The 40640-nt window shown below is 35.7% G+C and carries 44 protein-coding genes (1 of these 44 only partly in view); 35 read left to right on the top strand and 9 right to left on the bottom strand.

Annotation, left to right across the window (positions count from 1 at the left end):
* Positions 1 to 228: 228 nt before the first annotated feature.
* Positions 229 to 402 (top strand): hypothetical protein, encoded by a 174-nt coding sequence (locus tag ACSR9O_RS23725; protein ID WP_169803995.1) that lies wholly within the window; start codon positions 229 to 231, stop codon positions 400 to 402.
* Positions 403 to 622: 220 nt separating this feature from the next.
* Here the strand turns inward: ACSR9O_RS23725 and ACSR9O_RS23720 are convergent, their stop codons facing one another.
* Both ACSR9O_RS23720 and ACSR9O_RS23715 read right to left on the bottom strand, forming a co-directional pair.
* The gene (locus tag ACSR9O_RS23720) at positions 623 to 1042 is read right to left on the bottom strand and encodes a cupin domain-containing protein (protein WP_260356683.1); all 420 of its coding nucleotides are present in this window, start codon (positions 1040 to 1042) and stop codon (positions 623 to 625) included.
* 133 nt (positions 1043 to 1175) lie between these two features.
* Positions 1176 to 1646, bottom strand: coding sequence for an NUDIX domain-containing protein (locus ACSR9O_RS23715; protein WP_260356684.1), 471 nt, complete (start codon positions 1644 to 1646; stop codon positions 1176 to 1178).
* Positions 1647 to 1935: 289 nt separating this feature from the next.
* Between ACSR9O_RS23715 and ACSR9O_RS23710 the strand changes: the two genes are divergently transcribed.
* The 13 genes from ACSR9O_RS23710 (at position 1936) to ACSR9O_RS23650 (ending at position 15195) form a co-directional block, all read left to right on the top strand.
* Entirely contained in the window at positions 1936 to 3219 is a 1284-nt protein-coding gene (locus ACSR9O_RS23710) for an NAD(P)H-dependent oxidoreductase (protein WP_260356685.1), read from the top strand.
* A gap of 93 nt (positions 3220 to 3312) precedes the next feature.
* A complete protein-coding gene (locus tag ACSR9O_RS23705) occupies positions 3313 to 3741 on the top strand; it encodes a transcriptional regulator GutM (protein ID WP_491725211.1) in 429 nt (142 codons plus the stop codon).
* A gap of 21 nt (positions 3742 to 3762) precedes the next feature.
* Positions 3763 to 4290 (top strand): PTS glucitol/sorbitol transporter subunit IIC, encoded by a 528-nt coding sequence (srlA, locus tag ACSR9O_RS23700; RefSeq protein ID WP_260356687.1) that lies wholly within the window; start codon positions 3763 to 3765, stop codon positions 4288 to 4290.
* 17 nt (positions 4291 to 4307) lie between these two features.
* On the top strand, positions 4308 to 5357 hold the full coding sequence (gene srlE / locus ACSR9O_RS23695) for a PTS glucitol/sorbitol transporter subunit IIB (protein ID WP_397314184.1): 1050 nt from the start codon (positions 4308 to 4310) through the stop codon (positions 5355 to 5357).
* 32 nt (positions 5358 to 5389) lie between these two features.
* Positions 5390 to 5749 carry a PTS glucitol/sorbitol transporter subunit IIA gene (locus ACSR9O_RS23690; RefSeq protein ID WP_260356688.1) on the top strand — a complete coding sequence of 120 codons (360 nt, stop codon included), beginning with the start codon at positions 5390 to 5392 and terminating at the stop codon, positions 5747 to 5749.
* 57 nt (positions 5750 to 5806) lie between these two features.
* Complete coding sequence (locus ACSR9O_RS23685; RefSeq protein WP_260356689.1) at positions 5807 to 6745, top strand: sugar-binding transcriptional regulator; 939 nt, start codon at positions 5807 to 5809, stop codon at positions 6743 to 6745.
* Between the two features lie 79 nt (positions 6746 to 6824).
* Positions 6825 to 8846, top strand: a complete 2022-nt coding sequence (gene tkt, locus ACSR9O_RS23680; RefSeq protein WP_260356690.1) for a transketolase — start codon at positions 6825 to 6827, stop codon at positions 8844 to 8846.
* A gap of 146 nt (positions 8847 to 8992) precedes the next feature.
* Positions 8993 to 9661, top strand: coding sequence for a fructose-6-phosphate aldolase (fsa, locus tag ACSR9O_RS23675; RefSeq protein ID WP_260356691.1), 669 nt, complete (start codon positions 8993 to 8995; stop codon positions 9659 to 9661).
* Between the two features lie 330 nt (positions 9662 to 9991).
* Positions 9992 to 10285 (top strand): hypothetical protein, encoded by a 294-nt coding sequence (locus tag ACSR9O_RS23670; RefSeq protein ID WP_260356692.1) that lies wholly within the window; start codon positions 9992 to 9994, stop codon positions 10283 to 10285.
* Positions 10286 to 10479: 194 nt separating this feature from the next.
* Positions 10480 to 10830, top strand: coding sequence for a PadR family transcriptional regulator (locus tag ACSR9O_RS23665; RefSeq protein WP_098865994.1), 351 nt, complete (start codon positions 10480 to 10482; stop codon positions 10828 to 10830).
* The gene (locus tag ACSR9O_RS23660) at positions 10817 to 11626 is read left to right on the top strand and encodes a permease prefix domain 1-containing protein (RefSeq protein ID WP_268938218.1); all 810 of its coding nucleotides are present in this window, start codon (positions 10817 to 10819) and stop codon (positions 11624 to 11626) included. The genes ACSR9O_RS23665 and ACSR9O_RS23660 overlap by 14 nt, the downstream gene beginning before the upstream one ends.
* On the top strand, positions 11613 to 12455 hold the full coding sequence (locus ACSR9O_RS23655; RefSeq protein ID WP_106028698.1) for a permease prefix domain 1-containing protein: 843 nt from the start codon (positions 11613 to 11615) through the stop codon (positions 12453 to 12455). Before ACSR9O_RS23660 ends, ACSR9O_RS23655 begins: the two co-directional genes overlap by 14 nt.
* A gap of 499 nt (positions 12456 to 12954) precedes the next feature.
* Positions 12955 to 15195, top strand: a complete 2241-nt coding sequence (locus ACSR9O_RS23650; RefSeq protein ID WP_491725210.1) for a peptidase G2 autoproteolytic cleavage domain-containing protein — start codon at positions 12955 to 12957, stop codon at positions 15193 to 15195.
* Between the two features lie 668 nt (positions 15196 to 15863).
* Here ACSR9O_RS23650 and ACSR9O_RS23645 read toward each other — a convergent pair.
* Entirely contained in the window at positions 15864 to 16523 is a 660-nt protein-coding gene (locus ACSR9O_RS23645; RefSeq protein WP_063576579.1) for a GntR family transcriptional regulator, read from the bottom strand.
* 292 nt (positions 16524 to 16815) lie between these two features.
* Between ACSR9O_RS23645 and ACSR9O_RS23640 the strand changes: the two genes are divergently transcribed.
* The 8 genes from ACSR9O_RS23640 to ACSR9O_RS23605 all read left to right on the top strand — a co-directional run bounded on the left by ACSR9O_RS23640 (position 16816) and on the right by ACSR9O_RS23605 (position 25344).
* Positions 16816 to 17721: an NAD(P)-dependent oxidoreductase gene (locus tag ACSR9O_RS23640; protein WP_491725209.1), complete on the top strand. Its 906-nt coding sequence runs from the start codon at positions 16816 to 16818 to the stop codon at positions 17719 to 17721.
* Between the two features lie 67 nt (positions 17722 to 17788).
* Positions 17789 to 18493, top strand: coding sequence for an RraA family protein (locus ACSR9O_RS23635; protein WP_491725208.1), 705 nt, complete (start codon positions 17789 to 17791; stop codon positions 18491 to 18493).
* Between the two features lie 270 nt (positions 18494 to 18763).
* Positions 18764 to 20125, top strand: coding sequence for an MFS transporter (locus tag ACSR9O_RS23630; protein WP_491725207.1), 1362 nt, complete (start codon positions 18764 to 18766; stop codon positions 20123 to 20125).
* A gap of 716 nt (positions 20126 to 20841) precedes the next feature.
* Positions 20842 to 21489: an RNA polymerase sporulation sigma factor SigH gene (gene sigH, locus ACSR9O_RS23625; protein WP_202187501.1), complete on the top strand. Its 648-nt coding sequence runs from the start codon at positions 20842 to 20844 to the stop codon at positions 21487 to 21489.
* A gap of 396 nt (positions 21490 to 21885) precedes the next feature.
* Positions 21886 to 22329 carry a GNAT family N-acetyltransferase gene (locus ACSR9O_RS23620; protein WP_491725206.1) on the top strand — a complete coding sequence of 148 codons (444 nt, stop codon included), beginning with the start codon at positions 21886 to 21888 and terminating at the stop codon, positions 22327 to 22329.
* A 214-nt stretch (positions 22330 to 22543) separates the two neighbouring features.
* On the top strand, positions 22544 to 23383 hold the full coding sequence (locus ACSR9O_RS23615) for a tyrosine-type recombinase/integrase (RefSeq protein WP_491725205.1): 840 nt from the start codon (positions 22544 to 22546) through the stop codon (positions 23381 to 23383).
* Between the two features lie 298 nt (positions 23384 to 23681).
* Positions 23682 to 24209 (top strand): RNA polymerase sigma factor, encoded by a 528-nt coding sequence (locus tag ACSR9O_RS23610; RefSeq protein WP_202190668.1) that lies wholly within the window; start codon positions 23682 to 23684, stop codon positions 24207 to 24209.
* On the top strand, positions 24193 to 25344 hold the full coding sequence (locus ACSR9O_RS23605; protein WP_491725204.1) for a DUF4179 domain-containing protein: 1152 nt from the start codon (positions 24193 to 24195) through the stop codon (positions 25342 to 25344). The genes ACSR9O_RS23610 and ACSR9O_RS23605 overlap by 17 nt, the downstream gene beginning before the upstream one ends.
* A 177-nt stretch (positions 25345 to 25521) precedes the next feature.
* On the opposite strand, the gene ACSR9O_RS23600 is transcribed toward ACSR9O_RS23605, so the two are convergent.
* The 4 genes from ACSR9O_RS23600 to ACSR9O_RS23585 form a co-directional block, all read right to left on the bottom strand.
* Positions 25522 to 26244, bottom strand: coding sequence for a dihydrofolate reductase family protein (locus ACSR9O_RS23600; RefSeq protein WP_260356698.1), 723 nt, complete (start codon positions 26242 to 26244; stop codon positions 25522 to 25524).
* Between the two features lie 90 nt (positions 26245 to 26334).
* The gene (locus ACSR9O_RS23595; protein ID WP_260356699.1) at positions 26335 to 26745 is read right to left on the bottom strand and encodes a cupin domain-containing protein; all 411 of its coding nucleotides are present in this window, start codon (positions 26743 to 26745) and stop codon (positions 26335 to 26337) included.
* Positions 26746 to 26778: 33 nt separating this feature from the next.
* Entirely contained in the window at positions 26779 to 27525 is a 747-nt protein-coding gene (locus ACSR9O_RS23590; RefSeq protein ID WP_260356700.1) for an SDR family oxidoreductase, read from the bottom strand.
* Between the two features lie 18 nt (positions 27526 to 27543).
* Complete coding sequence (locus ACSR9O_RS23585) at positions 27544 to 28299, bottom strand: carboxymuconolactone decarboxylase family protein (RefSeq protein WP_402940532.1); 756 nt, start codon at positions 28297 to 28299, stop codon at positions 27544 to 27546.
* 222 nt (positions 28300 to 28521) lie between these two features.
* Between ACSR9O_RS23585 and ACSR9O_RS23580 the strand changes: the two genes are divergently transcribed.
* From ACSR9O_RS23580 to ACSR9O_RS23555, 6 genes are all read left to right on the top strand, one after another.
* The gene (locus ACSR9O_RS23580) at positions 28522 to 29067 is read left to right on the top strand and encodes a TetR/AcrR family transcriptional regulator (protein ID WP_260356702.1); all 546 of its coding nucleotides are present in this window, start codon (positions 28522 to 28524) and stop codon (positions 29065 to 29067) included.
* A gap of 648 nt (positions 29068 to 29715) precedes the next feature.
* Positions 29716 to 30360 (top strand): YczE/YyaS/YitT family protein, encoded by a 645-nt coding sequence (locus ACSR9O_RS23575; RefSeq protein WP_402940535.1) that lies wholly within the window; start codon positions 29716 to 29718, stop codon positions 30358 to 30360.
* Between the two features lie 111 nt (positions 30361 to 30471).
* Positions 30472 to 30702 carry a hypothetical protein gene (locus tag ACSR9O_RS23570; RefSeq protein WP_260356704.1) on the top strand — a complete coding sequence of 77 codons (231 nt, stop codon included), beginning with the start codon at positions 30472 to 30474 and terminating at the stop codon, positions 30700 to 30702.
* 313 nt (positions 30703 to 31015) lie between these two features.
* Complete coding sequence (gene map, locus ACSR9O_RS23565) at positions 31016 to 31756, top strand: type I methionyl aminopeptidase (RefSeq protein WP_101226155.1); 741 nt, start codon at positions 31016 to 31018, stop codon at positions 31754 to 31756.
* Positions 31757 to 31958: 202 nt separating this feature from the next.
* Positions 31959 to 32219, top strand: coding sequence for a CPCC family cysteine-rich protein (locus ACSR9O_RS23560; RefSeq protein WP_101225720.1), 261 nt, complete (start codon positions 31959 to 31961; stop codon positions 32217 to 32219).
* A 254-nt stretch (positions 32220 to 32473) separates the two neighbouring features.
* Positions 32474 to 32914, top strand: a complete 441-nt coding sequence (locus ACSR9O_RS23555) for an SRPBCC family protein (protein ID WP_089364937.1) — start codon at positions 32474 to 32476, stop codon at positions 32912 to 32914.
* A gap of 378 nt (positions 32915 to 33292) precedes the next feature.
* Here ACSR9O_RS23555 and ACSR9O_RS23550 read toward each other — a convergent pair whose 3' ends face one another.
* Entirely contained in the window at positions 33293 to 33496 is a 204-nt protein-coding gene (locus tag ACSR9O_RS23550; RefSeq protein ID WP_034304517.1) for an alpha/beta-type small acid-soluble spore protein, read from the bottom strand.
* A gap of 597 nt (positions 33497 to 34093) precedes the next feature.
* Here ACSR9O_RS23550 and ACSR9O_RS23545 point away from each other — a divergent pair.
* Positions 34094 to 34354 carry a hypothetical protein gene (locus tag ACSR9O_RS23545; protein WP_260356706.1) on the top strand — a complete coding sequence of 87 codons (261 nt, stop codon included), beginning with the start codon at positions 34094 to 34096 and terminating at the stop codon, positions 34352 to 34354.
* 104 nt (positions 34355 to 34458) lie between these two features.
* Here ACSR9O_RS23545 and ACSR9O_RS23540 read toward each other — a convergent pair whose 3' ends face one another.
* Positions 34459 to 34809, bottom strand: coding sequence for a c-type cytochrome (locus ACSR9O_RS23540; RefSeq protein ID WP_260356707.1), 351 nt, complete (start codon positions 34807 to 34809; stop codon positions 34459 to 34461).
* A gap of 548 nt (positions 34810 to 35357) precedes the next feature.
* Between ACSR9O_RS23540 and ACSR9O_RS23535 the strand changes: the two genes are divergently transcribed.
* The 6 genes from ACSR9O_RS23535 to ACSR9O_RS23510 all read left to right on the top strand — a co-directional run.
* Entirely contained in the window at positions 35358 to 35576 is a 219-nt protein-coding gene (locus ACSR9O_RS23535; protein WP_034312681.1) for a twin-arginine translocase TatA/TatE family subunit, read from the top strand.
* Positions 35577 to 35630: 54 nt separating this feature from the next.
* Positions 35631 to 36353 carry a twin-arginine translocase subunit TatC gene (gene tatC, locus ACSR9O_RS23530; RefSeq protein WP_491725203.1) on the top strand — a complete coding sequence of 241 codons (723 nt, stop codon included), beginning with the start codon at positions 35631 to 35633 and terminating at the stop codon, positions 36351 to 36353.
* A gap of 43 nt (positions 36354 to 36396) precedes the next feature.
* Entirely contained in the window at positions 36397 to 37167 is a 771-nt protein-coding gene (locus ACSR9O_RS23525; RefSeq protein ID WP_101225724.1) for a gluconate 2-dehydrogenase subunit 3 family protein, read from the top strand.
* Between the two features lie 18 nt (positions 37168 to 37185).
* Complete coding sequence (locus tag ACSR9O_RS23520; RefSeq protein ID WP_491725202.1) at positions 37186 to 38901, top strand: GMC family oxidoreductase; 1716 nt, start codon at positions 37186 to 37188, stop codon at positions 38899 to 38901.
* A gap of 178 nt (positions 38902 to 39079) precedes the next feature.
* Positions 39080 to 39340, top strand: a complete 261-nt coding sequence (locus tag ACSR9O_RS23515; protein ID WP_230178574.1) for a hypothetical protein — start codon at positions 39080 to 39082, stop codon at positions 39338 to 39340.
* Positions 39341 to 39536: 196 nt separating this feature from the next.
* Positions 39537 to 40640, top strand: the 5' portion of a protein-coding gene (locus ACSR9O_RS23510; protein ID WP_101225727.1) for an MFS transporter. 297 nt of this gene lie beyond the right edge of the window; the window shows 1104 of its 1401 coding nt (coding positions 1–1104); the start codon lies at positions 39537 to 39539; its stop codon lies beyond the right edge, outside the window.

Raw genomic sequence — 40640 nt, 5'->3', positions numbered from 1 at the left:
GCTACTGTACAGAGATAATAAAGTTGTTTAATTTACAATAAAGTCATTAAAAAATAATAATGTTGTTTAAAAACCCTTATGTCACTAAAGGGGCAGGTTAGTTGTATACGAACTGTGCATATTCATATTTATTAACTTATCGATTTCCTCTCTTTCAAAAGCTGAATAAAAAGCACTTTCTATTTAACTTTTCTAAAAATATAATGAAACGGAAAGGAGGCAATAAGAATGAAACATAATTCTATGCACCAATGGCATAAAGAGCATAATAAACGGGTAGCAGAATTTCACAAAAAACACGCTGCTCAAGTAGCTAATGGAGAAAACGGAAACGGTTGGTTAGCCAAGCTCGAAACGTCTTTTTTTAATAAAGTACTTGTTCCTCTTAAAGTTGTGAAATAACATCTTTTTTTCTGCTCCTGCTTTTTGAGGAGCAGTTATTTTTTGATTTTATATAAATACTTTATGACACAGTATGTGTCAACTCTGCAATAAGTCTTATAGAACTAACAGGTGCGTTAGTTCATTAAGGGGTAGCGTCAGGAAAATGCGGATTTACAACGTTGACCCCATTTTCAAGACGATTATCCCGACCTTCTCCTTTATTTAAAAATCAATTGTGCTATTTGCCTCTTAACCATTCTTTAACTTTATCTGTATTCTCAATTATCTTCTTGTCATTGCCTGGGGGTGTTTTTATAAAAAAAATTTCTGTACCTGGTTGCGAGCGTTGAGCATACTTAATACCAGGGGGAGTCACATAAAAGTCTCCCTGATGGAAGGTGTATTCTTGTCCTGTTTCTACATCCATATATTCTGTCGTACCTTTAACTATATATTGGTACTCATAAGCTTGAGTATGATAGTGAGGTGATTCACTATGAAAATCAGTATAAGAAGTGATACCAATTTCTAACTTATCATCCTCTATATGATTAAGTGTTTGAGGAAGTGATAATTTCCCTACCAAATACTGCCTCGCATTATTTTCTAATGAATATTTAATTTGTTCATTCTTAATAATACATATTTGTTTATTCATCTAATTCTCCTTTGTAAAAAAAATTATTGATATATATCTTTTGCCTATAACTAGCTAAACCCACTTGTTAAGTAGATTTAACCAATCATCAGGATAATAAATTGTTAATTTATTGAATTTAATCCTTATTAATTTATCTTATAAACGCCGCATTATTTCCAGCTAAGGCATCCTGAATTCTTATCTTTTGGGTTCTATGCATATCTATCGTGTTTAATTCCCTTATAGGAACAAAGGCTACTCTTTTCGATTCATTACTAATTACCAAAGAACCCCCTTTAATTACACATAAAAAACAAATAGAAAATTGTTGTCGAACCTCTCCATCTGCATAGGCTATGACATGATTAGGATCACTATATACACCTAACAATTGTTTTACCTCTATATCAAAACCGGTTTCTTCTTTTACCTCTCGTTTTATCGCTATTTCCACTGTTTCACCTGGTTCCATTGTGCCCCCAGGTATAGACCATTTCAAGTTGTCCACTCGTTCTTGAAGAAGAATTTCCTTTTCCTCATGGAATATGACAGCTGAAACTGCTGGAACAATAACTTGCGGCTTTGGTGCATGTTCATCATAATAATAATCTTTTCGATTCATTCTTTTACCATCCTTTTCTTAAATCTAATTTCCTTTTTTTGTTGACAACGTTTCCATTTAATTTTAATATAAACACATAGAGATTAACAAATGTTATTACCCGTAACAAATGCTACTTTATTAATACATTTGATATTATGTTTTTCAAATGTTACGTTTTGTTTTAACATGTTAATCACTTTAACAAAAGTTATATATTAAAAAAAGTATTTGTAAGCGGTTAATAGATTTTGTTTTCAGAAAAGTAATTTTATTGGTAAAAGAAAACTATATAAGGGAGATGGAATAGATGTCAATCTATCAACAACTTTTAGAAAGAGAACGAGCAAATGAACCAATTAAAGTAGGGGTTATTGGTGCTGGACAGATGGGATTTGGAATGATTGGTCAAATCTCTCGTATTCCTGGAATGAGTGTAACAGGTGTTAGTGATATAAATGTTGATGCAGCACAAAGAGCCGCGGATTACTATAACTCACAGGCAGATAGAAAAGAATCAATTATCATAACAAATGATTTTCGCGAAGTGATTCAATCTTCAAATGTTGAGGTAATTGTTGATGCCACAGGTGTTCCGGAAGTAGGAGCAAATATTTCGCTTGAAACATTCAGGTCTAAAAAACATCTTGTTTTATTAAACGTTGAAGTAGACATCACAATTGGTCCAGTAATGCATCAAATGTTTAAAAATGCGGGATTAGTTTACACAGGTTCAGCAGGTGATGAGCCGGCAGCAACTCTTGAGTTATTTGAATTTGCAAAAACAATGGGTATGGAAGTACTAGTTGCTGGTAAAGGGAAAAATAACAAATTAAATGTCACAGCAAACCCGTCCACTGCACAAGAAGAAGCAAACAAGAAAAAAATGTCTTCCCACATGCTTGCTGCTTTCCAAGATGGTACGAAGACGATGGCTGAAATGAATTTATTGTCTAACGCTATTGGATTTGTACCGGATGTAGTTGGAATGCACGGAATTTCTGGAGATCTTGATTCAGTTATTAAAGATTTAGATGTTAAAGAAAATGGTGGAGTGTTAAATAAATTTGGTGTAGTGGAATATGTAGATGGTCTTGCACCAGGAGTATTTGTAATTGTAAAAGGTCAAAATGAAGCTGTAGCGCACGAGCTAAATTATTTGCTGAAAAAAGGTGAAAGAGATCACCACATTTTATATCGCCCGTATCATCTTGCTAGTCTAGAAACACCAATTACTATTGCAAAAGCTGTTTTACAACATGACTCTTCAATTCATCCAATTGGTGCACCAGTTTCTGAAACGGTTACCGTTGCAAAACGTGATATTAAAGCTGGTGAAACATTAGATGGTATTGGAGGCTATTCTGTACGCGGTGTACTTGAAACACATCAGGATATGAAACAAAATGGTCATATTCCAATCGGTTTAATTAGTGGTAAAGTTGTAGCGAAAAAAGATATTCGCCAAGGTCAATTCCTGACAACGGATGATATAGAATTAGATCCTACAACAACTGTATGGAAATTAAGATCGCTTCAAGATCATTTATTCCCTACAGAAGCACCAAAAGGTGAAATTTTAACCACTATCTAAGTTCCGAAGCGTGCAGCAAACACCTATTAAAGAATAGATTTTGCTGCACCTTTTTTCTAAATAAAGGGACTTAAGAGGAGGGAATTACTCTTTATGAATTTTGTGATTGTTCTTTGCTTTTTGTTAATTGTTCAATACGCACTTACTTTTATACAAATGCGATACTACAGAAAAAGTATGGATAATATTGTAAGTGCTTACAAAGGAAAAGAAGGGTATTATTTCTTTTCGGGTATGGAAAGAAGAAAATTCAGACCTGGGGCAATTGCTATGATTGTCGTAGATAATGACTATATTATTCAGGAATGTTATGTAGTAAATGGCTATTCGGTTTTATCAAAGTTTAAAGAGTTAGGCAAATATAAAGGTCAACACTCAGGGGCTGTACTGGATATTTTAGAGGTTTCCAAAGTGAAAAGTAAAGGGAAGTCTAAACGATTACCTGCAATTAATATAGCTCTTTCAAAGGCTGCTGAAAATGCATTGTTATCGATTTCAAAAAAAAATATCTCATTGGTTTAATAGAAAGGAGTGCTAATTACAATGGAATGGATTCAATGGTTCGGAGAACACTTTATCGGAATGTTTGATGCTGGTGGAAAACAGTTCATGAGTCTAATGACTGGTATTGTACCAACTCTAGTTGTGCTACTGACATTTACGTACGCAATGATTAAGTTTATAGGAGAAGAGAGAGTTAATAAAGTCATTCAATTTGCTGCAAAGTATACCTTACTAAGATATACGTTGATGCCAATACTATCAATTTTATTGCTAACTAACCCAATGGCTTATACATTCGGACGATTTTTACCAGAAAAACAAAAACCAGCGTTTTTTGACTCTTTAGTTAGTTTCTTTCACCCTGTAACAGCTTTATTTCCTTATGCAAATGCCGGAGAACTTTTTGTTTACTTAGGAATTGCGAACGGTATAAAAGAGGCTGGTTATTCAATGTCTGATCTTGCAGTACGATACTTCTTAGTAGGTATTGTCATTATGCTCTTGCGTGGTGTTATTACTGAACTTATCACAAAATATCTAGCTAAACGAATGGAAGCGAATTCGTAAAAGGGGGAGGAATTACCATGGCACAAGGAGGAAGCGTCATGACTCAGCAACGTGCAATTTTTGTTGATAAAGGTTCAGGTGGATGGGGGACAGGCCTGAGAATTGAACCAAAAGGAAAGAAAGTGAAAGTTGTTTCAATTACAGGAGGGGGAATCCACCCTGTAGCTAGAAAGATAGCTGAAGTCTCAGGTACGGAAGCAGTAGACGGATTTAAAACGTCGGTACCAGAAGATGAAATGATGTGCGTGGTTATCGATTGTGGAGGAACAGCGAGAATTGGTCTTTATCCAATGAAGCGTATTCCTACAGTTGATGTTCTTCCATCTTCACCGTCTGGGCCACTTGCAAAGCATATTAAAGAAGACATCTTTGTTTCAGGTGTAACAGAAAAGCAAATCACTGTAGCAGATGAGCAATCGGAATCAGAGATTGGTCAATCAGAGATAAAAGAAGAAACTGTGACTAAAAAATTTGATACAACGGACAAAGAAAGTTTTAAAAAAGATTATGAACAGTTAAAGAAGGAAAACCAAGATAAAGGCGATAACTTCTTAATAAGATTTTCAAGAGGAATTGGAAAAGTTACAGGAACATTCTATCAAGCAGGCCGAGATTCCATTGAAATGCTTATTAAAAATATTATCCCGTTTATGGCTTTCGTTAGTATGTTGATTGGAATTATTAACTATACGGGGATTGGCGATGCAATTGCAACATTCTTAACGCCTCTTGCTGGTTCTTTATGGGGTTTAATTATCCTCGTACTTGTTTGTACCCTACCATTTCTATCGCCAGTACTTGGACCGGGTGCAGTTATCGCTCAGGTTATCGGTGTCTTGATTGGTACGGAGATAGCAAAAGGGAATATTCCACCTCAGTTCGCATTGCCTGCTTTATTCGCTATTAATGCACAAGTTGGTGCAGACTTTATTCCAGTTGGATTATCACTTGGCGAAGCAAAGCCAGAAACGGTACAATATGGTGTGCCTGCTGTGTTATATAGTCGTTTAATTACAGGTGTTCTTGCTGTTGTAATTGCCTATATTGCAAGTATAGGCATGTACTAATCATAACTTTATAAACAGATGGAGGAATTACTATGTATAAATCTATTGTAAAAGAAATTGGGGAACTAGCTTTATCATTTGAAGAAGAGAAAATTATGATTTTATTCGGTCCTCAAGCACCAGACGGTTTAAAAGAAGTAGCAGTGATTCATGAAGTGGAAGAGGACGTTTCAGAACAGCCCATTAAAGAAGGGGGGATTCTTCAAATTAATGATCAGCAATTTACAATCACGGCTGTCGGCTCTTTAGCAAATAATAATCTGAAGGAACTTGGTCATATATCAATTTACTTTTCAGAACCTACAGAAGAAGTTCTTCCAGGGGCAGTGTTTGCGAATCCCCATGTACTTCCGCAATTTAAAAATGGGAGTGTAATTGAATTTAAGTCATAATAAAATAATACCTCCTAAAGTCCAAGTAAAATAAAAAGAAAAAAAGGAGGTACTAGTTTGAACTTTCCTGAAGATACTAGATTACTTGTGAAAGTAGCTCATATGTATTATGAAGAAGGAGCTACTCAATCCCAAATTGCAGATGAGGTAGGCGTAAGCAGATCTCTTATCTCTAAATATCTTTCAAAAGCTAGAGATCTTGGAATTGTGGAAATTATTATACATGATGATAAAATTCATCCTTATAGACAATTAGAAGGTAAAATTGAACGTTTGTACAGTTTACGTGAGGTAGTGTGTATCCCAAATCTTGGTGGTGACTCTTCCAAGAGTAGACTAGGAGCTGCGGCGAGTAAATATTTACTACGAGTACTCAAAGACGGTCAAACAGTTGGTGTATCTGCAGGAACAACATTGCATGAGGTAGCGAAGTCTTTGACGTCTCCCCAATCTTATCCATCCGTTACGTTTGTTCCTCTAGTTGGAGGGATGGGAAATGAACGAATGGATATACATGCAAACCATATTGTAGCTCAACTCGCAGAAAGTATACAGGCCCAATACAAGCTTCTTCACGCCCCTGTAATGGTTGATTCTAAAGAAGCAAAAGAAATTTTTATGAGACAAAATTCTATTCTAAATGTTTTTGAACTAGCCACTCGGTCTGACATAGCAATTGTCGGAATTGGTGGGACTCCTGAACATTCGACGATGGTAAACTCTTATCTTGGTCAAGATCACAAGGGCTATTTTGATCAAGGTGATGTAGTTGGAGACATTTGTTATAACTTCATTAATAAAAATGGACAGGCAGCAGATAGTTCTTGGAATGAAAAGATTATTACACTTGATTTAGAGAGGTTAAAAGAAATCCCTCTTGTTGTGGGTGTTGCTTGTGGGATAGAAAAGGTGAAGGCAATAAAGGCAACTTTAGAAGGAAAATTAATACATGTACTAATCACTGACGAAGAAACAGCACAGGCTTTGTTGGATTAATCTAAGGAGAATGTGGGGCGAGAGATGTATGTCATCGTCCCCTTATTTTTTAAAAAAGGAAAGAAAAAGGAGAAGAAAAATGAACTCATCTATTGAACAATTATCAATTTCAACCATTCGAACACTTTCTATAGATTCTATTGAAAAAGCAAATTCAGGACACCCAGGTATGCCAATGGGAGCTGCTCCGATGGCCTATACATTATGGACAAAGTTTATGAACATCAATCCAAAGAATCCAAACTGGTTTAACCGTGACCGTTTTGTCTTATCAGCAGGACACGGATCAGCACTTTTATACAGCTTGCTTCATTTAGCTGGATATGACTTATCAATTGAGGATCTTAAAAACTTCCGTCAATGGGGAAGTAAAACACCGGGTCATCCAGAATTCGGTCATACAGCAGGTGTTGATGCAACAACTGGTCCACTAGGACAAGGCTTTGCAATGGCTGTCGGTAAAGCGATGGCAGAGCGTCATCTAGCTGAAACATATAATAAAGAAGGCTTAGAAATTGTAGACCACTTTACATATGCTGTTTGTGGCGACGGAGACTTAATGGAAGGTGTATCTGCTGAAGCAGCTTCGTTAGCAGGGCACTTAAAATTAGGCCGACTTGTTGTCCTATATGATTCAAATGATATTTCATTAGATGGCGATTTAGATCGTTCGTTTTCTGATAATTCAGAAAAAAGATTCGAAGCCTATGGTTGGCAAGTAATCCGTGTTGAAGATGGTAATGACTTGACTGAAATTGCAAACGCAATCGAAGAAGCAAAAGCTGATTTAACACGTCCAACGCTGATTGAAGTAAAAACAACAATCGGATTTGGTTCTCCAAATCACGCGGGTACATCTGGCGTGCACGGTGCTCCATTAGGTGCTGAGGAAACAAAATTAACAAAAGAAGCGTATGCATGGACATTTGAAGAAGATTTCTATGTGTCAGAAGAAGTGTATGCTCACTTCAACGCTACAATTGCTGAAGTTGGCCAAAAGAAAGAGAATGAATGGAACAATGTATTTGCTCAATATAAAGAAAAATACCCTGAGCTGGCTCATCAATTTGAACTAGCAGTAGAAGGGAAATTACCTGAAGGATGGGAACAACAACTACCAGTTTATAAAACAGGTTCGAACTTAGCAACCCGTGCTTCTTCAGGAGAAGTATTAAACGCAGTAGCGCAAGCTGTACCGCAATTGTTCGGTGGATCAGCAGACTTAGCTGGCTCAAACAAAACAATGATTAAAGGTGCAGAAGATTTTACTCCAGTTAATTATAGAGGACGTAACATCTGGTTTGGCGTACGCGAGTTCGCAATGGGAGCTGCATTAAATGGTATGGCTTTACACGGTGGTGTAAAAGTATTCGGCGGTACGTTCTTCGTGTTCTCTGATTATCTTCGCCCGGCGATTCGCTTAGCAGCTTTAATGAAGCTTCCTGTAACCTATGTATTTACACATGACAGCATCGCAGTTGGAGAAGATGGCCCAACACATGAGCCAATTGAACAATTACCATCACTTCGTGCAATGCCAGGCCTTTCAGTCATCCGTCCTGCGGATGCAAATGAAACAGCTGCTGCATGGCGCTTAGCAGTAGAATCAACTGACCGTCCAACAGTGCTTGTGTTGACTCGTCAAAACTTACCAACGCTTAAGGGCACAAAAGAGAAGGCATACGAAGGCGTATCTAAAGGTGCATACGTTGTATCGAAAGGTGGCAATGACCAAGCTGATGCCTTATTACTTGCAACGGGCTCTGAAGTAAGCCTAGCAGTAGAAGCACAAAACGTATTAGCTGCAGAAGGCATTGACGTATCTGTTGTAAGTATGCCTGCATGGGATCGTTTCGAAGAGCAATCAGCTGAATACAAAGAAAGTGTTATCCCTAAATCAGTGAAAAAACGTTTAGGTATGGAAATGGCTTCTACACTTGGATGGGAACGCTATGTTGGAGACGAAGGACAAGTTCTTGGCATTAATCACTTCGGTGCATCTGCTCCTGGTGAGACAATCATGAAAGAATTTGGTTTTACAGTTGAAAACGTTGTAGCAAAAGTAAAAGAGTTAATAGAAGTTACTACTGTACATGGATAAATAGGAGAAGGATTATAAATGGCTGAAAAAAAAACATAATTACGCGGGATTTCTTGGACAAATATATGGATTAACCGATTCTGTAAAAAAAGAAGGGAAATAAAGTAAACAAACATTGATTTTTAATTATATGGGGGGAATTTATCATGAAGTTTTTTATTGATACTGCAAATCTTGAAGACATTAAAAAAGCATATAAAATAGGGATTTTGTCCGGTGTTACAACGAATCCGTCTTTGGTTGCTAAAGAGGGCATAAAATTCGAGGATCGGATTGAAGAAATTTGTCAAGTAGTACCTCATGTTGAATCTGTTTCTGCAGAAGTAACACCTGATGCTGTTACAGCTGAAGAAATGATAGCACAAGCAGAAGAACTCATTAAAATTAATGGTGGAGATGAGAAAGTAACAATCAAACTACCTATGACATTATCTGGTTTAGAGGCTTGTCGCTATCTTTCTAAAAAAGGTGTTAAAACCAACGTGACACTTATTTTCACTGTGAACCAAGCGCTTTTAGCTTCACGTGCTGGTGCCACATATGTTTCACCATTTTTGGGTCGTTTGGATGACATTTCGGAGGATGGAGTACAATTAGTGGAAAAAATTGCTGAATTATTCCTTATTCATAACTTTAATACACAAATTATTGCAGCATCTGTTCGACATCCAGATCATGTAACTCGTGTAGCGATGGCTGGTGCTCACATTGCGACGATTCCCTATTCAGTAATTGAGCAACTTTCTAAGCATCCACTAACGGATCAAGGAATCGAAAAATTTGCTTCTGATTGGGAAAAAGCTCTTAAAAGCTAAGATTATCTAAAATAAAAACGACTCTATGAGTAATACATGTTCTATGAAAAACTACCTAGATGAATACAGGTAGTTTTTTCGCTTTTTTCTCTTTAATATATATCTTATAAAAATCTAATTTGCATTAAGCTTTTTTAGAAAGTAATAATTAACCCTTCCGTTCGTAAGAGTACACTTTTACGAACTTTTTTTTTTGTTACTCAATAGACTCTCTTAAACAATGCTTTTGATTTTTCTTATGCAACTAACGGGGCAAGTTAGTTGACGAAGACCCGTTTGCTTTATGGTATAGTTTATTAAATTCAGTTTGTAGTTTATGGGGGAAATTTAGTGTCAAATAAGTTGAAATATGTAATGGGATTGTTTTTTGAAAAAAGAGAAAGTACTAAACGTACTAAACCATTTATTCTGATTAGTTATTTAATGAGGATATTAATGGGCTTAATTTTAATAGTAGTTATAATTAATGATTTTAATTTTAATTTCATTAAATATATAATTCTTTTATTAGGAATTGGTTCAATAATAGATGGATTTGAAAGTTTTTTAAAAAAGGAAAATAAGAGGCAAATGTTATTAGATTTTGGTATTGCTTTTATGTGGTTCGTAGTATTTTTGATATAGCATTTATAAGTGGTTCGTAATGTTTTTTATGGAACTAACGGGTGCGTTAGCCGAAGATCGGAGCTGTCCATAAGGCAGCTTTTTCTTATGGAACTAACGGGGCAGGATAGTTCATTAAGAACTACCCGTTTTTTTGATGAATACCTTGCATTATATAGTAATATAAAATATATTTATACCAAGAGGTGGATAATTTGGAAATTAATAAAGAAGTCTTAAAAGGGCATATAGACACTCTCATCCTTTCTCTTTTACATAAGAGGGATATGTACGGCTATGAATTAGCCAAAATTGTTCGAGAAAAGAGTGATGACCAATTTGAATTAAAAGAGGGTACGCTTTATCTGTCTTTAAAGAGATTAGAAAAGAATGAATGGATTTCTTCTTACTGGGGGGATGAGAAAGGACCAGGAGGAAGAAGAAAATATTACAAACTTACATCAATGGGTGAAGAAGGATTTAAAGAAAAGCGTTTGGAATGGGAATTTGTAAGAGATGTGATTGATTCGTTTTTGGATTGGGGGAGAAAAAATGAAAGAAATTGAAGCATTTGTTGATTCGGTTTATCAAAATGTTGGCGGAAATAAAAAAGAAATACAAGAATTAAAAGATGAAATGAAAGGTCATTTATTAGAGGCTGTTCACGAGTTGAAATTAGAAGGAAAGTCTGAACAAGAAGCAATTGAAATTTCCATTGAACGTTTCGGCGGAGAAAAAGAAATGCGTTCTATTGTTGGTCAGTTGTTTAAAGCACAAAGAACATTTGCAAAATGGGTACTTTATACAGCATTAACATTCCTTTTAATTAGTTTTATCGGATATGGTATTCTTATTCCACTTGAAAGGAATCAACAAAATGAGAGTTATCAATTTAGTTCACAAATCCTTGATAGTTTAGGTAATACAATAACCGAGCAAGCTAAAACGGATATTCAAAAAATTGTACAAGAAAATGAAAACATTACAGGAGTAACCATTAGTGCTGTTGAGGTTACCAATTATGGTAATGAGACATTTTATACTACTGTAAGCGAAGAACCAGAATATAGTTTTAGAGAAAAACCAATATTTAACCACTTTATTTCTTATCGAGCTGATGGTACAGGTAACGAAAATTGGGATGTCATGGTTGAATCAAAAGGTTATGTAGAAACAGCATATACTGCATTGTTTCTAAGTGTATGTATTTATTGGGTACTGTTTGCAATTTGGGCAATCATTAACGCTTATCATCATAGACGATTGAATGCTGGTTGGGTTATTGCTTTTGCTTTATTAAATGTTGTAGGGTATCTGTTTTTCCGTTTTATTGGAAAGGGGATAAAAAATGAAACAAATTGAAGAATACGTTCATTCGGTTTACCGAAATGTTGATGGAGATAAAGAAGAAATTCAGGAATTAAAAGAGGAAATGCAATCGCATTTATTAGAGGCTGCCCATGAGTTAAAAGAAAAGGGAGTATCAGAAGAAGAAGCGAGCAGAATGGCTATTGAAAACTTTGGAGATAAAAAACACATGATTAAAGGATTATCAGAATTTTTTAGTGTACAAAAGAGATTTGCTCGTTATATCTTATTATTTTCATTGGTTTCACTTGTGCTAGGAGCTATCATTTTTGTAAATACCTCCTTAGAAATATATAATTTCAAGGAAGAAAGAAGCATCATCATGAACGATGTGTTAACCATTGTAGGTGATGATGATGTGATTTCTGACTCCAAAAAAGAGGATATTCAAACTCTTTTCGACGAACATAAGGATCATTTGAATTATCTTGCAATATTTAACACAGAAGAGAACGCTCAATTAAAAGATTGGTTGAAAGAATTTAATATAACACAAAAACCTTCTACCACTTACCCCATTGAATATCAGTATGCAACATTTATGATAGAAGATCCGTATGAAATTTTTAATAAAGAAGGAATTGTTAGCGATGATTATGATTTAGGAACAGTGGCGAGTACAAAGGATAATTGGATTGTTCAATATGAATATAAGGATACCTACCAGAATGTTATTGAAGCAAATAATTCATGGGCATTAGGAGATTACATGGATATTTTTCAGCTGCCGATTTTGTTCTTTGTAGTGTTTGGGGTTCTAATTATTGTTTGGGGATTCTTAAAAAAATATCATAAAACATATTTAAAAGGACTTATAAACTGAATTTCTTAATGAACTAACGTCTTTTTATAAAGTAATCAAGAAGATTAAAAATATATGTTGTTCGAAAAAGGGGAGGGAGTAGATATTGCCTTCCCCTTTGTGTTTACAGATAAATTTTTATGACTGTATTGTTTATAATGTACTCGATTTTGTATCTCAAAACAGTTTAGTGATTGAATTGGTGCGGTTTTGAGTGGATTAATAACTCTATGTACTCAAATTCATGTCCCCAATGTACTTATCTTTGTGTCTTCGTACACCTTTGTTCAACAATTGGGCCAGATTGTTGAGTAACTCATTTTCAAAATAAATGGATATTTTAGAAGAGATTGTGAAGAAATGTACTTAAACTAAAGGGGCAGTTTTGTGAAGTTACTCAAATCTTATGAAATACGCATAAAAAAAACTTGGAATAAGACAATTAAATATTAATGAAATTTTTTCCTTAATATTTAATTCCAAGATGAACAAATAATAACGTTAAGAGGAGGTTGAAATTATGTTTGATGGAAAGAAGCATGATGAAAAATCAGAAGAAGGGATTATAGCATCAACATCTGGAATGATTGATAATCATGCAAACCGATATTCTGTAATGGAGGGCGGGATTACTCTTGACAGTAAAAAGGCTTTCCCTGCGGAAGATCAAGGTTTGATAAAAGGCGATTTAAAGCGAAGTCTAAACCTTGGTAACGCTTCCTACGCCGAAGGGCAGGGGACTACCGTAATTGAGAAAACAGAAGGAAGATCCATCGCTCGTATTGGAGAATATGCCCATGAGGAAGGGCAAAGAACCCAGGCCATTGGACAAGGTTCCCATGCTGAAGGAGGCTTTTCTCGTGCCACAAAAGCTTATTCTCATGCGGAAGGATACGCAACTCAAGCCGATGGTGTCGCCTCTCATGCTGAAGGGCAACAAACCACAGCCAATGGTTACGCCTCCCATGCTGAAGGGCAACAAACCACAGCCAGCGCAATTCGTGCCCACGCGGAAGGTGGAGTTACCTACGCGACTGCAGAGGCTTCTCATGCAGAAGGATCCGCTACTGTTGCTAGTGGAATCGCCTCCCATGCAGAAGGAGGAAATACGTTGGCTAATGGAGTCGGTTCCCATGCGGAAGGCCTAGGTTGGCTTATAAGCGATCAAGTAAAGCAAAATCAAGCCTTTGGTAACGCCTCCCACACCGAAGGGCAAGGGAATACTGCCAATGGGGAAGCTTCGCATACTGAAGGAAGAATCACGATGACAGGAAATGGGGCTGAAGCGGCTCACGCGGAAGGATTCGAAACCACCGCCAGTGGAGGTTTTTCCCATGCAGAAGGAAATAAAGTCGTTGCTAGTGGAATCGCCGCCCATGCAGAAGGAATAGGTACCAAAGCCGATCAAACTGCTGCCCATGCAGAAGGATCCTATACCAAATCCAGTGGAAATTCTTCCCATGCAGAGGGGTCCAATACCAATGCAAGTGGAAGGGGTTCCCATGCTGAAGGAATAGGTACCAAAGCCGATCAAACTGCTGCCCATGCAGAAGGATTCGGTACCACCGCTAGTGACATTTCCCATGCGGAAGGATGGTATACAGAAGCCACTGTACAGGAATCCCATGCGGAAGGATACCGTACTAAAGCCAGTAATATCGCTTCCCATGCGGAAGGATACGAGACCGCAGCGAGTGGAGATTCTTCTCATGCGGAAGGATATAAAACCGCTGCTAGTGGAATTGCTTCTCATGCAGAGGGTCAAGGATTTACAATACAGGATGAATTTAGGCTTTCTCAAGCCCGTGGTATGGCCTCCCACGCGGAAGGGGAAGGAAATACGTCTAATGGTGAAGCCTCGCATACCGAAGGAAGATTCACGACGACAGGCCCAGAGGCAGTAGCGGCCCACGCGGAAGGTGCCTTTACCCACGCCAGTGGAGGTTTTTCCCATGCGGAAGGAGGCTTAACAACTGCCAGTGGACTCGCATCGCATGCGGAAGGATATAAAACCATTGCCAGTGGGTCTGAGTCCCATGCGGAAGGAGATAATACAAATACAAATGGACTGTTTTGTGCCCATATCATGGGGCGTTGTGGGGATGCTACTGACGCACTTTCCTGGCATCTTGCAAACGGAACAAGTTCAACCAATAAATCCCTTGCGGCGAAGATTTTAAATAATGGAACCGGGATTGCGGATATGGGTTGGGTGATGGGCAATGCCGATTATGCTGAAATGTTTGAAACGGTTGACGGTCATCCCATTGACGTAGGTTACTTTGTGACATTTGATGGAGAAAAAATTCGAATGGCAAATGAAAAAGATGACTATATCCTTGGCATAATAAGTGCCAATCCAGCTGTAGTAGGAAACAGCGGAGAATTAAGATGGAAAGATAAATATGTAACTGATGAATGGGGTAGAGTCCAATCTCATGATGTTGTCATTCCAGCAGAAACCGAACGAGAAGGAAACATTATTATTGCAGAAAGGACAGAGCGGCAACCGATATTGAATCCTGACTGGGATCCTACAAAAGAATACCTTCCGCGTTCAGATAGACCAGAATGGGCTGCGGTTGGCTTACTGGGGCAATTGCTTGTTCGTGATGATGGAACATGTAAGGCCAATGGTTATTGCAGACCAAATAACCAAGGTATCGCGACAACAGCTTCTAATAATAAAGGATATCGCGTGATGAAACGTACAGCTAAAAATAAAATTATAGTTTTCTTTAATGGGAATAGTATTGTTTAAAGACTAAATTGTCAAAGAAATTTAATAGAAGTTTAATTAGATTTTTTAGCCCTTCGGAATATAACTTGAAGGGTTTTCTACATGTATAATACTCGATTGTTTATAAGCTATCGGGTAGCAGCGTTAATTCAATAAAAAGAAAAAGGATTAAGCTGGTCCTTCTTCTTTTGGTGAGAACAGATCCAAAATTCAAACGACTTTCTTCCTTATATCTAGATAAAGACGTTATCAATTTTGCTTGAAGCATTGAGGCTGAATTTGATATAGATTTGTATAAGAACCCTTATGATGATAATTTAGGTAACTAAAGAAGTATCCTTCTTCAAGTAACGGCAGTTTTCTTTAATAACGTTATTCCGCAATCGGGCGCGATTCTTGAATAAAGTTCGCTTTTCTTATAGAACTAACGGGTGCTTTACTTCAATAAGGGAGGTTGCTGAAGCAACCTTTTTGTTATGCAACTATCGGGGCAGGTTAGTTCATTAAGGGTTTGTTACTATTAAATTTATTTCCCGGAATGCCAATTCATACAGAATACCTATTAAATTGAAAGTGTCGTAGTTTTTATTATTTTAATTAGAAACAAAAACCAGCTAATATCTCGTTAAGATATTAGCTGGTTTTTGTAATGAACATCTAGGTGCGAAAAGACCGCAATTATTTTATTATCAGGTTGTTTTTCCATCAGAATCGATTTCCTTATGGTGTTTAATTAAGTCATCTATACTACGTCCAATATGGTGTGTCATAGTAATACGTGCTTCGTCTGGGGTACCTTTGCAAATAGCTTTAACAATATCTTGATGTTCAGAGATAGATCTTTTTATTTGTTGGGGTAACAACGCTGGTAAATGAGGAGGAAATCCATTCCATAGATAATTCAAAAAATTTTCTAGTCTTGAACTTCCTGATGCAGCCCAAATAGCTCTATGGAAGGATTCATTAGCTGATACATAACTTAAAACATCCATGGATAATGCTGCTTTTTCTGATTTTTCTAGTGCGAGTTTAATACCTTCAAACTCTTTACCCTTTAAGTTTGCCCGGGCAGCAGCCTCACCTTCAAGCATTCCACGTATCTCTAAATGATCTACGATATCTTCTATTGTTAAACCCTGAACAATAGCCCGCCTTTTTTGTATAGTCAATATTCCTTCACGGTCTAAAATCTGAAAGGCTTCCCTCACAGGCATTCTTGATGTACCAAGTTCTTCTGCAATTTTTTCTTGAGTAAGCTCTTGTCCCCGTTGTAGTTCACCAGTAAATATTGCTTTTCTTAGAATCTCAGCAACTTGATCACGTGCAGGTAATAGAGATGCTTGTTTCATTTTACATTCCTCCTAATAAAAAATTATAAGACATAAATGATAAAGAAAAGATACAGAATACAAAATTAAATTATTAGTACAAATAACCAAACAGTGCAATTGGTAATTTACCAATGAAGTTTAGGATCCAAAATAACAAATATATTTTAAGTTTATCTTAATTTTATTTCAATAGTAAGCATACTTTTCAATTTCCAAGTAAAAAAATAGATTGACAATTTAGAAAATATTTAATTATAATACAAGTGAGCTTTGGATCCAAAGTTACAAAACAGAGGTAGAAGGTGTTATTATGAATTTGGATTTAAATGAAGTAAAGGGTCTACGTGTAGGGATTATTGGATTTGGAGAGGTTGGTCAAGTTTTTGCAAAAGGACTCTTAGAAAAAACGAAACACGTGTTCATCTATGATATTTTATTAGAGAAAAATAAGAATTTAATAACAGAAAAAATTAACAATATCGGTGTCCAAGCTGTTGATGGAATTGAACAGATTGGAGAGTGCTGCACACTTATAATTTCGTTGGTGAATAGTTCTGCTTCGGAGGTGGTAGCAGCAGAAGTTGCCAAAGGGATAAGAAAAGGAACAGTATTTTTAGATCTTACAACAAGTACGCCTCTAGTAAAGTCAAATAGCGAAAAAATAATTGTTTCAAATGGCGGTATTTATGTTGACGCTTCCATAATGGGGACGGTAGCTACAGAACAGCAACAAGTTCCATTGTTGATTGCTGGGGAGCAATCAGTAAAAGTTCAGGCACTGTTGAACTCGCTAGGATTTAACTGCCAAGCAATAAATCACCCTAATGGAGGGGCAGCAAGCATTAAATTATTAAGAAGTATCTTTATGAAGGGTTTGGAAGCTCTAATCTTAGAAACAATGATAACTGCCAAAAATTACGGTGTATCAGATGAAGTCATGCAGAGCATTTCAAAAACAATAAATAATAATGACTTTACCACTTTTGCTAACGCCTTGATCACGACCCATGTAATTCATAAAAATCGTCGCTATAAAGAGGTTCTTGATAGCTGTAATTTAATAAAAGAAGCTGAACTTTCTCCTTTTGTTACTGAAGGAGTTATATCTTTCTTTTCAAATTCATTAAAAATGGATATAGACCAAGAAGTAATTCAATCAAATAATGTTACGCAAATTCTTGATCAATATTTATCTATGAATGTAGTGAGTCCTTAAAGCTAAAAACATTGAAGTAAAAAGAAATAAAATAGTTGAATTGATAAAAAATACAAGAAGGAAGAGGTTGAATGAATTGTCAAATGTAGGATTTCGAGTGGTTAAAAATATTGAGCGAGTTAACCAGAAAATCATTGAAGAATTTAAAGGGATTGCTACTCCCAATATAGGAGATGTTATGGGGCGAATGTTTGCGATGGACTACTCCATAAAAAGTATAAATAAACCTGGAATACATATTGCCGGAAGTGCATTTACTGTTAGATCACATCCCGGAGATAATTTACTAGTCCATAAGGCAATGGACTTGGCACATCCAGGAGATATAATTGTAGTTGATGCATGTGGAGATATGGGGAATGCAATTCTAGGTGAATTGATGTGTCATTATGCGAAAACAAAAGGAATTATAGGATATATTATCGATGGCCCTGTGAGAGACCTTTACGGAATTAGCGAAATGGGATACCCAGTATTCGCAAAAGGTGGTACTCCCCGTGGTCCTTATAAAGAAGGTCCCGGCGAAATTAATACAGTGATTAGTTGTGGAAATGTTCCTGTAAACCCGGGAGACATAATAGTTGCTGATGATGACGGCATTGTAGTTATTCCAAAAGAAGATGCTGAAAGCGTTCTTGAAAAAGCTAAAGACATCCAAGCAAAAGAAAAAATGGTGATTGACTCAATCTATAATGGAACATGGGAACGTAGTTGGGTTGATGAAACTTTACAGAAAAAAGGATGTCAAATTATTGATTGCGCACCTTTGTAAGCGATTACAGATTATTATTGGTTTTCAAGATTTTAAGTAAACATTGAGTTTTACTTTTTTAAGATAAAATAAAAGTAATAGGGAGTGCCCTTTTTTAGAAGGGGACCTCCTAAACGTAAACTTATCCTTATAATATTGCTTATGGCAGATTTTATAAGAATGTCTCTTTCCTAGACTAGTGCAAAAGTAAACAGAATCGGTTTTAATTTCATAACTAATAGAGTTAACATCATTCAATTGAATAAAATGAATGTTTGGAGGGGAAAGAGAATGAAACTACAGACAAATAACACACAAGTTCACACTAGTGAATTCGAGGCTAAAACTGTTAAAAAAATTCAATACCGCATTCTCCCATTTATTATTGTTTTATACTTTATTGCCATGCTAGATAGAACTAATCTAAGCTATGTAGCTTCTCATATGAATAAGGATTTAGGAATAACTAGTGCACAGTTTGGGATTGTAGCAGGAATTTTCTTCATTGGATATTTTTTGTTCGAGGTTCCAAGCAATATAATATTGAATAAAGTTGGGGCTCGTGTTTGGATAGCTCGTATTTTAATTACATGGGGGATTGTTGCTGCTGCAACTAGTTTAGTTCAAGATGTAACACATCTTTATATCCTCCGATTTATTCTTGGAATTATGGAAGCAGGGTTTTTCCCAGGAATAATTTTATATTTAACTTTTTGGTTTCGTAAAGAAGATCGAGCAAAAGTAATATCTTTATTTATGCTTGGTCTCCCTCTCGCTTATATTTTTGGAGCACCTGTTTCAGGCTTAATTCTTGATCATATACATTGGATGGGCATCTCTAGTTGGCGTTGGATGTTTTTTCTTGAAGGAATACCTGCTGTTTTATTAGGTATATGCACCTTTGTTTTTCTTACTGAGAAACCAGAAAATGCTAAATGGCTAACCGATAAAGAAAAGGCTTGGTTACACAATGAACTAGAAAGTGAAAAACAAAGCGTTACAAATAAATACAGTAATTCAACAGCCAAGACTATATTTTCCCCTATGATTTGGTTACTAGCAATTGTTTATTTTAGTAAAACCCTCGCTATTTATGGTGTTGGATTCTTTGCACCACAAATTATTGATTCATTTACTGATGGATTATCAAGCACTGCCGTTGGATTTATCACAGCCATACCATATATTTTTGCTAGTATTGTCATGATAATATGGGGGCGCCATTCAGATAAAACAAAAGAACGTCGTTGGCACATAGCTATCCCTATAGGAATCTGTGCTTTAGCTCTTATTGCTTTTGGATTTACATCCAATCCAATTGTTGTAATTGCATTGTTGTGTATAATCAATGGAGCTACTTTCAGTCTATATGGACCATTTTGGACTTTACCATCTCTTTTTTTAACAGGCACATCTGCAGCAGCTGGGATTGCAGCGATTAATTCAATTGCAAATCTTGGTGGTTTTGTAGGACCATATGCCATTGGTGCAATAAATGATGCTACGGGTAGTGTATATGGGGGACTGGTTATAATAGCTGTAGTTTGTATTATCGCATTTATAATTATTCTAAATCTTCGCTTTGATAAACAAGAGGCGAATAACAATGAAGAAACCTCATTAAAAGATGAAGATAAATTGCAATCAAGATAATATAAAAATGGTCCTCGAATGATTAAAATAAAAAAGGCATAAACTTCATGCCTTTTTTGTTTTAATCAGATATATAATCTAACTGACTTTTATAATTATCAGTTTGATAACCAAAAAAATTAAAAAAGCCTTAGTGGCGAACATTGGAGAGATTGCTCTTGTGCTGTTATCAAGCCTTAATGAACTAACGGGTGCGTTAGTTGATTAATGATCTTCAACAATTGGGCGCTATTATTGAATAAACCTTAGATTTTTAAATGACTTTATTTTAATATTTTTGATTACAGTGAAGTATCTTATATCCAAAATTAAACAACTATATTTTAACCCCGTCTTAAATTTAGAACGGGGTTATGCTTTTTTTAGGTTTTAAAATTAAATTACTTTATTGTCTTTTTACAGGATTTCCATTCTTTCGTGGTTCGCTTCATATATTCGAATATAATTTTGGGGGTGGTCAAAAAGTTTCCCATCTTTTTCAACCATCCATAAAGCCATCCTTTAGCAGAAAAGAATCTTAACAAAAATGCTTATCAATCTTTATCTTAGATTTATAGCATTTTTAATTGTTTCATATTTCGACAGCGTTTTCATTTGTTGTCCTTTATAATTTTAGAAAAGATCAAGAGATATTAAAGTGGATTAAACAAGCGCTAGTATCACAATCTATCAGTTTATTAAAAAGCATCATAACTCAATTTGGCGGAGGGATATGAGTGAGTGTAAACATCGGAGTACAGCCGATTGAAAATTATGCTAAATTAGAAGATAAAGTTTTAGTAAAGATGGTTCATAGTGGAGATAGCGAGTCATTGGCTTTTTTAATTAATAAATATCAGAATTTTGTTCGCGCGAAGACAAGACCATATTTTTTAGTTGGTGCAGATAAAGAAGATCTTGTTCAAGAGGGAATGATTGGTCTATATAAAGCTATTCGTGACTTTAGAGAGGACAAGGTGGCCTCTTTTAAAGCTTTTGCTGAACTTTGTATCACTAGACAGATTATAACCGCGATCAAAACGGCTACTCGTCAAAAGCATGTACCTCTAAACTCGTATGTTTCTCTGGATAAGCCTCTTTATGATGAAGAATCAAACTATACGCTTATGGATAGGATATCCGGAGAAAAAATAACGAATCCGGAAGCATTGTTCATTAACCAAGAAAAAGCTAATGATATAGAACTTAAAATAGCAGAATTGCTTAGTGATTTGGAAAGAAGTGTGTTGACCTTATATATGGATGGACAATCATATGTGGAAATTTCTGAAGAACTAAACACGCATGTAAAGTCCATTGATAATGCTCTCCAGCGAGTAAAAAGAAAACTTGAACGGCAACTGGCGATAAGGGTGGCTATCTGATTATTTCATTTGAATTTTCTGAATTGGTATATAGTCCCGTTTATTTTTGTGAAAATGATTTCAACCTGCTGAGGTAACGTTTTTCTTATGGCACTAACGCGTGCGTTAGCTGAAGATCGGAGCTGTCTTTAAGACAGCTTTTTCTTATGCAACTAACGGGGCAGGTTAGTTGAAGAGTGGTGTTTAACTTGTGTTCAACAATCGGGACATTTAACGGAGTAAGAATCTAAAATGAATTGAGATGATTTTCTAGAGGAATAGGCAGCAGAACTTCAATGGAATTCTTCTGCTTACAATACTTTCTATTATTATTTTTGTTGCAAATACAACAAAGTTATATTAGATTTAATACAGGTATTCTATTGCATTGCAACAAAAAATTAGAGGTGAAATTTTATGAGTTTGAATTTAAAAAAATTTGACGAGTTAACAAATATTGAACTATACAATCTTTTAAAAGAAAGAACCTTAGTTTTTGTGGTTGAACAAAATTGTCCTTATCTAGAAGTTGATGGTAAAGATCCTTTTTCATATCATCTTTTTAAAGAAGACAATGGAGAAATCATTGCATATTTAAGGATTGTACCTGCAGGTGTTACTTATCAAGAAATTTCTATTGGAAGAGTCTTTGTAAAGAAAGAATACAGGGGACAAGGAATTGCAGAGGAACTTTTAAAAAAAGGGCTAGATTTTATCCAAAACGAATTAAAAGAAACAAATGTTAAAATTCAAGCCCAAGATTATTTAAGAAAATTCTATAGTTCCTTTGGTTTTCAAACTATATCCGAAACATATTTAGAAGATAATATCCCTCACGTCGATATGCTTTTACAAAGATAACACACTCGTCATTATCGCTTAGGGATTGGAGTTATATTAAGGTCTTATGGAACTAACGGGTGCGTTAGCTGAAGATCAGAGCTGTCTTAAGGCAGCTTTTTCTTCTTTAACTAACAGGTGTTATTGTTTAATGAAAACTCTACTAATCTAGTATAATAGTTCTTCTTTTGACTATACTGTCTATTAATATGGTATAGATTGGAGAGAAACAGGTATGATCTTAACTGATGTATGGGGTTTATATAAGGCAGATAAGCAAATCCAAGGTTATTCTCAACAAACATTAAAGGCCTATTATGTCCAATTTAACTTGTTGGTGAATAGTTTTGGAAATATATCCATTCAAGAACTTTCAACTAATTCTCTTAAAGTTTATCTGGGAAAAGCAGCTGAAAAGCTTAAGCCATCCAGTCTGGGTCACAGAATTCGATTTATTAAATCTTTATTTAGATGGGCTCAGGATGAAAATTTAATTAATGGAAATCCTGCTTCCAAAATCAAGGAACCAAAATTAGAATTAAGGGTACCAAAATACTTGTCTGAAGAGGAAATTGAACATTTGCGGGAAGCTTGTCATACATCATTCGAAAATGCTTTATTTGAGTTTATGTATTCAACAGGATGTAGAATTGGTGAAGCAATAACTCTAGATAGGGCCTCAATCAATTTCTCTAATCAATCAGCAATCGTTTTAGGTAAAGGGCGTAAAGAACGAGAAGTATATTTCAATACTCGTTGTGAAATATGGTTGAAGCGATATTTAAGTGAGCGAAAAGATCATGAGGAAGCACTATTTGTGACAACACGCGCACCCCATCGAATGAGTATTTCTCAAGCGAGAAACATTATAAAACTGGTAGCAAAGAGAACGGACATTAAAAAGAGCATTCATCCCCACCAGCTTAGACATAGTTATGCCACAAATTTATTGAATAATGGAGCGCCTCTAGAAGTGATTCAAAATTTAATGGGTCATGAAAAAAGTGAAACCACAAAAATATATGCATATCTAAGTGGTGCAATGCGGAGAGACTTGTATAGAAAGTATTTTTAAGGGACCAAGGTCCTTTTTATTTTGTTCTTAATAAACTATCGGGTGCTTTAGCTGAAGATCGGAGCTGTCTTTAAACGCAGCTTTTTCTTTATGGAACTATCGGGACAGGATAGTTCCATAAGGATATTAATATTAGATCTAACGAGGAACTTATTTCTAAAACAACTTATAAACATCAGTTCTATAAAAACAAAAAGATCTCTAATCTAAACTTTTAGAGATTTTTTTATGCAAAAGCACAACTTTTATTTAATTATTACGTCTAAGTATTGAATTTAAGAAAAGGAGGGGTGGAAACTTGTCGGAGTACATAAAAGTAGAAATTGCAGATTGGTATGACCAACATAGTAAATCTATTTTAAGCTTTATTTTATTGATGGTTAAGGATTATCAACAAGCAGAGGATTTGACCCATGATACCTTTGTAAAAGCGTACTTATATTATAATTCATTTAATCAGCATTCCAGTGAAAGAACATGGCTATTCAGTATTGCTCACAACTTAACGGTGGATTTTTTAAGAAAACGTAAACCCAGCAGGTTCTTTAAAGAAGTATTTCTTTTGCAAAAGGATAATAACTCATTGCCTGAAGAAATGATTCGAATAAAAGAGGAATCATCTGAACTATATAAAGCGTTAGGGGAAATCAAAGATACATATCGAATGGTGATCGTTTTAAGAAAAATCAAAGGTTTTTCTATTGAGGATACAGCAAAGATATTGAGTTGGTCTGAGAGTAAAGTTAAATCGACTCTTTTTAGAGCTATTCCAGCATTAAAAAAACAACTAATAAAGGAGGGGTATTTGGATGAAAAAACAATATGAAGATACTGATTTAGATATCTCCTTAAAGAAGTTAAATGCCGATCTACTGTGGAAAACAAAGAAAAAACAAAAACTGAAAAAACGAATCATTTCTGATATTGAAAAGTTGGAGTCCCGAGAGAGAAGTAAAATTCCCCTCCTATCAACTAGTATTAAAAAAGTAAGTTTGATAAGGAAAATTACAAACTCTGGTATCGCGTTAATCATATTATTGGGTTTATTTATTGGCTCAGCTTTTATTTCTCCTGCAATGGCAGAGGTTGTGTCAAAAGTCTCTTTCATAAATCAAATTGTGCAAAGCTTGAAGGAAACGGATGACAGGAAAGGAAAGCTAGATGCTTTATATGACGAGATATCTAAAAAGTTAAACGAGAATAAGGAGTATAAAGGAAAAGTAGAAGTTGGAATGTCATGGCTTTTTTCCTCTGAGCCCCCTTCATTCACTGTTTGGGTAGAGGATGAAGATTTTAAACAAGAACATGGGGATGAAATTAAAGATATTATTTTTAAATGCGCTAAGTCTTATAAAATTGATGAAGTTGAGGTTGTATTAGAAGTACGGGATAATGTTGAACCAAGTGAAAAAAATAAAGAATTAGAGAAACTTACAGATGAACTACTTACAATAACCCAAGATGTTGTAGAAGAAAAGGGTTATACCATTTTAGCTAGTGGAGTAACTACGAACCCCAAAAAGGTTTCCGTTAAAGTGGGGATTGAAGGAACAGAGCAACATTACAAAGAAGTGAAGAATCAAATAGAAAAACATGTACATGATGTCATATATGCAAAAAAGCATGAGAAGTTTGAAGTTGAAGTCAAAAGAGAAAGTGAAGACGAAATTAAGGGTCAGAATTGGCAGCCTATTTTTACAGCAGTCATGGAAGAAACACATAAAAAGTTTAAAGAAACAAATGGTTTTGCCTACTCCTTTCATCCAAAACCTCTTGAAATCATTTTAAAGACTTCATTATCCAAAGGAGAGGAGACTGAAGAGCAAGCTGAAAGAATTGAAGAGTATGCAAGACAGGTAGTTGAAGTAAAAAGGAAGGAATTATCCGTTGAAGCAATACCATATAAAATCATTATACGAGATAAAGATCATAAGAAATTGTATGAGAAATTGCACAATTAAAATATATTGCTTCTTCAACTAACAGGTACTTTACTTCTCTATGGAGCTGGAAACAGCTCCATAGAGAAATAAAGGGGCAGGATAGTTTAAGTACACTTTTTAACAATGTTACTAAAAAAGCCCTGTTTAACAGGGCAATTCTTGACTAACTATTATTTAATTTGTTTTATTCCTCATCTATTGTTTTGTAACATAATTCATCCAAAACCCGCCATCATTCAATTTATCTATTTCTTTTAAATAAAAATTTAATGGTCCTGAATTTGGGAGATGAGAGCTAGATTCAAAAAGTGTCAAAGAGTTAGTTGAACCATCAGCTATTGGGACTAAGACCAAACTTAACTCATCAATTAAACCCTCATTTAGAAACGCTCCGTTTAAAACGCCCCCGCCTTCCAACATTATTTTGTCGATTGAAAATAATTTTTTAAACTTTTGAACTACTACCATAAAATCTAATTGTTCTTTTCCACCGAAAATATACGAAATACCTATTTTTTGTAAATAAGCAAGATAAGCATCAGAGACTAGCTCTGTAAGAACTTCTACTATATGATCTTCTGTCCTATTCTCGCTCCATTCTGAAATGTAGTTTTTTGTCCATCCTAATTTCCCAGAAGGGTCTACTGCAATTGCATAAGTTTTAGCATCTGTAGTTGCTACATAATCAGTTCTTGGTATTGACGGAATGTTTTCATGTGTTAAATCTAATTTATGTCCAAAGGTAAAGTTTTCCTCCATGGTAATCCTGCCACACATCCATGCTTTGCATCCGTAACGTTCATGAATTTTTTCATACTCGTCAATAAAATATTGGGTACGTTCTTCTTCCAAATAATCCCCAATTATTTTCCCATCCAATGATGTCAGCATGTGGCATATTATATATGGTCTTTCCAAAGTATTCCTCCTTTCTATAAGAACACATCATAATCCTAGGATTGATATAAAAAATGCCCTGAATAACAGGGCATTTTCTATCCTCAACTATTATTTTACTTTACTGTATTCCTCATCTGTTACTGGTTCCAACCATTCCGGTGTACCTGCAGTGATTGCAATGTGTTCAAACCAGCTATCTTTTGTAGCACCATGCCAGTGTTTTACACCATCGTGGGTGACAATAACATCTCCAGCTTTTAAGAATTGAGCAGGTTTACCTTCTTCTTGGTACCAACCTTCGCCACCAGTTACTAATAAAAGTTGGAATCCATCACGATGAATATGCCAGTTATTTCTGCATCCTGGTTCAAAGGTCACATTCCCTACACCAACACTCACTTTAGGGTCAGCAATTAATGATTTAAGATAACTTTGTCCCACGAAATATTCTGCATATGCTTCATTTTTCTCACCCACTGGGAAAATGACGCCATTTTTTACTTCTTCATGTTTTGCCATTTTAACTCCTCCATGAAACTATATTTTTTATTATTAACCTACTTGAACTGTGGGGCGTATAATCATTTCATTAATTCCTACATCAGATGGTTGTTCAATTGCAAAGGCTATTGCACGAGCGATACGGTCAGAATCGATGGCAGCTTTGTAAAATTCATCTAATCCTGCTTTCATTGCTGGGTCTGTTGTAGTTTCTAACAATTCGCTTGTAACAGCTCCAGGAGAGATATTTGTTACACGGATATCCGTGCCACTCATTGCTTCTTCTTGGCGTAAACCTTCAGAAATGGCTTTTACAGCAAATTTAGTACCACAATATACCGTTCCACCAGGGTAGATGTTATGTCCAGCTACAGAAGAAAGATTAATAACGTGACCTGATTTGCGTTCTCTCATAGATGGAACGATAGCAGCGATAGCATACAATACACCTTTGACGTTAACATCAATCATCATATCCCATTCATCCACTTTATTTTCTGCAAGAAAAGCTTGTGGCATGATTCCAGCATTGTTGACTAGCACATCAATTTTTCCAAACTCATTAAGAGCATATGCAGCGAGTTCTTCCATCTGTTGACGAGAAGTAACATCTGTTACTTTATAAATAGCTTGTCCACCATTGTTTTTAATTTCATCTTGTAATTTCTTTAAACGATCTTCACGACGAGCTGCAAGTACCAACTTTGCACCTTTAGAGGCAAGTTCTTTTGCAGTAGCTTCTCCAATCCCAGAAGAAGCACCTGTAATAATGACAACTTTATCTTGAATATTTGACATAATAAATAACACCCTTTCTTAATTTTCAGGAATAATTTCGTTCACACATGTTAATGCATTCAATGTCCTTGGAAAACCTATATATGGAAGGCAGTGGGTGATTGCGGTGATTAAAATTTCCTTATCATTGTCCACATTTTTGTTACCCTGCACATGTGCTTTTACTTGACCTTCAGCACCACCTAAAGCAGTTATGATACAGAGTGTTAACAACTCTCGTGTTTTCAAATCAAGTCCGCTCCGGGTGTAGAAGTCTCCGAAGCAAAAAGAGGAGAGATAATCCTGTATGTGCTTTTGATTTTCTGGTGCGCCTTCTCTCACTTTTGCAATGACATCACCAAAAATCTCTACCTGTACTGAAAGTCCCTTGTCAAAACGATTATCTTCAACAACATTCTTTTGGCTTTCAATTGGTAACGCAATATTCTTGGATTTGAAAACCTCATTGACTTCATTGATAGCATTTAACGTTTTCGGGAATCCAATGTACGGAGCACATTGGTAAACAGCCTCTTTGATCTCTACAGCTGTTAGCCCCACATTCAGTGCAGCACTAACATGTGCTTTTAGTTGGGGCAATGTTTGATTGGTCGCAAGAACCACCAGGGTAATCAACTCACGCATTTTATCGTCAAGGTTACCTTGATAAAATACTTCCCCGAAAATGAAATGGCTTAGAATGTCCTGAAAATCAGGATCAGTAGCATGTGCGGCAGTTACTCCCTCACCAAATAGCTGTTTGAACTTTTCCTGGCTCTTTTCAACACGGTCCATAACTAAACCCCCTCTTTGGATTTAATTAACTCTTCTATTATTCCAAGGTAGTAAAATTTGATGTGTTAGTAAATCATATATTGATGCGGTATCGCACATCTGTATATAATGTAAAATGAAAAGAGGATGTCTGCAACAATCAAAACGCCAGGATTTGTGCGTTATTGCACAAGTTAATTGAAATTGTGCGATAATTTTTAAGAAAGATTGGTGAAAACTACAATGTCAAGGGTAGATAGAAGAGTACAAAAATCTCAAGAAGCAATAAAAAATGCTTTTATTGAACTAATGTCTGAAAAAAGCTTTGATCATATTACGATACAGGATATTTCCGACAGAGCAAATGTCGGTCGCAGAACGATTTATGACCATTACATGGATAAATTTGATTTACTGGATAAGCTTATTGAAGAACATATTAACGAACTAAGGATACTGTGCGAATCGGCATCTGAATTGAATTTTGTCGAGGGAAATCTGATTTGGTTTGAATACTTTGAACTTAATAGTTCATTCTTTTCAACAATGTTAGGGAGTAAAGGAGCCCCTGCTTTTCGTAGTCATTTCCTGGAATTTGTAATCCAAGAGTTAGAGGGTGAAGTAGATGTAACTGAAGGGAAAAATCAAGGTTTAAGTAAGGATTTAATTCTTAAATTCTTTGGAGCAGCTATAGTAGAAATAGTAGAAGCGTGGTTCACTAATGGATTATCAGAACCGACTCAAGTCGTGGCAGAACAAGTGGGGCTTTTGTTAGATAGGAATTTATAGTTAAAGGATAGTTTCTCAGCAGCGTCGATTTAAAGTAGAAGTGTAAAATTAAAAGGCTGACAGTTTTTAAAAAATCACTGCTTGAATAGGTGCGGTGAACCGTATCATAAATAAATGACGATGCCATTTGGTACCAAGGTTTTATATTCGTTCTTCAGTAATCGGGCGCGATTCTTGAATAGATTTTATAGTGGGTAATTAAAGATGCACAACTGACTGGGAAAACAATCTTTACTAATGACTTCTTATTTTCTTCAAGTAATTTTATTCATTTTGATGTACCAAGAATTTTGCTAAATGTTTTTTATAAAAATAATTTGGACCAAATACAAATGTTTACTAGATCCCGAAGGGGTGGACTGACTATTTTTCTTAAAGTAACGTGTTTAATTGTTTTGCGATTTGAGCCATAGTTACTAATTATTTTTCCAATTTATAACCCTCCTATCTAGGGAATGGAATATTATATTAACTTCTCCGGCAGTTCTGCAATAACCTACCACCTTAAGGAACTTCTTTATATACTTCACTGTTAATCATTTGGTAACAACTTTTGATTTGGATAGATCATCTTGGGTTCATTTAATCTTGTTCATTTAACCTTCTTAATCTATAGTAGATGGATATATAAGGTGTAGAGGTGAAGAGATGGCATTGCGGCTATTACGGTATTTTATTTTTTTTCTTGGATTAACTTTCTTTGGATTAGGGAATGCGATTGCTGTGAATGTTCAATCCTTGGGGCTGCATCCTTGGGAGGTTTTAAACGTCGCCCTGTTCGAGCGGTTCGGGTTCACAATTGGTACGTGGAGTGTCATGTGTGGTTTAGTACTTGTGTTGATCACCTTTGTCGTGGATAGGAAGTATATTAATATTGGTACCTTTCTAAATGCCTTGTCAATCGGCCCGATCATGGATTTCTTTTTGCATCTCGACATTCTTCCTCATGAAACGGAGCATTGGTGGTTGAATATACTCATCTTGTTGATGGGTATCATCATAACCGGAATTGGCGGAGGAATTTATGTGGCTGCGGGAATTGGGGCTGGTCCTAGGGATGGTTTCATGCTTTCCGTTTCGGAAAAAACCGGGTTATCGGTCAGTTGGGCAAGAATCGTTGTCGAGAGCCTCATCTTGATTATCGGGTTCATCCTTGGAGGTCCAGTGTTTATTATGACGTTTGCATATACCTTTATTCAAAGCCCGATCTTTCAGTTTTCCATGAAGCTGATGCGCTCCTTTATCGTTAGTTTGGAGCAGAAGCGAAAGGGACAATTTGAGATTCCGTTATAATTGGAAGGCGGATGTCCTTTGGTCACCTCCTTGCGTGCTCTTATTCCACTATCGGGTCAGGTTAGTTTAATAAGAGGTATAATTTTATAAAAGCTCACAGGTGGTGGGAAGATGACTTTAAAAGAGTTTATTGAGTTCCAAGAAGGTATAGCAATCGGGGAAGAATACTCATTTATATATCAAAATGAAGAATATTGGATAAGCCAAAATCCAGGTGCATATTATCTTACGCGAGTCAGAGGTGCCTATACTCAAGAGTTTGAAACTTCTGAGGCTCTTTTTAAATACGGAACAATCGAAGAAAAACTACTTTCAGAAATTTATATGGATTTTGAGTGGTAAAATAAATGTTGATATATTCTTGTTGAACCAACGGGTGCGTTAGCTGAAGATCGGAGCTGTCTTTAAGGCAGCTTTTTCTTATGGAACTAACGGGGCAGTTTAACTCTATAAAAAATTGGAAGGTAAATCCAATTAATAGTATAGTCATATGTAACAGCTCCTTTTTGTGGTCTTTTTCTTGATCGAAGAAAAATTCAGCTGAGGGGTATTGTACCAAATAATTTACATTGCTTTTATTTTTTGAGAAAGTAAAGGTACAATTAGTACTTATATAGTTTTATGATGATAAAAGATAATGAGGTAGGTAAAAAAAATGATTGCAAAAACAGAAGAAGATTTTAATGGTTTGAAGGAAATTGGCAAAATTATTGCCTCAATTAGAGATGAATTGGTACAAAGAACAATTCCTGGCATAACGACCAAAGAACTAGATGATATAGCCGGAGAACTTTTAGAAAAAGCAGGTGCAGTTTCAGCTCCAAAAGGTGAATATGATTTTCCTGGCTACACTTGCATTAGTCTTAATGAAGAAGTGGCACATGGTATTCCAGGTCATCGGGTTATTCATGAAGGCGATCTAGTAAATATAGATGTATCTGCTTCAAAGAACGGTTATTTCGCAGATACAGGAATCTCATTTGTAGTAGGAGAAGGAGAAGAAGTATTAACGAGATTATGCGACGTTGCTAAAAAGGCATTTGAAGCAGGTCTTAAGAAAGCAAAACCCGGTTCCAAAAAAAGTAGAATCGGAAAAGCAGTATTCGAAACTGCGAGACAGCATGGATTCACTGTTATCAAAAACCTTACAGGACATGGTGTTGGTCGTAGAATACACGAAGCACCTGACCATATTTTAAATTATAATGATCCATGGGATAATGAAATATTAAAGGAAGGGATGGTTATCGCATTCGAACCATTCATCTCAACCTTTGAAGAAGAAGTATTCCAAAAAGAAGACGATTGGACCTATGCTACAGAAAAAAGCTATGTAGCTCAATTAGAACATACGATTATTCTTACTAAAAATGGTCCGATTATTGTCACACTTTAATTTAAACAATGAAGTATCTAAAATTATAAGCCTTATTTAGACTTTATGATTGTAAATAAATGTACTTAAACTAACGGGTGCGTTAGCTGAAGATCGGAGCTGTCATTAAGGCAGCTTTTTCTTATGGAACTAACGGGGCAGGTTAGTTGAAGAATTATGTTTAACTATATAAAAGAAAAACAAACAACTAAGAGGTGATTGTATGAAATATACTTGTCCTTGCTGTGGATATAAAACATTAGATGAGGAACCTCCAGGAACGTATGATATTTGTGAAATCTGTTTTTGGGAAGATGATGGTTACCAATATGAACATCCAGATGAGGATGGTGCAAATAAAATTTCTTTTAGAGAGTCACAACAAAACTTTATAAAATTTGGCGTTAGCGATTTAGATTTTTCGGAAAACGTAAGAAAACCAAATAATTCCGATATAAAGGATCCAAATTGGAAACCGATATGAGTTTATATAGGGAATTATTAAACTAACGAGTGCATTAACTTAAGATTAGAGCTGTCTTTAAGGCAGCCTTTTCTTTATGGAACTAAAGGGCCGGATTGTGGAGGATTGGAAAATTTTGATTCTACAAAAAAATTGGGGGATTGGAAGAAGGAAAGCTATGTATAATTAGTGATGTAAGTTTATGCTTTTTATGTAATAATTATTTTGTAGAGATGTAAAGTTACAATTCATACATAGTGAAGGTGGGGATCATAATGGCAACGGGAACGCATACTGTAGTAGTTCCAGTAGATGTACAAGCAGTTTGGGATTATGTCAGTGATCTCGAAAAATGGGCAACGACAGTACCAGCCTATAAAGAACATGAAATCATAAATGACAAGCAATCTATTTGGACGTTTGAAGGTAGTGTGAAAGGTATTAAAAAAACAATACAAGCACAGGTAGATATTACCGAATGGAATGAACCTTCAAATATTAAGTTTGAATTAAAAGGTTTATCAGATAATTTTACAGGAAGCGGTCACTTTACTGCAGAAGATGTTAATGGTGAAACAATAATGACTTGTACGGTGGAAATCCATGCAGGCGGATTATCTGGTGCGGTGTTAACACCAATTATTAAATGGGCTGTTCCAAAAGTAGCATCTCGTTTAACAGAATCTATCGCACGTAAAATTGCAGTATTCTCATAGTTTTCAAAGATTGAAAGCCAATTCATTTTGGAGATACCTTCTCTGAAGTATAGATGGTAACATTCTGAAGTGACCAATATAATTATAACGAGAAATTTTATAATTAGCGGAAGGGGGGCTGTCCAAAGAGGATGGCCTCTTTTTTTCAATATTCCAGAATCGCTTTTCTTAATGAACTAACATGAGCGTTAGCTGAAGATCGAGCTGTCTTTAAGGCAGCTTTTTCTTTATGGAACTATCGGGGCAGGTTAGTTGAATAAGCGTAGTGTATTCCTAATGCGACATAGCAAAATATTGTTTCTGTTTCTTTTTTAAAATTTGTAAAATTATAAATAGGGATAGTCCAATGACTATCCCTAACATTACATATGATTTCGATTAACGAGTTCTTCCGCCTAATTGTTGTTCAGCCATTTGCACTAAACGTTTTGTAATTTCTCCACCAACAGATCCGTTCGCACGGGATGTTGTATCAGCGCCAAGTGTAACACCGAATTCACTAGCGATTTCGTATTTCATTTGTTCTAGAGCTTGCTCTGCGCCATTAACTACTAATTGATTACTGTTGTTATTTCTAGCCATGTTGTCAGCTCCTATGAATGTAATGTGTTGCTAGTCATAGGTTTTGATATTGTTAAGAGTTATATGCATAGAATTTAAAATAAATCAAGGCAGTGATTAAGTGAAATTAAACTCATCTGTAGCTCTAGAAGGGAAGAGTTACAGGAAAACATTGAAGCCGCCGGCAAGGTAAGGGTTTCAGAAGCTCCGAAAAGCAAATAATCTGATGTAGAGGTTTTCTCCTCCTATTGCACAGTTTATATCATAGCCGAAGTTAAGGTAAAGAAAAGGCGATAATAAACGGGATATTAATATGAGAGCTTTTCTTAGACGGCTTTTAATTTTTGAATAGAAGGTACAGATTAGTGTGAGGAGGCACCGCCTTCTGTTAACAACGGAAGGCCTCCCTTATGCCGGCGGTCTCGGTTAGAATCAAAGGCTAAGAAGTTATAACATTAATTTGGAGCCGGTGTTTTAGCACTGATGATAACACCTGTAACGATTGAATAGATAGACTATTGTCTTTTATAAATCTAAAACGGGCGCCGGCAATTTCGTATAAAAAATTCACCATGAAGTATTATAGGAAGATAATATCTATTTCGAAGGAGGAAAAAATTGAGCGATCATATTAAAAGCGAATTATCATTATTCACCGAGTACCTTGTATCATTATTATTCACAGCTTGCCTTGCGGTTTTTCTCACAAAGTTCACTGATTCATTTCCATGGCTTTCCTTTATTGGTGTTTCAATAGGTCTTGCCCTCATGATTTACTGTTGGGAACAAAAGAAAAACCAATGGTCTCTTTTTATTACAGGCTTATTATTGAACACCGTTGTTTGGTCTATTGTTTTGAATTGGTCCTCATTTTTTTAAATATATTTATTCCTGAAAAATACAAAACAGCCTGATCCATATTGATTGGATTTGGCTGTTTTATTTTAAGTTTAATTAAGGCCTTTTTTTAGAAAATTGCCTACTCACTTTTTCTGTGATAACCACTCTGCCACGATTGCAGCTTCTTCATTTGAAATAACGCCTGCTGGCATCCCATTTTTACCATTATTAATAATATCCTCTATATCACTTTGTGAATATTTTGAACCAATTTTATTTAAAGCTGGACCAGCTCCTCCTTGTAAATTTTCTCCGTGACAAGATATACAACTATTACTCACAATTTCTTCAGGATTACCAGCTGAAGTATCCTGTGTTCCCCCATTTGAATTTGGGGAAGGTGAGGGTTGATGGCCTCTGTAAAAAAACAGTAAAAATATTAAACATCCTGCAAGAGCAATACTGACTCCAGAAGTAAACCAAATTTTTTTCATAAATACCTCCGTATTTAATGTAGAGTGGAGTAAAAATCTTTTTGATAAAAGAACAAAGAAAGTTTCTAATTTATCTTCTACATAATAATAGAATCCGTGGAAAATACATAAACCTCTAAGTTTTTATTTACTCTTCCAAAGTACTTAAGCATTATTATTTAATTCATATCTTTCCCCAAAGTTATTTTTGCATGAATACATTTTTACTAAAAGGTGAGGTTCTTTTAATCTAATCTCGGGTACCAAAAATTCCTTTATAACATTTCCAACTTTCTGCATGGTATTTAATAAAAGTTAATACATATGGTCGAATTACTGAAAAACTAATATGAACTATTAGAAAGATGAGGAATTTGGATATTGAACTGTAAACAAAACAGGCATGTATAAATATAAGCTAGGTATAAAATTGAGCAGTTTTGTGAATATATTATAAGGAATAAAAAAGGCAACTAACCACCCTTTGGTGTAAATAATAAAGTTTACTGGAAAGGTTACAAACGGTTTTTAGTAAATGTAACTGATGTTTTTTATGGAGGATTGACGTGATGTTTCAGAATATTGGGATTCCAGGCTTGGTCGTAATTCTTATCATTGCACTTGTTATTTTCGGTCCGAAAAAACTACCTGAAATTGGTCGGGCATTTGGACGGACATTAACGGAATTCAAGGGTGCAACAAATGGATTAATTTCTGATGAGGATAAACAGGAAGAGAAAAAACATGAGTTATCGACTGCTGAAAAGAAGATGCTGGATAAACAGTAGAGTCCATAGTGGATATGAAGGTGGGCATTTTTCATATAACAGGAGGAGGCCACCATGGAAAACAAAGATTCACATCTCATTGAACATCTTGATGAACTTCGGCAACGAATGATTAAAACTTTGATAGCCTTCGTTATCTTTTTCGTTGGTGCGTTAGTTTTTGTTGAAGACATCTATAGTTGGGTAATTAGAGATCTTGGGAGGGATTTAGCTATCCTAGGACCAAGTGATATTTTATGGGTGTATATGATTATTTCGTGTGTTTTTGCCATTGCAGCTACGATTCCTGTAGTTGCCTATCAGACTTGGAAATTTATAGCACCTGCCCTGACAAAAGAAGAACGCAAAGTGACTCTAAGGTTTATCCCAGGATTATTCATTTTGTTTATTCTCGGAATCTCTTTTGGATACTTTTTGTTATTTCCCATTGTGCTAGGATTTTTAACAAATATGTCAGCGGGGCAGTTTGAAATGATGTTTACAGCAGATAAATATTTTCGGTTCATGATTAATTTGATTTTACCGTTTGGCATTCTATTTGAAATGCCATTGGTAGTGATGTTTTTAACAAGATTAGGAATTCTCAATCCAGAAAGGTTGGCAAAAACGAGGAAGGTATCCTATTTTTTTCTGGTAGTCGTATCTATTATGATTACCCCTCCAGATTTCATATCGGATATGCTGGTCATTATTCCTTTACTGGTTCTTTACGAATTGAGTGTCACTATATCCAGGATTGTGTATAAGAAAAAGATAGAAAGCGATGCATTAATGTGATAAGGGAATTCACACCTTTTTTTAAAAAATAGGAGGGTTTTTTTTGTCGGATAAAGAGAAAAGTCAAATTGAAAAACAAGGTAGTACGAGACGTACCTTTTTAAAGAACTCTGGATTAGCTGTTGGAGGCCTCATTTTAGGTGGAGCAGTTGGAAGCATGTTTGATAGAAATTCGGAAAGTGGTGTGACAACAGAACGGAAAGGTCAAACTCAAACTCAAGCTAATAATCCGAATGAAGCCCTGATGTTTTTTTATCCAGAAGAATATCAGACGACAGCGGCAGCGGCAGAACGTATTTTCCCAAAGGACGATCTTGGACCAGGGGCTATGGAATTAAATGCGGCGATTTATATTGACCATCAACTTAACAGTGGGTGGGGAGTAAATGAAAAGGATTATAAACTTGGACCCTATTATAAGCCAGAAATAACACAAGGTGAACAGAATAAGCTTTACCGAAAAGATTTGTTTCGGCTAGGCTTAAAAGAATTGAATACATATAGTAACAAAAACTATAAAAAGAAATTTACAGAATTAGAGGCTAATGAACAGGATGAAGTTTTAGCTGCGTTTGAGAAAGGTAAAGCAAGTTCACTTTCTGGTGCATCTTCTTCGGCATTTTTCCAATTGTTAAGAACTTTGACCATTGAAGGTGTTTATGCCGACCCATTGTACGGAGGAAATAAGGAAATGCTAGGCTGGCAGATGCGAAAGTATCCTGGTTCTCGAATGAGTTATACAAAAGAAATCCAAAGTAAAGAATTTTTAAAGCTAGATCCAAATAGCCTTCAAAGTCATATGAAACATTCATGATAGAAAGGGATGAAAAACATGGCAAAAAAACTACCTAAGGTACCCGTCGTTGTTGTCGGGATGGGCTGGGCTGGAGGTATTATTGCCTCGGAATTAACAAAGGCAGGAATCAAAGTCGTTGGACTAGAGCGCGGGAAAGAACGGGATATGAGTGATTATTTAATGGTGCATGACGAACTGCGTTTCCAACATCGTGAAGAGTTAATGCAAGATTTATCAAAAGAAACTATTACTCATCGTAATAACCAAAAAATGAGAGCACTCCCTATGCGTAATTATGGAACTTTTATCGTAGGTGAAGGTCTTGGGGGAGCTGGTAGTCACTGGAATGGACAAACCTACCGTTTTCTTCCTTATGATTTTGAAATTAAATCTCTAACTGAAAAAAGGTATGGTAAAAATAAAATTAAATCAGACTATCCGATTCAAGACTGGGGCATTACATATGACCAAATAGAACCATATTATGATACATTTGAAAAAATGGCAGGAATATCTGGTGAAACTGTTAAGTTATATGGAAAACGCTCAAATCCTTATCCAACAGGACCGATGATAAAAACACCTGTTTTAGCGGAATTCGAACAAGCAGCGAAGAAGCTTGGCTACAAACCATATATGATCCCATCTGCAAATCTATCAGAGAATTACGAAAACCCTGATGGTATTTCACGTTCAGCCTGTCAATATTGTGCGTTTTGTGAAAACTTCGGTTGTGAGTATGGTGCAAAAGCAGATCCAGTTGTTACGGTCATTCCTGTTGCAAAAAAAACTGGTAACCTTGACCTGCGCACATACTCAAATGTCACCCGTATTTTAAATGATGGTACGAAAGCGACAGGTGTTATTTATGTGGACACCTTCACGGGTGAAGAATTCGAACAACCGGCAGAAGTAGTGGTCTTAGCGAGTTATGTATTCAATAATGTTAGACTTTTACTTAATTCAAATCTTGGAACACCCTATGATCCAAAAACCAGAAATGGGGTAATTGGTAAAAACTATTGTTACCAAGTGAGTTCAGGATATTCAAGCCTTTATTATAATGGCCGTGAGTTCAATATATATGGAGGTGCAGGTGCATTAGGGATTGAGATTGCAGAATTCACAGGTGATAATTTTGATCATTCGGATGTAAACTTCCTTCACGGAGCAGGAATTCGTACAACCCAATATGGGAATAGACCTATAGCAAATAATAACTCACCGATCGGGACACCTTCTTGGGGTGCAGAGTTCAAAAAGCAATCAATCAAATATGCCAATAGCATCCTGCAAGTCAAATCACAAGGTGCAAGCATGCCACACATACAAAACTACCTTGATCTGGATCCTACTTATAAAGATGTATATGGTATGCCTTTATTACGGATGACATATGATTATACTTCCCAAGACCGTGAGTTAGTAAAATACATGGCGAAGGTAACAAGATCGATTGCTAAAAAAATGAGTCCAGATCATATTGATACGGTCGCAGAACAAGCAGATTTTAACGTAAACACAGATACGAATACGCATAACACAGGAGGCGTCATCATGGGGGCTGATCCTAAAGATTCCGCAGTCAACACTTACATGCAAATGTGGGATGCTGAAAATGTATTTGTTGCTGGTTCTTCGGCATTTCCTCATAACAGTTCGTTTAACCCAACTGGTACATTAGGTGCTTTTTCATATAGAGCGGCAGAGGGAATTGTAAAATACCTTAAAAAAGGGGGTTCTCTCGTATAAGACAGCCTTTTCTTTGACCTAAAAATAACATGACCTGCTCCCACAATAATTGGGGGCAGTTTTTTAATTTTAGGATGCTAAAAAAAACAAACATGCATGCTCCATTTAAGACTAAGGGTATCGTTTAAGGTACATATTAAAATTAATACCAAAAACTTAAGATACGGGGGGTTATAAAATGAAAGGCAAATGGAAAATCACTATTTTATTCGCATTACTTTCGGTAAGTATTCTGTCAGCATGTAACGCTGGTAATAACGACTTTAATGATCAAGAGGAAGTAGATTATCGTCCTGTTCGAAATGACACTGACACGAATCCAAATAATAATGATGATAATAATCGATCATTTAAGCATGATGAAAACCCTGATCAAACAGATAAACAAATGGAAAAAGGAGATAACCTTGAATTTAATAAAACGAGAGGCGATTTATAGAACCCTAATAACTAATATCCAAAGGCTTTTCGATTCGATTTCTGGTGGTTAGTCTAATGTTGTTGGAACTGTTTCATAAGAAGACAAAATTTTATTTGGGATACCATTGGAAAAACTCCCAAAACCCGCTTATCCTCCAGTTTGACTTTATTTCTCATTCTTGCACAAATGTATTCCATGGAGTTGACATGATAAAATGAAATTTAACAAGAAAAAAATCAACGTTGTAGATATTAAAAAAGCGAAGAAAAGTGTGTTTGCTACAGGGGTAGGAAATGCTATGGAGTGGTTTGATTTTGGCTTATATTCCTATTTAGCTGTTATCATTAGTCAAAACTTTTTTAGTGCTGTTGAAAATGATGAGCTAAAATTAGTGTTCACCTTTGCAACATTTGCGATTGCCTTTTTAATGCGCCCAGTAGGCGGTATCATATTTGGTAAAATCGGAGATAAATTAGGAAGAAAAGTCGTTTTAACAACCACGATTATTTTGATGGCTTTTTCAACATTACTAATTGGTTTATTACCTACATATGATCAAATCGGTATATGGGCACCTATACTCTTATTAATAGCTAGAATTATTCAGGGTTTTTCAACTGGTGGCGAATACGCTGGTGCAATGGTCTATATTGCAGAGTCTTCTCCAGACAATAAACGTAATATGCTTGGAAGTGGATTGGAAATTGGTACGCTCATTGGTTATATATTAGCTTCACTACTTGCCAGTACACTCTTTATCACTCTATCTGATCAACAGATGGCCTCATGGGGTTGGAGAATACCGTTTCTACTTGGCTTACCTTTAGGGCTTATTGGGTTGTACTTAAGAAAAAGTTTAGAAGAATCACCGATTTTTGAAAATGAACTTTCTGATGATGAAGCCCAAGAGGAAAGCTTTCTATCTATTTTTAAAAATCACAAAAAGGATATTCTTGTATGTTTTGTAGCTGTTGCATTCTTTAATATTACAAGCTATATGCTATTATCATACATGCCTTCTTATTTAGATGAGATTATTGGATTATCTAGTACAGTAGGAACCCTATTAATTACGATTCTAATGATCATTATGGTGCCACTTACTTTAATGTTTGGAAAGCTCAGTGATAAAATTGGAAATAAGACTGTTTTCTTAATCGGTTTAGGCGGTTTAAGTCTATTATCTGCCTTTGCTTTTTATTTAATAAACTTGAATGCTTTAGTATTTATTTCGTTAGGTGTTCTAATTCTAGGTGTTCTGCTTTCAATTTATGAAGGCACAATGCCTGGATCGTTACCAACCATGTTCTATACTGAT

The organism is Peribacillus sp. B65 (assembly GCF_058513295.1).
Note: the sequence above shows the minus strand (reverse complement) of the source record. Positions and strands in the feature narration are given on the sequence as shown.

What these genes read in the sequence shown, in the direction of transcription:
- ACSR9O_RS23725 (WP_169803995.1), top strand. Translation starts at nt 229, where the DNA reads ATGAAACATAATTCTATGCACCAATGGCATAAAGAGCATAATAAACGG.
- ACSR9O_RS23720 (WP_260356683.1), bottom strand. Translation starts at nt 1,042, where the DNA reads ATGAATAAACAAATATGTATTATTAAGAATGAACAAATTAAATATTCA.
- ACSR9O_RS23715 (WP_260356684.1), bottom strand. Translation starts at nt 1,646, where the DNA reads ATGAATCGAAAAGATTATTATTATGATGAACATGCACCAAAGCCGCAA.
- ACSR9O_RS23710 (WP_260356685.1), top strand. Translation starts at nt 1,936, where the DNA reads ATGTCAATCTATCAACAACTTTTAGAAAGAGAACGAGCAAATGAACCA.
- ACSR9O_RS23705 (WP_491725211.1), top strand. Translation starts at nt 3,313, where the DNA reads ATGAATTTTGTGATTGTTCTTTGCTTTTTGTTAATTGTTCAATACGCA.
- srlA (WP_260356687.1), top strand. Translation starts at nt 3,763, where the DNA reads ATGGAATGGATTCAATGGTTCGGAGAACACTTTATCGGAATGTTTGAT.
- srlE (WP_397314184.1), top strand. Translation starts at nt 4,308, where the DNA reads ATGGCACAAGGAGGAAGCGTCATGACTCAGCAACGTGCAATTTTTGTT.
- ACSR9O_RS23690 (WP_260356688.1), top strand. Translation starts at nt 5,390, where the DNA reads ATGTATAAATCTATTGTAAAAGAAATTGGGGAACTAGCTTTATCATTT.
- tkt (WP_260356690.1), top strand. Translation starts at nt 6,825, where the DNA reads ATGAACTCATCTATTGAACAATTATCAATTTCAACCATTCGAACACTT.
- fsa (WP_260356691.1), top strand. Translation starts at nt 8,993, where the DNA reads ATGAAGTTTTTTATTGATACTGCAAATCTTGAAGACATTAAAAAAGCA.
- ACSR9O_RS23660 (WP_268938218.1), top strand. Translation starts at nt 10,817, where the DNA reads ATGAAAGAAATTGAAGCATTTGTTGATTCGGTTTATCAAAATGTTGGC.
- ACSR9O_RS23655 (WP_106028698.1), top strand. Translation starts at nt 11,613, where the DNA reads ATGAAACAAATTGAAGAATACGTTCATTCGGTTTACCGAAATGTTGAT.
- ACSR9O_RS23650 (WP_491725210.1), top strand. Translation starts at nt 12,955, where the DNA reads ATGTTTGATGGAAAGAAGCATGATGAAAAATCAGAAGAAGGGATTATA.
- ACSR9O_RS23645 (WP_063576579.1), bottom strand. Translation starts at nt 16,523, where the DNA reads ATGAAACAAGCATCTCTATTACCTGCACGTGATCAAGTTGCTGAGATT.
- ACSR9O_RS23640 (WP_491725209.1), top strand. Translation starts at nt 16,816, where the DNA reads ATGAATTTGGATTTAAATGAAGTAAAGGGTCTACGTGTAGGGATTATT.
- ACSR9O_RS23630 (WP_491725207.1), top strand. Translation starts at nt 18,764, where the DNA reads ATGAAACTACAGACAAATAACACACAAGTTCACACTAGTGAATTCGAG.
- ACSR9O_RS23620 (WP_491725206.1), top strand. Translation starts at nt 21,886, where the DNA reads ATGAGTTTGAATTTAAAAAAATTTGACGAGTTAACAAATATTGAACTA.
- ACSR9O_RS23615 (WP_491725205.1), top strand. Translation starts at nt 22,544, where the DNA reads ATGATCTTAACTGATGTATGGGGTTTATATAAGGCAGATAAGCAAATC.
- ACSR9O_RS23605 (WP_491725204.1), top strand. Translation starts at nt 24,193, where the DNA reads ATGAAAAAACAATATGAAGATACTGATTTAGATATCTCCTTAAAGAAG.
- ACSR9O_RS23595 (WP_260356699.1), bottom strand. Translation starts at nt 26,745, where the DNA reads ATGGCAAAACATGAAGAAGTAAAAAATGGCGTCATTTTCCCAGTGGGT.
- ACSR9O_RS23590 (WP_260356700.1), bottom strand. Translation starts at nt 27,525, where the DNA reads ATGTCAAATATTCAAGATAAAGTTGTCATTATTACAGGTGCTTCTTCT.
- ACSR9O_RS23585 (WP_402940532.1), bottom strand. Translation starts at nt 28,299, where the DNA reads ATGGACCGTGTTGAAAAGAGCCAGGAAAAGTTCAAACAGCTATTTGGT.
- ACSR9O_RS23580 (WP_260356702.1), top strand. Translation starts at nt 28,522, where the DNA reads ATGTCAAGGGTAGATAGAAGAGTACAAAAATCTCAAGAAGCAATAAAA.
- ACSR9O_RS23575 (WP_402940535.1), top strand. Translation starts at nt 29,716, where the DNA reads ATGGCATTGCGGCTATTACGGTATTTTATTTTTTTTCTTGGATTAACT.
- ACSR9O_RS23570 (WP_260356704.1), top strand. Translation starts at nt 30,472, where the DNA reads ATGACTTTAAAAGAGTTTATTGAGTTCCAAGAAGGTATAGCAATCGGG.
- map (WP_101226155.1), top strand. Translation starts at nt 31,016, where the DNA reads ATGATTGCAAAAACAGAAGAAGATTTTAATGGTTTGAAGGAAATTGGC.
- ACSR9O_RS23560 (WP_101225720.1), top strand. Translation starts at nt 31,959, where the DNA reads ATGAAATATACTTGTCCTTGCTGTGGATATAAAACATTAGATGAGGAA.
- ACSR9O_RS23555 (WP_089364937.1), top strand. Translation starts at nt 32,474, where the DNA reads ATGGCAACGGGAACGCATACTGTAGTAGTTCCAGTAGATGTACAAGCA.
- ACSR9O_RS23550 (WP_034304517.1), bottom strand. Translation starts at nt 33,496, where the DNA reads ATGGCTAGAAATAACAACAGTAATCAATTAGTAGTTAATGGCGCAGAG.
- ACSR9O_RS23540 (WP_260356707.1), bottom strand. Translation starts at nt 34,809, where the DNA reads ATGAAAAAAATTTGGTTTACTTCTGGAGTCAGTATTGCTCTTGCAGGA.
- ACSR9O_RS23535 (WP_034312681.1), top strand. Translation starts at nt 35,358, where the DNA reads ATGTTTCAGAATATTGGGATTCCAGGCTTGGTCGTAATTCTTATCATT.
- tatC (WP_491725203.1), top strand. Translation starts at nt 35,631, where the DNA reads ATGGAAAACAAAGATTCACATCTCATTGAACATCTTGATGAACTTCGG.
- ACSR9O_RS23520 (WP_491725202.1), top strand. Translation starts at nt 37,186, where the DNA reads ATGGCAAAAAAACTACCTAAGGTACCCGTCGTTGTTGTCGGGATGGGC.
- ACSR9O_RS23515 (WP_230178574.1), top strand. Translation starts at nt 39,080, where the DNA reads ATGAAAGGCAAATGGAAAATCACTATTTTATTCGCATTACTTTCGGTA.